This window comes from Moheibacter sediminis, assembly GCF_900176425.1.
In the GTDB taxonomy this organism is placed as follows: domain Bacteria; phylum Bacteroidota; class Bacteroidia; order Flavobacteriales; family Weeksellaceae; genus Moheibacter; species Moheibacter sediminis.
This window is the reverse complement of record NZ_FWXS01000001.1, coordinates 115,343-173,013: the sequence shown is the minus strand read 5'-3', so window position 1 is coordinate 173,013 and position 57,671 is coordinate 115,343. Positions and strand designations below refer to the sequence as shown.

The 57,671-nt window shown below is 36.0% G+C and carries 44 protein-coding genes, 1 tRNA gene and 1 riboswitch (2 of these 46 running past the window's edge); of the genes, 25 read left to right on the top strand and 20 right to left on the bottom strand.

The annotated features are described in order from the left end of the window. A protein-coding gene (locus B8977_RS00700; protein WP_245828374.1) for an endonuclease/exonuclease/phosphatase family protein crosses the window boundary here: on the top strand, window positions 1-496 show its 3' end. Its footprint begins 713 nt before the window's first position; only the last 496 of its 1,209 coding nucleotides appear in the window; its start codon lies beyond the left edge, outside the window; it ends in the stop codon at window positions 494-496. Between the two features lie 73 nt (window positions 497-569). Here the strand turns inward: B8977_RS00700 and B8977_RS00695 are convergent, their stop codons facing one another. Beyond that, complete coding sequence (locus B8977_RS00695; RefSeq protein WP_185116591.1) at window positions 570-1,073, bottom strand: DUF2480 family protein; 504 nt, start codon at window positions 1,071-1,073, stop codon at window positions 570-572. Window positions 1,074-1,300: 227 nt separating this feature from the next. On the opposite strand from B8977_RS00695, the gene B8977_RS00690 reads away from it, so the two are divergent. The 5 genes from B8977_RS00690 (at window position 1,301) to B8977_RS00670 (ending at window position 8,752) form a co-directional block, all read left to right on the top strand. Continuing rightward, complete coding sequence (locus tag B8977_RS00690; protein ID WP_159447432.1) at window positions 1,301-2,815, top strand: tetratricopeptide repeat protein; 1,515 nt, start codon at window positions 1,301-1,303, stop codon at window positions 2,813-2,815. Between the two features lie 109 nt (window positions 2,816-2,924). Next, complete coding sequence (locus B8977_RS00685) at window positions 2,925-5,237, top strand: T9SS type A sorting domain-containing protein (RefSeq protein ID WP_084015355.1); 2,313 nt, start codon at window positions 2,925-2,927, stop codon at window positions 5,235-5,237. A 108-nt stretch (window positions 5,238-5,345) separates the two neighbouring features. Continuing rightward, window positions 5,346-6,461, top strand: coding sequence for a lipid-A-disaccharide synthase (gene lpxB, locus B8977_RS00680; RefSeq protein ID WP_084015354.1), 1,116 nt, complete (start codon window positions 5,346-5,348; stop codon window positions 6,459-6,461). A gap of 90 nt (window positions 6,462-6,551) precedes the next feature. After that, a complete protein-coding gene (locus tag B8977_RS00675) occupies window positions 6,552-6,920 on the top strand; it encodes a BlaI/MecI/CopY family transcriptional regulator (protein ID WP_084015353.1) in 369 nt (122 codons plus the stop codon). After that, complete coding sequence (locus tag B8977_RS00670) at window positions 6,917-8,752, top strand: M56 family metallopeptidase (protein WP_084015352.1); 1,836 nt, start codon at window positions 6,917-6,919, stop codon at window positions 8,750-8,752. Before B8977_RS00675 ends, B8977_RS00670 begins: the two co-directional genes overlap by 4 nt. A gap of 165 nt (window positions 8,753-8,917) precedes the next feature. On the opposite strand, the gene B8977_RS00665 is transcribed toward B8977_RS00670, so the two are convergent. The 6 genes from B8977_RS00665 to B8977_RS00640 form a co-directional block, all read right to left on the bottom strand. Next, the gene (locus B8977_RS00665) at window positions 8,918-9,709 is read right to left on the bottom strand and encodes a DUF6263 family protein (protein ID WP_084015351.1); all 792 of its coding nucleotides are present in this window, start codon (window positions 9,707-9,709) and stop codon (window positions 8,918-8,920) included. A 126-nt stretch (window positions 9,710-9,835) separates the two neighbouring features. After that, window positions 9,836-11,413 carry a T9SS type A sorting domain-containing protein gene (locus tag B8977_RS00660; protein WP_159447431.1) on the bottom strand — a complete coding sequence of 526 codons (1,578 nt, stop codon included), beginning with the start codon at window positions 11,411-11,413 and terminating at the stop codon, window positions 9,836-9,838. A 127-nt stretch (window positions 11,414-11,540) separates the two neighbouring features. Further along, window positions 11,541-12,518 carry a T9SS type A sorting domain-containing protein gene (locus tag B8977_RS00655; RefSeq protein WP_084015349.1) on the bottom strand — a complete coding sequence of 326 codons (978 nt, stop codon included), beginning with the start codon at window positions 12,516-12,518 and terminating at the stop codon, window positions 11,541-11,543. Continuing rightward, window positions 12,518-13,801 (bottom strand): T9SS type A sorting domain-containing protein, encoded by a 1,284-nt coding sequence (locus tag B8977_RS00650; RefSeq protein ID WP_084015348.1) that lies wholly within the window; start codon window positions 13,799-13,801, stop codon window positions 12,518-12,520. Before B8977_RS00650 ends, B8977_RS00655 begins: the two co-directional genes overlap by 1 nt. A 26-nt stretch (window positions 13,802-13,827) precedes the next feature. Then, window positions 13,828-14,895 carry a YncE family protein gene (locus B8977_RS00645; protein WP_084015347.1) on the bottom strand — a complete coding sequence of 356 codons (1,068 nt, stop codon included), beginning with the start codon at window positions 14,893-14,895 and terminating at the stop codon, window positions 13,828-13,830. Window positions 14,896-14,900: 5 nt separating this feature from the next. Further along, window positions 14,901-16,754, bottom strand: coding sequence for a TonB-dependent receptor plug domain-containing protein (locus B8977_RS00640; RefSeq protein WP_084015346.1), 1,854 nt, complete (start codon window positions 16,752-16,754; stop codon window positions 14,901-14,903). A gap of 40 nt (window positions 16,755-16,794) precedes the next feature. After that, a riboswitch (cobalamin riboswitch) is annotated at window positions 16,795-16,980 on the bottom strand. Window positions 16,981-17,074: 94 nt separating this feature from the next. Here B8977_RS00640 and B8977_RS00635 point away from each other — a divergent pair. Together B8977_RS00635 and B8977_RS00630 are read left to right on the top strand one after the other, a co-directional pair. Then, window positions 17,075-17,383, top strand: coding sequence for a DUF4870 domain-containing protein (locus B8977_RS00635; RefSeq protein ID WP_084015345.1), 309 nt, complete (start codon window positions 17,075-17,077; stop codon window positions 17,381-17,383). Between the two features lie 16 nt (window positions 17,384-17,399). Beyond that, on the top strand, window positions 17,400-17,651 hold the full coding sequence (locus tag B8977_RS00630) for a TM2 domain-containing protein (protein ID WP_084015344.1): 252 nt from the start codon (window positions 17,400-17,402) through the stop codon (window positions 17,649-17,651). 67 nt (window positions 17,652-17,718) lie between these two features. On the opposite strand, the gene B8977_RS00625 is transcribed toward B8977_RS00630, so the two are convergent. Together B8977_RS00625 and trmB are read right to left on the bottom strand one after the other, a co-directional pair. Continuing rightward, window positions 17,719-19,176: a M20/M25/M40 family metallo-hydrolase gene (locus B8977_RS00625; protein WP_084015343.1), complete on the bottom strand. Its 1,458-nt coding sequence runs from the start codon at window positions 19,174-19,176 to the stop codon at window positions 17,719-17,721. Between the two features lie 7 nt (window positions 19,177-19,183). Then, the gene (trmB, locus tag B8977_RS00620; RefSeq protein WP_084015342.1) at window positions 19,184-19,861 is read right to left on the bottom strand and encodes a tRNA (guanosine(46)-N7)-methyltransferase TrmB; all 678 of its coding nucleotides are present in this window, start codon (window positions 19,859-19,861) and stop codon (window positions 19,184-19,186) included. Window positions 19,862-19,971: 110 nt separating this feature from the next. On the opposite strand from trmB, the gene B8977_RS00615 reads away from it, so the two are divergent. The 5 genes from B8977_RS00615 (at window position 19,972) to B8977_RS00595 (ending at window position 26,894) form a co-directional block, all read left to right on the top strand. Continuing rightward, window positions 19,972-20,046, top strand: a tRNA-Val gene (locus B8977_RS00615). Between the two features lie 94 nt (window positions 20,047-20,140). Beyond that, entirely contained in the window at window positions 20,141-21,496 is a 1,356-nt protein-coding gene (locus B8977_RS00610; RefSeq protein ID WP_084015341.1) for a hypothetical protein, read from the top strand. Then, the gene (locus B8977_RS00605) at window positions 21,483-22,520 is read left to right on the top strand and encodes a pyruvate dehydrogenase complex E1 component subunit beta (protein WP_262494068.1); all 1,038 of its coding nucleotides are present in this window, start codon (window positions 21,483-21,485) and stop codon (window positions 22,518-22,520) included. Before B8977_RS00610 ends, B8977_RS00605 begins: the two co-directional genes overlap by 14 nt. A gap of 75 nt (window positions 22,521-22,595) precedes the next feature. Continuing rightward, window positions 22,596-25,139, top strand: a complete 2,544-nt coding sequence (locus tag B8977_RS00600) for a DUF5686 family protein (protein ID WP_185116590.1) — start codon at window positions 22,596-22,598, stop codon at window positions 25,137-25,139. Between the two features lie 96 nt (window positions 25,140-25,235). Then, entirely contained in the window at window positions 25,236-26,894 is a 1,659-nt protein-coding gene (locus B8977_RS00595) for an Ig-like domain-containing domain (RefSeq protein WP_084015340.1), read from the top strand. Window positions 26,895-26,913: 19 nt separating this feature from the next. On the opposite strand, the gene glmS is transcribed toward B8977_RS00595, so the two are convergent. Genes glmS through B8977_RS00580 form a run of 3 tightly spaced genes read right to left on the bottom strand, consistent with a single transcriptional unit; the run spans window position 26,914 to window position 31,238 of the window. Further along, window positions 26,914-28,761, bottom strand: a complete 1,848-nt coding sequence (gene glmS / locus B8977_RS00590; protein ID WP_084015339.1) for a glutamine--fructose-6-phosphate transaminase (isomerizing) — start codon at window positions 28,759-28,761, stop codon at window positions 26,914-26,916. Between the two features lie 6 nt (window positions 28,762-28,767). After that, complete coding sequence (locus B8977_RS00585; RefSeq protein ID WP_084015338.1) at window positions 28,768-30,411, bottom strand: DUF4270 domain-containing protein; 1,644 nt, start codon at window positions 30,409-30,411, stop codon at window positions 28,768-28,770. 11 nt (window positions 30,412-30,422) lie between these two features. Beyond that, the gene (locus B8977_RS00580) at window positions 30,423-31,238 is read right to left on the bottom strand and encodes a glycogen/starch synthase (protein WP_084015337.1); all 816 of its coding nucleotides are present in this window, start codon (window positions 31,236-31,238) and stop codon (window positions 30,423-30,425) included. A 105-nt stretch (window positions 31,239-31,343) separates the two neighbouring features. Here B8977_RS00580 and panC point away from each other — a divergent pair, with 105 nt between their 5' ends. The 7 genes from panC to B8977_RS00545 all read left to right on the top strand — a co-directional run bounded on the left by panC (window position 31,344) and on the right by B8977_RS00545 (window position 38,383). Continuing rightward, window positions 31,344-32,186, top strand: a complete 843-nt coding sequence (gene panC, locus B8977_RS00575; protein WP_084015336.1) for a pantoate--beta-alanine ligase — start codon at window positions 31,344-31,346, stop codon at window positions 32,184-32,186. Between the two features lie 37 nt (window positions 32,187-32,223). Next, window positions 32,224-32,574, top strand: a complete 351-nt coding sequence (panD, locus tag B8977_RS00570) for an aspartate 1-decarboxylase (protein ID WP_084015335.1) — start codon at window positions 32,224-32,226, stop codon at window positions 32,572-32,574. Next, the gene (locus B8977_RS00565) at window positions 32,574-33,563 is read left to right on the top strand and encodes a lysylphosphatidylglycerol synthase transmembrane domain-containing protein (protein WP_084015334.1); all 990 of its coding nucleotides are present in this window, start codon (window positions 32,574-32,576) and stop codon (window positions 33,561-33,563) included. Before panD ends, B8977_RS00565 begins: the two co-directional genes overlap by 1 nt. A 25-nt stretch (window positions 33,564-33,588) precedes the next feature. Further along, window positions 33,589-34,218 (top strand): hypothetical protein, encoded by a 630-nt coding sequence (locus tag B8977_RS00560; RefSeq protein ID WP_084015333.1) that lies wholly within the window; start codon window positions 33,589-33,591, stop codon window positions 34,216-34,218. A gap of 8 nt (window positions 34,219-34,226) precedes the next feature. Further along, window positions 34,227-35,582 (top strand): DNA repair protein RadA, encoded by a 1,356-nt coding sequence (radA, locus tag B8977_RS00555; RefSeq protein WP_084015332.1) that lies wholly within the window; start codon window positions 34,227-34,229, stop codon window positions 35,580-35,582. A gap of 294 nt (window positions 35,583-35,876) precedes the next feature. After that, on the top strand, window positions 35,877-36,968 hold the full coding sequence (ychF, locus tag B8977_RS00550) for a redox-regulated ATPase YchF (RefSeq protein ID WP_084015331.1): 1,092 nt from the start codon (window positions 35,877-35,879) through the stop codon (window positions 36,966-36,968). A 2-nt stretch (window positions 36,969-36,970) separates the two neighbouring features. Continuing rightward, on the top strand, window positions 36,971-38,383 hold the full coding sequence (locus tag B8977_RS00545; RefSeq protein WP_084015330.1) for a phospholipid carrier-dependent glycosyltransferase: 1,413 nt from the start codon (window positions 36,971-36,973) through the stop codon (window positions 38,381-38,383). 97 nt (window positions 38,384-38,480) lie between these two features. Here the strand turns inward: B8977_RS00545 and groL are convergent, their stop codons facing one another. Together groL and B8977_RS00535 are read right to left on the bottom strand one after the other, a co-directional pair. Next, complete coding sequence (gene groL, locus B8977_RS00540; RefSeq protein ID WP_084015329.1) at window positions 38,481-40,109, bottom strand: chaperonin GroEL; 1,629 nt, start codon at window positions 40,107-40,109, stop codon at window positions 38,481-38,483. Between the two features lie 95 nt (window positions 40,110-40,204). Next, window positions 40,205-40,483, bottom strand: coding sequence for a co-chaperone GroES (locus B8977_RS00535; RefSeq protein WP_084015328.1), 279 nt, complete (start codon window positions 40,481-40,483; stop codon window positions 40,205-40,207). A gap of 576 nt (window positions 40,484-41,059) precedes the next feature. On the opposite strand from B8977_RS00535, the gene B8977_RS00530 reads away from it, so the two are divergent. After that, entirely contained in the window at window positions 41,060-43,231 is a 2,172-nt protein-coding gene (locus tag B8977_RS00530; RefSeq protein WP_084015327.1) for a T9SS type A sorting domain-containing protein, read from the top strand. A gap of 58 nt (window positions 43,232-43,289) precedes the next feature. Here the strand turns inward: B8977_RS00530 and ruvB are convergent, their stop codons facing one another. Beyond that, complete coding sequence (gene ruvB / locus B8977_RS00525; protein WP_084015326.1) at window positions 43,290-44,315, bottom strand: Holliday junction branch migration DNA helicase RuvB; 1,026 nt, start codon at window positions 44,313-44,315, stop codon at window positions 43,290-43,292. A gap of 236 nt (window positions 44,316-44,551) precedes the next feature. On the opposite strand from ruvB, the gene hemH reads away from it, so the two are divergent. Together hemH and B8977_RS00515 are read left to right on the top strand one after the other, a co-directional pair. Beyond that, the gene (hemH, locus tag B8977_RS00520; RefSeq protein ID WP_084015325.1) at window positions 44,552-45,544 is read left to right on the top strand and encodes a ferrochelatase; all 993 of its coding nucleotides are present in this window, start codon (window positions 44,552-44,554) and stop codon (window positions 45,542-45,544) included. 2 nt (window positions 45,545-45,546) lie between these two features. Continuing rightward, window positions 45,547-46,563, top strand: coding sequence for a glutaminyl-peptide cyclotransferase (locus tag B8977_RS00515; protein ID WP_159447430.1), 1,017 nt, complete (start codon window positions 45,547-45,549; stop codon window positions 46,561-46,563). A 198-nt stretch (window positions 46,564-46,761) separates the two neighbouring features. Here B8977_RS00515 and B8977_RS00510 read toward each other — a convergent pair whose 3' ends face one another. From B8977_RS00510 to B8977_RS00490, 5 genes are all read right to left on the bottom strand, one after another. Beyond that, window positions 46,762-47,532 carry a hypothetical protein gene (locus B8977_RS00510; protein ID WP_084015323.1) on the bottom strand — a complete coding sequence of 257 codons (771 nt, stop codon included), beginning with the start codon at window positions 47,530-47,532 and terminating at the stop codon, window positions 46,762-46,764. 125 nt (window positions 47,533-47,657) lie between these two features. After that, the gene (locus B8977_RS00505) at window positions 47,658-48,614 is read right to left on the bottom strand and encodes a hypothetical protein (protein ID WP_084015322.1); all 957 of its coding nucleotides are present in this window, start codon (window positions 48,612-48,614) and stop codon (window positions 47,658-47,660) included. Window positions 48,615-48,624: 10 nt separating this feature from the next. Then, a complete protein-coding gene (locus B8977_RS00500; protein ID WP_084015321.1) occupies window positions 48,625-49,533 on the bottom strand; it encodes a hypothetical protein in 909 nt (302 codons plus the stop codon). Next, the gene (gene pgi / locus B8977_RS00495; protein ID WP_084015320.1) at window positions 49,533-51,185 is read right to left on the bottom strand and encodes a glucose-6-phosphate isomerase; all 1,653 of its coding nucleotides are present in this window, start codon (window positions 51,183-51,185) and stop codon (window positions 49,533-49,535) included. The genes B8977_RS00500 and pgi overlap by 1 nt, the downstream gene beginning before the upstream one ends. 81 nt (window positions 51,186-51,266) lie before the next feature. After that, complete coding sequence (locus B8977_RS00490; protein WP_084015319.1) at window positions 51,267-53,465, bottom strand: bifunctional alpha,alpha-trehalose-phosphate synthase (UDP-forming)/trehalose-phosphatase; 2,199 nt, start codon at window positions 53,463-53,465, stop codon at window positions 51,267-51,269. Window positions 53,466-53,543: 78 nt separating this feature from the next. Between B8977_RS00490 and B8977_RS00485 the strand changes: the two genes are divergently transcribed. Both B8977_RS00485 and clpB read left to right on the top strand, forming a co-directional pair. Continuing rightward, window positions 53,544-55,340, top strand: a complete 1,797-nt coding sequence (locus B8977_RS00485; protein ID WP_084015318.1) for a glycoside hydrolase family 15 protein — start codon at window positions 53,544-53,546, stop codon at window positions 55,338-55,340. 77 nt (window positions 55,341-55,417) lie between these two features. Then, on the top strand, window positions 55,418-57,671 hold the 5' portion of the coding sequence (clpB, locus tag B8977_RS00480) for an ATP-dependent chaperone ClpB (RefSeq protein ID WP_084015317.1). 356 nt of this gene lie beyond the right edge of the window; only the first 2,254 of its 2,610 coding nucleotides appear in the window; its start codon is at window positions 55,418-55,420; its stop codon lies beyond the right edge, outside the window.

Sequence of the window (57,671 nt, the reverse complement as noted above, 5' to 3'; positions counted from 1 at the left end):
AAGAAGCGGTGGAGAAAAGGCAAGTATGCCTAAACGTGCAAAAGCTGCTGAAGTAATGAAAGGAATCTTTGATGACATCAGAGCAAAAAATCCCAATGCGAAAATCATGGCAATGGGAGATTTCAATGACGATCCGGTAAGTCCAAGCATCAAAAAAATTATGGGCGCAAAAGGTGACAAAGACAAAGTCAAAGACAGCGACATTTATAACATTATGGAACCGATGTATAAAAAAGGAATGGGAACTTTGGCGTACAGAGATTCTTGGAATTTATTTGACCAAATCCTTACAACCGGAAACATGGTTGAAACCAAAAAAGAATATAAATCCTACAAAATTTATAAATCCGATATATTCTCTCCCGCTTATACGGTAACTCCGGAAGGTCAGTACAAAGGATACCCTTTCAGAATGTACGGTGGAGATACCTACTACGCAAACGGTTACAGTGACCACTTTGCAGTTTACACTGTTTTGCTAAGAGAGGCTAAATAATAATTTAGATAATGAAACAAAAAAACGCTCAGATTATAATATCTGGGCGTTTTTTTATTGTATTTAATTTCAATTATTTCTTCTTCAAAAGCGGAACTGTGCTGCAAGCTTCCCCAAACATCAAAGTCTGAATGTGTGGTTGGATTTTTTCTATTAACTGAATGTAAGCCGCATCTGGAACGGGTTTTTTGCTACAACCTTTTACGATTATTTTTTTGTTTTCGTAAGGGGTTAAATCCAGATTGGAAATGATATCCTGATAAAGCGAAGTTTCCAAATCGACCAGATTTCCTTTTACAATTTTCTTCGCAACCGGCTGTAAATATGTCGCCACCAGCAAAAATGCCCAGGAAGGAATTATCGCATCCGTCGAGCAATCCATCGCCACATAAGCATCTTTATATTGTTCCCAATCGTGGTGTTTTAATTGTTCACGGAAATCTTTTTCTCGCAAAATTAATTCTTCATATAAAAAATCCTTCAGGTCAAACACCATTCGTTTCCCTTCCGGATAAAAATCTTCTAGATCAATCGTTACCAAAGGACTCTTGGCAACCTTATTTATAATTTCTTCCATCACAAATCTCTATCTTTGTTTTCTTTTGTAAAATTACAAAATTAAACCTGAATAAATTTCACTCAAAATTCAAGACCGTTTTAAATTTAATGAACCAAAACCCTACATATCATTTCAAATTCACTAAAAAGATTTGCTTCCTTATTATCTTATTGTTAATTCCATTTTTCGGATTAACACAAACACAACAGGAATGTGAAAAAATTATTCAAAATGGAATTGAAAAAATGTTCAACAAAGAACATGCACAATCTTTGGAACTTTTGGTTAAAGCCAAAACAATGGCTGAAGCCAATGGCTGGAACAAAGAATCTTTCCGTGCAACTAACAATATCGGCGCCAATTATTACCTCATGCTCGATTACGGTGAAGCACTGAAATACTACCTCGAAGCTTACGAAATCGCAACCGAAATGTCCGATAACAGTCAGGTAATGACGGTTTTAAACAACATCGCGATTCTCTATTTTCAAGAAGGAAATAACCAAAAAGCATATGATTATTTCCTCAAAGCCTACAACATCGCCAAAGAAAATAAATTGGAGGAAAAGAAAGGTTTGTATGCTACTAATTTAGGTTTGGTATTGAATAAATTGAAGAAAACGGATGAAGCTTCGGTTTATATAAATGAAGCAATTTCTTTGGTGAAAAATGATTCCAATAATTCATTAATGGTTAAAATGGCATTGGCAGAAAACCGTATGCTCAAAGGTTTCAATGATGAAGCAGAGAAAACTGCACTTTCCATCTTACCTGAATTAAAAGGAGAAGAACAAATTGAAAATAAAATTTTCACGCTTTTGGTCTTGGCACAAATTCATGAAAAGAAAAATGATTATCCCAAAGCAGAAAATTATGCATTTCAGGCAAGAAATCTGGCGCATACTTTTCAGGATAAGGTAGATACGTATGAATATTTGTCACAAATTTTGGCAAAATCGCAGAAGTATGAACCTTCCCTTTTGTACAAAGATTCAGTCATCATGATGAAAGATTCTTTGAATTCAGCAAAAAACACAAAACTTTTTGAAAATGGTAAAATTAAATTCGAAATTCAGAATTACCAATATGAATTAGAACAAACACAACGCAGACTGGAATACGAGCGGAAATTCTTCTACACGATTATCGCTGCAGGTTTGCTGGTTATGATTTTGGTAATTTGGATTTTTAGAAACAATGCTGTTAAACATAAACAACAGGAAAAAATTGCTGAACTTGAATTAAATAAAGAAAGAACTGACAATTTAATCCGGGAAAAACAATTGCGTGAAAAAGAAGCTTTGGCATTGTTGGAACAGGAAAGATTGAGAAATGAACTGGAATTAAAAAACCGGAAACTAACAGCCAAAGAAGTGCATCAATCAAGCAGAAATGAATTGATTGAAGACGTAATCAAATTACTTTCGCAGCAACCGGAAGTTTCACGCAACGAAAATTTATCCAAATACACCCGTGAACTCAAAAATCATTTGAAACAAGATACACAATGGGAAAGTTTTTTCAAACATTTTGAGGAAAGTAACCAAGGTTACATCGACCGATTGAAAACCAAACATCCGGATTTGATTGCATCGGAAGTTCGATTCATTATTTATGTTTACATGAATTTGAGTAACAAGGAAATTTCTTCATTGCTCAATATCACACCGCAATCTTGCCGCAAAAGAAAAGAACGCATCTCCAAAAAACTACAGATTCAGGAAGGAATGACTTTATATTCTTATCTGTCAACAATTTAAGTTAATTCGTCACTTCTTGTCTTTTGTGTATGTCACAAAATGTCGCATGTATTTTAAAGGTTGAAACAGATAGAATCACCAATTTTACTTCACATTTAAATTTTCACACATGAGAAATAGTTTTATTATTTGGACGATTGTTTTGGCAATGTTTTCTGCCACACTTTCAAATGCACAGATGCAGTTTGAAGCATCGGAAGAATACGGTCAGGTCTTTGACGTGACCTTTGACCCGAACCACCAGAATGTTATTTATGCAAGAACGGTTACGAATCATATTGTAAAATCAACAAACAAAGGCGCAGACTGGGAAGTGATTTATTCGCATCCTCAGGACAATATGTATGTCACCATCAAAGATATGCGCCTTCTCAACGACGGCACAGCTTTGTCATTTATCTGTACGGCTCAAGGAACAGAATTGAACAAGATTGTTATTTTGGATATAGAAACGGAATCGGTAAGTAAAGAATTTTCTTCACCAATAGGAAATCAACCAGATAACCTGATTCAGTCATACAGTATTTTCAAAAACAATGATGATACGGTTTTGATGCATACAACCAAGATATTTGATTTTGGGTTGCAAACAGAAGTTTATTATACAACTGATGGAGGTAATAATTGGGATTTGGTATATAAAAGCTTGGACAATGGAAATATCCATGTAAATAATGTTGCAATTTCTCCTTCTGACGCTGATAAATTATTCATCATGCGTGGAGGTTCACCGGATGTTATGGAAGGAGGTTTATTAATTTCGAACGATGCGGGACAGACCTGGACAGAAAAAATTGCCGGAACGGTTTATTCAGCGATTACATTTAATCCGGCAAATGTGGACGATATATTTTTAGGAACCTTTTATTTGGGAGAAGGTCAGGAGCAAAATCTTTATCGTTCTCAAGATGGTGGTGAAACCTGGAATGTAGTTGATATCGACTGGTCTTCTATGTCAACCAACAGCATTCATTCCATAACTTACAATCCTTTGGATTTAAATCAAATCTTGATTTTGGAAGAAAATGAAATCGTGATTTCTTATGACAGAGGAAATACCTGGACGAATTATGTTTATCCGCTTAATCCTGAAGATTATTATTATGGTTTGACGGCTTCCTTTAATCCATTTGTAAATAATGAAGTGATTATCTGTGCGAATTATTATCCGTTCATTTCACAAGATGGCGGAGAAAATTTATCCAGATTAAATTCCCCTTTTGTAAATCCAACTGGACGATTGGCGGTTTTTGGAAAAGAGGAACAACACGTTTATTATGGTTTGAGAAATGGTTTGATGCACCAGAATTTACAGGAGGGAACTGAGGAAGGATTTAATTTATTGCCAATTGATTTTACTCCAAATGTATCAAACAGCGGTACTCATGCAGACAGAAATGTGGCTGGAAGAGTTTATTTTTCTGTGATGAGTGGAATGATGGGAAATGCTGCCCTTTCTATGAGCAGCGACCACGGCGAAACATCTTCCATAATTTTAGGCGGAAGCTACATCATGTTGATTGCAGTTGACAGCTTTGAACCAAACCCAAATAAAATTGTGGTTTCAATGGGAGAAATCATTTATAAATCAGATATCACAGATTTAGAAAATATAATTACACAGGAAATCATGCCGCCATCTTTTGGGACGGTCACAAGTGTAATGTTTGATGCTGCAGATGACAATATTTTTTATGTGGCTCAAGGAAATAAAATTTACAAAACACAAGATAATGGTCAAACCTGGACAGAACTTTATGCAGTTGAAGAAGGTCATCTTGTGTATGATTTGAAAAAAAATCCGTTAAACTCGCAGGAATTAGCTGCTGCAACTTCAGTTGGTATTTTCATTTCAAATGATTCAGGACAAACCTGGACACAGGTTTACGATGAATCGCCGATGAACAAAGTTGAATTTTCTTCTTTCACCGAAGGAAAGATCGTTGCTTCTTCTCATTTCGAAGATGGCGGTCTTTTTGGCTACCCTGCTTCTGATGCAAAAACGATTTATACCAAAAATAATGGCGAAACTTGGGAGGAAATCGGAACAGACGAATTAGGTTTCATGCGTGCAACTTCAACGGATATTATGTTTACGGGAGAAAATTCTGCAGATGTATATTTCTTGGTTCAGGATTTGGGATTGGTGAAATATACTTTGGATTTAACAACGCTGGGAAATGAAGAAATCAATTCTAATATTTCTGACGTGACCATTTATCCAAACCCTACAACGGGAATATTAAATTTCCAATCCAAATCTGAAGTCCAAAATGTAAATTTATTTGATTTGTCAGGAAGAAAAATTTCTGAATTTAATTCCAATCAAATCAACATTTCATCTTTGCCAAAAGGAATTTATCTTGTAAAAATTTCAACCAAAGATGGGAAAACAACAACGAAAAAAGTGGTTAAAAAGTAACATAAAGTGTTAATTTGTTTAATGTGAAAATCAGGTGGCTTGAAAAGGCTGCCTGATTTTATTTTTATACAAATCTCATTACCTTTGTTTCAATCTTTTTGAGAACGAATGAAGTACTATATCATAGCAGGCGAGGCGTCGGGAGATTTGCACGGTTCCAATTTAATGAAAGAATTAAAAATCAAAGACCCGAATGCAGAATTCCGTCTCTGGGGCGGAGATCTTATGCAGCAACAAGGCGGAACGCTTGTAAAACACTATAAAGACTTGGCTTTCATGGGCTTTTCGGAAGTGATTATGAACCTGCGTACTATTCTCAACAACATTAAAATTTGCAAAAAAGACATTCAGGAATACAAACCCGATGCCGTAATTTTAGTTGATTATCCGGGATTTAATTTGCGCATTGCGGAATTTGTAAAGAATTTGGGAATCAAAGTTTATTATTACATTTCTCCGCAAATCTGGGCTTGGAAAACCGGTCGCGTTCACAAAATCAAAAAGTTCGTGGACAGGATGTTTGTGATTCTTCCTTTTGAAAAAGAATTTTATGCGAAATATGATTATGAAGTAGATTTTGTCGGTCATCCGCTTTTGGATGCGATGAAAGATTTACCTGAAATTAATCTACAGAAATTCAAGTCTGAACATGGATTAGACGAACGAAAAGTAATCGCACTTTTGCCCGGCAGCCGCAAACAGGAAATCAAAAAGAAATTGCCAATAATGCTTTCGGTTGAAAAAGATTTTCCCGAATATCAATTTGTAGTTGCGGGTGCACCTTCACTGGATTTGGAATTTTACAAAGAAATCGGCGGCAGCCAAATCAGAATCGTTTCTAACAAAACTTATGATTTACTCCGAATTTCAGAAGCGGCTTTAGTTACTTCCGGAACGGCGACTTTGGAAACGGCCTTGCTCAACATTCCTGAAGTGGTTTGCTATAAAGGAAGCCGAATCTCCTACGAAATCGGAAAACGCGTCGTGAAATATATCAAATTCATTTCTTTGGTAAATTTAATTATGGACAAAGAAGTTGTCAAAGAATTGATACAACAAGAATTAAACACCAAAAATTTAAAATCCGAACTAACCAAAATCCTGACCGAACCCAAACGTTCTCAGGTTATAAATGACTACAAAGAATTGCGCCAAAAACTGGGCGGACAAGGCGCGTCCGAAAGGACTGCGGAGTTGATTGTGGAGGATTTACAAGAATCATAGATATTATTTTTCAGCACTTTACTCAATATAACTAAACATTTAGTTGTAAAACTAAAAAAATAGTTTATCTTTGTTTTAAAGCTGAAAGAAATGACCAAATTGACGAACAGAGAAGAAGAAATTTTACAAATACTTTGGGATTTGAACGAAGCATTTGTGAAAGACATCATCGAGCATTTGCCTGACGACCCGAAACCGCATTACAACACCATTTCTACGATGGTTCGTTTGATGGCTGAAAAAGGCTGGATAGGACACAAAGCCTATGGCGGTTCGCACAAGTATTTTCCGATTTTACAGAAAGAGGAATATCGTAAAACCATGGTTCCAAAAGTGATTCAGGATTATTTCGATAACTCCTACAAAAACATGGTTTCATTTTTTGCGAAGCAGGACAATCTTTCTGCAGATGATTTACGTGAAATTTTGGAAATGATCGAAAAAGGAGAAAAAAAATGATGACACATTTGATTCAATCTACTTTGATTCTGACGTTGTTTTATGCAGCGTATAGAATTATTTTCGAAAGGTTTACGTTTTTTCAGCACAACCGTATTTTTCTTTTGAGCGGTTTGGGATTATCGTTGGCTTTGCCATTTCTGCCTTTGAATTTTTCCAAGGAAAGAATGGAATATATCTATCTGCCCAAAAGTTATTTTGAAAACATGCCGGCAGAAGTTTCAATTGAAACAAATTCCGCATTTTTCTGGAAGGAATGGACATTTAGCGAATGGATGCTTTCAGTTTATTTATTCGGAGTTGTTTTATTTACTTTTATAATGCTTTTGCAAATTTTTCAGGTTTCATTGCTCATCAATAAAGGAAATTTAATCCGAAAAGATGGCATGAAACTCGTTCTGACAGAGAAAACAACTTCGCCTTTCAGTTTTTTCAATACAATTGTAATGAACCCGAAAATGCTTTCGGAAGAACAATTAGGTCATATCCTTACGCACGAAAATATCCACATCAGCCAATGGCATCAGTTCGATGTTGTGATGGCTGAAATGCTGAAAATCGTGCTTTGGTTTTTCCCGGTCAGCTGGTGGTACGGGAAGTCGATCCGTACAAATTTAGAATTTATTGCAGACACAAATTCACTCGAAAACGGATTAGACAAAAAAGCTTACCAGCTCAATTTGGTTTCTATCAGTCAACAACCTTCCGGTTCTGTTTTGGTCAATAATTTCAGCAAAAAACTTATCAAACACAGAATTAAAATGTTGAACAAAATGAAAACAAAAAAACAAATATTATCGTTTTATGCCGTGTTGATTCCGGCATTGGTGCTGGTTTCCATCGGGATTTCAGTTCAGGCGCAATCTCAAAATGAGAAAGTAAAACAGGTCATCGTTTTATCGGACGAAAAAATCGAACCTGAAAATGTAAGAGTTCAAATCAAGAATGAAAACGGTGAATTTCAGGATTTGGATTCGGTTAATTTAAAACTGATTGAAACAACAAAATTTCCGGATGGTTCGGCGGTTGTAATGAATTTTGACGGAACTATTTCCGAGTTTGAAAATCAAGATATCGCGTTTGGGAGAGCAGCAACTTGGGAAGACCTGAAAGAAATCACTCCAAGTGAAATTTCTACTGTTGATATCATGAAAGATGGTAAAGTTGACAAAATAATCATCACCTACAAAGATGTTAGAAAATCAGATACTATTGTCCGTCCTTCAGTTGGCGTTCAGGGTTATGCGTATTCGTTTAAAGATTCTGATAAGATTCTTTCCCCGAAGGAATTAAAATTAAAAATCCAAAAAGGAGAAATCGATTTGGATAACCCGAAGAATGAATGGCTGAAAGTTTGGAAAGAAAAAGGTTTTAACGAGCCGATTGAGTATTCCCACTATTACAAGACTCCTGAGAATATAATTTTTAAGAAAAACAATCCGATCAATTACAAAATTTTCAAAACAGAAGATTTACAAAAAATACCGGAAGGAATGACTTTTGAAATAGATTCACTTTTAGGTCCTGAACAAAAAATGTTTTTCAAGAATAGAAAAGTCACAAAGACAGGGGACAATACTTTTTCTTCAGATGGAATTAAGATTATTAATTTCAATACAAAAGGATCTAAACTTGTGGCAAATTATATTGGAAATGCTCCTTCAGGATATTATATTGATGGTAAAAAAGTATCAAAAAAGCAATTTGAGAAAACCACTAAGAACAAAAATTATAGAATTTCACACATAATCTCTGACGATCCTAAAATGATAAAAAAGTACGGAAAAGGAATTTCTAAAGATGGAGTCGCATTGGCTACTAAAATCAATTGATTAATCAGTTTCCGTTAATTTATTTTTTCAATTTAAGTAACATTATCCTCATAAAATTTGATATAATTAATTGAATTAAATCTATTTTATATCTTTTAAAAAAAGTCGGAAGAATTATTTTTTCCGACTTTTTTTAAAATTCAATATCCTTCTGAATTTATATATTTAACTCAATGGTTTCACATTTATTTTAATTTTCATAGGCATTCCTTCAGCAGTGATATTCATATTAATGGTTCCGTCTTTAGTAAAACCATTGCTGCGAGCAAGTTTGTAGTTTCCTGTAAAATCTCCTGCAGCTTCACCAACATTTCCTTCAATGGTACCTTTGACACCAATAATGATATCATCAACAGTTATCTTTTCAACAGTCATAGTCATTTTCATGTTACCGGAACCTTGAATGGAACGTTCGTCTGACCAGGAATCTCCCACTCCAACTGGTTCTTCAGGCATTGGAAGAGATATAGAGCCCATATCCATCTGTTGATTGTTGCCCATTCCAGGCATATTAAATTCTGTAATTTTTCCGCGCTCGTTCATTTTCATACTCAAAGTTTTGTCGAGCAAAACCTTCATTTGTTCGTGCATCATTTGCCCCATTCCGGTTTGTTCTTTTGCACTCGAATCATAATTCATCTGCATCCCACCAGCATCCATATCCATTTTTATTTTGTCATACTTAACTTCATAAGTATAAACGGCTGCGGTAAGATCTGTTACTTTCAAATCCATTGCCATGCTCATGTTCATAGAAATTTTTTGCTCACCGTCAGCAGACATATCCATTGTCATCAAGGTTTTTTGCGTATCACCTACTTTGGGTTTTAGTCTGATGAGGACTTTGTCACCTTCGGCACTTTCTATTGATTGCTCGCCAACGGAGCCTTCAGGAGTTTTACTACAGCTGGCAAAAATAAGCGCACAAGCAGAGAAGATTAAAAGAGATTTTTTCATTTTTTTCAAGTTTAAATTATTGTGATAATTATTTTGATTTAATTAAAGCCAAGATACAATAAATTAATTGACAAAGACCATCGGGAAGATGGTCTTTGCACTTATATAACTGATATGGTTTAAAGTTTATTTTACAATAATTTTTTTTACTTGTGTTTCTTTTTCATTTTTAAAATGAAGGAAATATGTTCCGGGAGAAAGTGTTTTGTTGATATGTGTAGTTCCTGAAATCATTTTTGAATCGATTAACCTTCCTGAAGCATCATAAATCTGAAGTTTATGACTACCAGAGGTTTCGATGGTAAAATTTCCTTTAGAGGGATTTGGAAAAACGGCAATGGCTGAAGAGAAAAATTCATTTGTGCCCATATTTACGTTTTCGCCCATTTCGTAAAAAACTTCTCTTTCGTCAAATCCTTGCCCGTCGTCAAAACGGTAATCTGTCCAGACAACATGCAGGTTTCCATTAGGGTCAAATCTTGCAGAAGGCGCATCAAATCCCGGATTTTCCTCATTGATAACGAAAGGCGTTCCAAATCCGCCAGCAGTTGAATATTCCAGAAATGAATTGGTTTGTGCTAGGAAATCATTAAAAATAACAGCGCAATCACTTCCAGAATTACAATCCATATCGATTCGTTTCAGCAATCCTCCAGCATTTGCCACCACTTCGAAAGTATTATCGGAAAGCGTAAATGCATCACCGGCAATGTCATAATCGTAAATGTTCAAAACATCACGATCCGGTCCGGTTTTTTTATTAATCGTCAAAATCATGACTTCACCGGTTCCTGTAGTTGCCAGTACATAGTTATTGTAAAATATATTTTCTGTGGTTATGGTTTTGGATGGGCTGAGTTGGTGCGTTACCTCATCATAAATTTTGTATCTGAGTTCCATTGCACCGCTTCCGGTATTTTCAGAATATAAAATCAGAGCCTTATTGCTGCCAATACTTTTAATATTCGGAAAACCTGCATCGAATCCGTCTGTGACATCAGAAACCGCAATGTCGGCTGACCAATCATTTCCATCAAAATATTTCATATATATTTCTTCATTGACTTGATTTTCTCTGAAATCAAACCCCCAAATCACGACGGGAAGATTATCTGCAGTGCTGTAAATATCATGACGGCTGTTGAAATGGTTTACGGTTCCACCTAAATCAGAAATTTTGAGTCCATCACTCCATATATCATTTGCTGCATCGTAATGAGAATATCCAATATAATTGCGAACATTTTCCATCGCCCATACATTATAAATAACATGAAGGTCACCATTAGGAGAAGCAGCAATCGCAGGGAAATGATTATTTCTTCCTCCAATTTCGCCTCCTTTATCGACGAAAATCGCATCAGTCCATTCTTGCCCAACCACTTTTTTACGGAACATAATTTTCTGAAGACCATTGGAATGGTTGTCATTGTACACTACATAAGCATTTCCTGTATTGCCAACAGCCAAGCGCACATCCCAGGAATCTTCTGTTGGGTTATTAGAAATGTTAAAATCAGGATTGCTCCAATCGAGCGATAAATCCATGGGTCCTAAAGGATTACCAGATTGATGAGGCGGAGCTTCATTAAAGCTTTGAAAGAAAAGTTTACCGTTAGTGTCAGTTTCGTAGGTTCCGGTGGTTTGGGAGAAACTTAGACTGCCAGAAATAAGTGCAGTCAAAAGAAGTAATTCTTTTTTCATAACCTTTATTTTTAAATTAATTATCATAAAGATAACTGATTTAAAATGAATCAGGTAAGCAGGCTCAAACAATTAACAATAAAAAAGTCCCGAATTAACTTCGGGACTTCCTGTTGTTGTGCATGAATTATTGCTTGAGTAACCTGTGCAGGGTTGATTTCCCTTTACAGTTTATTTTTATGAAATAAATTCCTTTTTGTAATCCTGAAACATTGATTTTATCATTGTTCTGGGATTGGGTTTGCAAAACGATTTGTCCGGCTGCATTGAAAATTTCTATCTGAACTTTTTCATTTGTGCTAATATAAAAGAAATTATCTGCCGGATTTGGATATATTTTCAAATTCTGCACAAATAAATCTTCCGTATTCATGGATGCCTCATTGATAACACCTACCGCATCCAAATCAAATCCACTTGACCAAAACGGCGTTGGAAAAGGATCATTGATTGCATTTCCAAATGAATCATAACTTGCGAATTCAGGGTCTATGCTTCCCACAACGTCAATTAGTTTCACATGTGTGATGCTGTTTTTATCGAGCAAAGGATTATCCTCTACTTCTTGCAAATCGAAAGGCGTTCCGAAAGATGCACGGTATTTCCCGGCTAAATTATTGATATACGTCGGGTCAACAGAACCAAATCCACCCACTTGAGTTTCTGTTTGGGTTTCGCTGTGTGCAGGAAATCGGAAAAAATTAATACCATCTGAACTTACTTCTACAAAAGCCAATTCCAAAAAAGTATCGCTGAAACTATTTTCAAAAACTGCAAAGTCAAATCCGGGACCGTTAGTAATTGGTTTGGTAAAATTGAGGATGGCTGTACCGCGGTCTCCTAAACTTACAACAGTTCCATCTGCAATTCCTAAAGCATCATTTTCCGTTCCAAATGAGGCATAATTACTTCCCTGGTCTTGCGCTTCCGGATCAGAAATGTTGATGTAACCTCGGCTGATGGCAACACCCGCTGCCCAGGCAACGAAAAGTTCGCTGTCCTGGGAAATCGCTGTGGAACCTTCCTGTCCGGCAGCCGGCGGATAAGACTGCGCCAGCGTGCTTGCAGAAATTAATCCAATTAATATGAATTGAAATGGTTTCATTATTTGATGATTAATTTTTTGGAAGTTGATTTTTTTCCAGATTGAATTTTCACGATGTAAACACCTTTGTTCAATTCATTTACAGAAACTCCATTTGAAATGTTTGAAGTTGATTTTACAATTCTTCCGGCCAAATCATAAATTTCAACTTTAGAAATATTTTTTCCATCTACAAAGAAAACGCCAGAAGCCGGATTTGGATAAATTTTCACTTCAGCCAAAGTTTGGTCGATGACATTCATTCCTCCTTCTTCATTTTTGTAGAATCCGTTTGGAAGCAATCCCACTGTATATGAAGCTAATGCTAAACCATCTAACGAATAAATTATGACTTCGCCCGGACTTACATAATCAATTGCATCAGCGATATAAATTTTATCATCAATGATATTAAAACCATAAGTTACAGCAACATCCGTTTGAACTAATAAATCGTGTTCAGGAGTTTCTTCTGTCAAATTGATTGTATAAATTCCTCCATCCAAAACGAAATACAATTGATCTTCAAATGATCCTAAATAATTTGGATGATCACCTGATTCAAAGTCATATTGTTTGGTAACTGTATTTGTATTTAAATCAATCTGAAATAAACCACCATCGGTTTCATCTTGTGTCCAAGCTTGTTTTCCACCGCAGATTACATAAAGAAATCCGTCTTTTTCCAACATAGCCAAAGGAACGTCAGCAACCGTAATTTCGGTAACAACATTCGTAGCGACGTCAATTACAGAAACTGTATTTCCGTATCCATAACCACCCTGCTGTGTCACATACAATTTTCCTTCAACTTCGATGATTCTTTCAGGTCCTTCCGAAACGGGAATTGTATTTTCTACTGAATTGGTTTCCAAATTAATTACCGCAACGTAATCATCTTCGGCATCTCCCGCATCTCCCCAGTTCGTCACATATCCTTTTCCGTTGCTGAATGCAATATGGCGCGGATTTTCCAATCCTTCATCAATTGTTGTAATTAATTCAAAAGAATGTCGGTTAACCACTCTTATTGTTTGTGAACCATTTAAAACGATGTAAGCATTTTCACCATTGAAACCCATTCCCTGAGCGGTATTTCCTAATTCTGTACCCTCATTTGCTGCGCCAAAAATATCATTGGTCAGAGCTCCTTCATCCGACAGGAATGAAAGTGAAGCTGTGTTGGTTCCAAACAGTCCTTCGTTGGCAATGATAATTCCTGAAGAATAATCCTGAGCAAATGTAATAGCTGAGAATAAAACGCCAAGAATCAGAAAATTGAATTTTTTGTAAAGGTTTTTCATTATATAAATTTTATTTGTTTTACTAATTAATCATTGAAATAAACACCGTTCGGAATGATACCGCTGATGGGATATTTGCTTTCTAAATTTCCGTTTAAAGCATACACGAAAAGCTCGCCGTTACTTTGGTAATCTTTTGCATCGCAGGCATAAATCCATCCATTGTCCACATTAAATCCATACAAAATTTCCATACCGTTTCCGGAAGTAGAAATGAACGGCGAAGCCGAAGGTTCAATGTTGGAAGTTTCTGTTCTGAAAATGTCTTTTCCGATGGTGTAATAAACTTTTCCGGCTTCAATCTGAAGGAAATTCGGATGAATACCGTTTTCAAAAGTAAACTGGTCAACTATCTCGTTGTTTTGCAAATTGATTTTGTACATTGCTGCCGTGGTTTCGCTTCCTGTCCATGCTGCTTTTCCTGAACATAAAACAAATAAAAATCCGTTGTCAGCAACCATTCCATTCGGCACGTCGGAAAGAGTAATGCTTCCGGTAATGCTTCCTGAATTCAAATCCAAAATACTGATGGAATTTCCATAACCATGTCCGCCTTTGTGTTCGATAAATAATTTTCCGTTTTCTTCTACAAGTCTTTCAGGACCTTCGATTACAGGGATTTTAGCTGTGATCGAATTGGAATTCAAATCCACCACTGAAATGAAATCATCCGTCGTGCTGCTGCCATTTCCCCAATTGGAAATGTATCCTTTTCCGTTGTGAAATTCGATATAGCGCGGATTTTGTAATTCGCCTGCGATGGTTCCTACACTTTTAAAAGTGTACCGATTGACAACTTCCACCGTATTGGAATTATTTACCACGATGTAAGCCAAATCTTCATGGAAACTGATACTTTGCGCAACATCCCCCAGCTTTCTGCTGTTGACCGCTTCGAAAATATTATTTTGAATTTGTCCTGTGCTTGAAATGAAAGTTATCGAAGCATTTGCATACGTAAATCCGCCTTCGTTCAGGACAAAAACACCATTTGCAAAATCCCCTTCTATCGTCTGAGTACCATTGTCGTCACTGTTACAGGAGAAAATAAAAATTGAAATGGCAAAAATTAAATACAGATTAAATTTGTTCATTTTGTTTAAATTTTAATGTTGATGAAAAAATGGAAATTCCTTCCCGGCATCGGGCGCGATTTCACGGCTTCAAATTCATAATCCATCAGGTTCAGGATTTCAAATCCTACTTTATATGTTTTTGATTTTCCGAAATCGTAGTCCAAACCTAAATTGCATACAAAATAATGGTCTAGCTGATGTTCAGCCTCATTTCGGGTTGTATGGTAAATTTTTCCGTTGAAAAGAAACTGGTAATAAAGCGAAAATCCATTCCAGCCATAACCCAAAGAAGCAGTGGCTTTGTGGAATGGAACATAAATCAATTGTTTGTCGAGGTTTTGGTCATTTGAAATCGTGTAACCATAAGTCCCGTTTAAGGTAAAATGGTGTTTTCCAAATGATTTCCGAGCCGAAAGCACGCTTTCGATTCCGTACATATTCACATCCTCCACATTTTCAGGTTTCCAGAAAAGACCGGTTAAACCGTTTGAATTAGGAACCCAGCGAATAAGATTTTCAATCCAGTTGTAATAAGCCGTGACTGAAAATGTAAAATTTTTATTGTGAAATTCATTTGTGATTTCTGCCTGATAAGAAGATTCCGGTAATAAATCCGGGTTTCCAACGACAGGCGTGTACAAATCGTTATAAGTCGGAATTCTGAAGTTTTTGGACGCATTAAATTTAATTCTGTAAAAATCTGCCGCATCAAATTTTCCGCCCAATGAATACAAAAACGGATTTCCGTAAGCTTCTGTCAATTCCTGACGAATGCTCAATTCATAATAAAATTTAGGATGAATTTTATGCTTCGCCGACAAACTCAAAGAACCCAAATACCTTTGCTGCATACCCATTTCTTCGCCACTGAAACCTTCATTTCTGATGTAATCGAGAATTGCATTGAATTGAATTTTGTTGGATACGTTATAATTGAGGTTATATTTCGCATTGATGGTATTTACTTCTCCCAAATCAAAATTTTCGTTTGCTATATCTTCAAAAAACCGATATCTCTCTGTGAGATAAGCCAATTTCAAATCAGAATCAAATTTACCAAAATGGCTTTCCCAATTAACCAAACTTCTTGTGTTGTAATCTTCGTAACGTGTTTTGGTAGCGTAAGGTGTTACAACAGCAAGATTTCGTTTTGCCTGGAAAATGTTTCCGAAAAATTTCAATGTATTTTTGGGATTGATTTTATAACCCAAAGCCAAACTTGCATTGTTGTTGTAAAATTGTCCGTTGACGTTTTTATCTATTCCATATTTTTGATCAGGAAAATCAAAATCATTGTCGGACGAATACCTCGCCAATCCTACATTGAAACTGAAATCATCTGTGGAAAATTTACTGTCGAAATTGGCTCCAAAAGTGTTGAAACTTCCGTATTTGGCAAATAATTCATTGGTGAAATTATTTTTAAAATTAATTTCATTGACCAATTCAATACTTCCGCCCACAGAATTATTTAAGTCCGCGACATTTCCGCCGCCGCCTTTTACATTGATTTTGTCAAATCCACGGATGTTTACTGTGTTGAAATCCGTTTGCCCGGTGGTTTGAGAATTGATATTGATTCCGTTCCATAAAACGACAGTTTGTGAAGCCGTTGTTCCTCTGAATGAAGGCGAAGCAACCATTCCGGCGCCATTTTCTTTGAAATAAATTGGGGTGTTGAAATTGAGCAAATTGGTCAAAGAAGGCTGACTTCTTTTCAAAACGGAATCAGAAAGTGCGATGACATTTTGGGTTTGAGAATTGCGAATGAGTTTTCTTTCCGAAAGATTTGATTCTTCCAGCTGAATGGTATCATTTTGTGCAGAAACCAGTTGAAATCCCAACAGGAAACACAGTGAAACAAAAATGTTTTTCATAACATAATCTGCCTTTCCACCGAAAGCAAAAATTGTTTTTTATTTAATTATGGAACTGGCAGGTCTCCTGGCTTGTTCTGCTTTTTTCCTTCCCATACGCCGCAACGCACAGTGGATTGTAGAAAGCAACTAAATGAACTTACAGTTGCGGGGACAGCTCCGGATTTTGACCGGATTCCCTTTTAACCCCGATTTTAATCGGGACACCAATTCGGGGCAAATGTAAGGAATAAAAATCGTTGTCAATAACTTAACTTTTCTAAAAGTTGTATATAAATTAAAAAAATCTAAATTTGTTATAAACCAAAAGTATTTAAACAATGGATGAAAAAACTAAAGGAATCGTGAGTTACCTTACATGGATAGGGCTCATAATTGTGATTTTAACTGATAAACCGCGTTCGGAGTATGTTAGTTTCCACATTCGACAGTCTCTTGGTCTTATGTTGTTATGGTCATTTGGAGGTATTTTTTATTACCTTCCAGGAATTGGAAAATTTATTGTGGGTTTATTGTACTTAGTTCTATTTGTATTTTGGATAATAGCATTGATGGGGGCGTTGAACCATGAAAGAAAAATAATACCTGTTTTGGGAGAAAAGTTCCAAGAGTGGTTCAAATCAATTTAAAAATATCAAATTATATATGGAAACAAACTCACCTTACAAATCAGAAAAAAAACTAGTTGCAGGTATTTTAGGTATCTTGTTGGGAGGTTTTGGTATTCATAAATTTTATTTAGGATACACAAAAGCCGGAATCATACAAATCATCGTAACGTTGGTTACTTGTGGTGTAGGTTCAATTTTAGGATTAATAGAAGGGATTATCTATTTAACAAAAACAGATGAGGAATTCGATCAAACCTATGTACACAACCAGAAAGAATGGTTTTAATCTGAGATTTTGATTGAAAAGTAAAATCCCGCCTTTTAGCGGGATTTTTTATAGGACTTGATTTAGATTATTTAACCAAAAACTTCTTTGTAAAAGTCTTTCCGTTTATATCTTTGAAAACCGCGATGTAAAATCCTTTTGGTAATTGCTGAAGTGAAACTGTACCGGAAGCGTCAAGATTGGTTTTGCTAACCACTTTTCTTGCACCCACATCTAAAATATTTAAGGATTGAATTTTAGAATTCAAGTTTTTGATGTTATAAATTAAATTTTTGTCTTTTACCACAATGCTCAAATTAGCATTTGAAAATTCCTGAGTAGCCATCGTTCCGGATTTTGCTATCTCAATCACGAATTCTAATGCAAGCTTTACAAATTTTACAGAGTGCGTAGCATTGCTGCCCATATTAGCAAAAGTATCTTGAGTAGTATGAATAAATGGATTTATATCATCAAAATCTGCTTCAAAAGGAAATGAAGCGAGGTAACCTTGCTCAGACCAGCTTGCATGATCCGAACAACCATAACCACACTCAGAACTACCATATGTGATAACATGATTTCCAGTTGCATTATAGTGTTCCATCAATTCAATTAAATATAAATTCAAATCGTCAGAAGTGTAACCTAAATTACTATCATCAATTAGAGCTATGTCAAAGCTTGACCCGTTGTAATTGGTCATGTCGAATTGGGCGACCGCCAAGACATTTTTATTAGCTGTTTTATATGTATCAGCAATATCGGCAGATCCATACAAGCCGATTTCTTCTGCTGCATATCCCATAATTTGTACTGTTTTTGAAGGGCGGAAATTATTAGCTAACAGAATACGAAGAGTTTCCGTTAAAACTGCAATTCCTGATGCGTTGTCGTCTGCTCCTGGAGCAACAATAATCAATGATTGATCTCCGCTGTCTAAATGACCTCCAATAATTACGATATCTTCAGGGTTTTCTGTGCCGGGTATGGTCAGAATTACAGATTTTTGGTTTGTGAAATCATGGTTGAACAATTCTACGGTGATGTCACTTCTTTCAGCTTGCGTTACGAGATTTTGCCACATTTCCTTGATGTCAATTGAGGCTTGAACACCTGTGGAGGTAGTGTGAAAGCGGGTGCCATATTCTTCTAACTGCATAATTGTATTAGCAATATTTTGCTCGTTTACTTCACCAATGCATTGGGTCACAAATTCATCCTCGGTAATTGTGAAATCAAGGACATTAAGATTGATCTTTGGTAAACTGTTTATCGAAGATATAGCAGACGCTCTATCTTTTTTAAATATATAGCCGGAACCGTGACGATTTCCACAGTTATGCAGATGACTTGCAACTTCTTTATTTACATAAACAGCTGCCAGATCTCTGGATTCAGAAATCACTTCGATCATTTCCGGATGTTCCGATTTTAAGTTCTGCGCAATATGCGCTTCCATCGTAGCATAAAACCAATCATTGTCCTGTGCGAAGACTACACCTGACAATAAAAGGAATAATAATAAATGTTTTAATTTTTTCATGTGCTAGTTAATACTTTAAAGTAAAGCGAATGTACGTAATATTTTTACGCTCATCTAAGAATTTTTGTTCGTAATAAGTTTGTGTAGAAACAACTTCCGTAGGAATTTCATGATTATCCGGATGGTAGATGTTGTGATTGGAAAACAATACTTTGTGTCCTTCTGACTGAATGATTCCATGCGTATATCCATGCAAAAATTCACTGTCTGTTTTGAGATGTACTATTCCATTTTCATTCAGAATTTTATGGTATCTCCTTAGGAAATCAGGATGTGTCAAACGGTGTTTAGTTCTCTTTAATTTAATTTGCGGATCGGGAAAAGTAATCCAGATTTCGCTTACTTCATTTTCTGCAAATGCATGGTCAACCAGTTCAATTTGAGTACGTAAAAATCCGGCATTGGTTTTTTCATTTTCCAAAGCAGTTTTTGCACCACGCCAGAAACGCGCACCTTTTATATCGATTCCGATAAAATTTTTCTCAGGGAATTTTTCAGCCAAAGCAATTGTATATTCACCTTTTCCACATCCTAATTCCAAAACAATGGGATTGTCATTTTTAAAAAATTCCTTGTTCCATTTGCCTTTTAGCGGGAAATTATTGATCATTTCCTCACGGGTCGGCTGCACTACATTTTCAAACGTCTTATTTTCAGAAAATCTTTTTAATTTATTTTTTGCCATAACTTATTTTGAATCAGGACGCGAAAGTACGGGATTAAAAAATTTCCTCAAAATAGATAAAAAATTATTTGGTGAAATAAAAAATGCTCTTATCTTTGCAATCCGATTTGGGGCTCTTAGCTCAGCTGGTTCAGAGCACCTGCCTTACAAGCAGGGGGTCACTGGTTCGAACCCAGTAGGGCCCACATCATTTAAAAAGACTTTCAGGAAACTGAGAGTCTTTTTTGTTCCCTGGCAAAATTCAATTTATTTTAGCTAAAATAATTGAACCCTTTTCTAATGAAAATTTATTCACTTTCCATTATACTATTTTCTGTCGCATCATTTTTTCATCTCAATGCACAGATAGCCGATCCTGTTGTTGATTCCGCTTATGTTGATGCGAATGATCTAATCGAAGCAGCCGAAGCGGTGGCAGTTGATGCTGCCGATTATACAATCGACGGTTCATATGGAATGCCCCAGGATGAACTTGAAAAATTTAATTTCAAAAAAGGAGAGCCCGTTTTTGTAATTGTAAATGTGCAACACAGCATACCCAACGACAGCTTGCTAGCAGTAAGAGAGCTCCATGAATTGAAGAAAAATTTTGCGCATCTGAAAGCCAATTTTTTCATTGTTCATAAAAACGCCGTTCTTGATTTTCAAAATGATTCGCAGCAAGAATACAGACTGGATGACTACAATACACAATACCAATCAGTCATTTTCTGGGATGGAAAAGCAAATTCAGATGTTTATCAGTTTGAGTCAATCATCCAATCTTCTGAAGCCTATTCGCCGCAATTAGGCATCGACAAAACGTCTTCTTATGTTGCTGAATTTAATCAAAAAAAGAAAGAGTTATCCAAATATAAAAACGAAACCGTCAACCAAAATTCTGCAGCAACTTCCAAGAAGTATATTTCCAATCTGTTTTTGGCTGAGGTTTACTATTTAAAAAATGAAGAACATTTCTTTACGGCAGATTTCAAAGGTGTGAAAAAATTAACTGTCAAATCCAATTATAAAAAATTTAAAAATCCAGTCAACGAAGCAGAATTTGACCTAAATGGAAATCCTACAAAATTAATTTTACAATCCGACGATATAGATGGGAAAAAGATTCATCTGGAATTTTCTTACCTCAGCGGTGCTTTGAAAAAGTTAGTTTCTACTTATGCAGGCGAAGACGGAAAGAGCCGAAATCAAGGAGAATTTTATTATCAGGATGGAAATATGTATGATGTGCACAGTGAAGAATCGTTAACAAAATATCATTTAAACGAAAACGGATTTCTGCTCAATCATGGTTATTACTTTGATGAATCTCGATATTTTATTCTGGAAGACCATTTGACTTTCAAAGGAAAAATCCTTTCGTATAGAGATTATGGGAATTTGAACAATAGAGATTACACAATCAATAGTTTACAAAATTTCTTTCCGGTGAAAATTGCTGTTAGAAATGAACATTTTTATGAAATTCAAAAAAAATCAGCAAACGAATTCTTAATTAACAGTGACGAATCGACCACAAAAGTTTTATTAAACGAAAAAGGACTGATTTCCAAAGTCATCATGGAAAACCTAGAAATGGACAGAGAATCTAAGCCAATGGATTTGATTTTTGAGTATTTTTATGAATATTATTAAATCAAAACTCCTTACTTTTGCTATCCTTACAGATTCATCAAAAATGGCAATAAAAACTTTTAGAGAAGTCATTGCAGAAGCAATGAGCGAAGAAATGAGAAGAGATTCATCCGTTTATTTAATGGGTGAAGAAGTAGCTGAATACAATGGTGCGTACAAAGCATCGAAAGGTATGTTGGACGAATTTGGTCCTGAGCGTGTAATCGATACACCCATCGCAGAAGGCGGTTTTTCAGGGATTGCAGTAGGTTCAGCGATGACGGGATGTCGTCCGATTGTAGAGTATATGACCTTCAATTTCTCTTTGGTTGCCATCGACCAAATCATCAATAACGCAGCAAAAATGTACCAAATGTCAGGCGGACAGTGGAATGTTCCGATTGTTTTCCGTGGACCAACTGGTTCTGCAGGGCAATTGGGAGCAACTCACTCGCAGTCATTTGACAACTGGTATGCAAACTGTCCGGGATTGAAAGTGATTGTTCCTTCAAATCCTTATGATGCAAAAGGTCTTTTGAAATCAGCGATTCGTGACAACGATCCTGTGATTTTCATGGAATCTGAGCAGATGTACGGTGACAAAATGGAAATGCCGGATGATGAATATTTAATCCCAATCGGTGTTGCAGACATCAAAAAAGACGGAACGGATTTGACAATCGTTTCTTATGGTAAATTGATGAAAAATGCTTTGGCGGCTGCAGAACAATTAGAAAAAGAAGGAATCAGCGCAGAAGTGATTGACTTGAGAACAATCCGTCCATTGGACTACGATACGATTTTGAATTCTGTAAAGAAAACAAACCGTTTGGTTGTTTTGGAAGAATCTTGGCCTTACGGTTCTATCGGAACTGAAATCGCTTACATGGTTCAGCAAAAAGCATTTGACTATTTGGATGCGCCGGTAAAAAGAGTAACGGCTCCGGATATTTCCGCTCCTTATTCGCCGGATTTGTTCAAAGAATGGTTCCCAAGCATAGAAGACGTAGTAGAAGCAGGAAAATCTGTTGCCTACAAAAAATAAATTGATAAAAAATACGTTAAACAATATGAGCCTTCCGTCTTTGGAAGGTTTTTTTGTGGATATTTGCATCAATATATGTTGAAATTTAACTTCCTAATCACACTGATTTCATTGTTGATACTGTCATCAGCATCAGCTCAAATCAAAGTTTCCGGTAAAGTCATCGATGGTAAAACCAAACGTCCCGTTGCTTATGCAGACGTTACTTTGCCCAATGCCGGCACATTTACTACAACCAATACAGACGGAAGTTTTTACCTCGAATCCGTAGAAAATGATTCCATCATTGAAGTTTCTTTGGATGGATATGAATTTTTTGAACAAGAATTAACTTCCAAAGTCAACTATAATTTTACGATAACTTTGATACCTGACGGATCCGTTCGGGAAAACTCTACCGTTGAATTAGATGAAGCAACGGTTACAAACCGTAAGAAAAAATACAAAAACAAAAAGGAAAATCCTGCTTATGCCATTTTGAATGAATTGTGGAAACGCAAACGCAGGAATGGTCTGCGCATCGTTCCGCAATATGAATATGAAGAATATGAAAAACTTCAATTCGATTTAAATAATGTTGATAGTGCACTGACCAAAAGCAAATTATTCAAAGACATGGAATTCATTTTTGAAAGAATTGACACTTCCGAAATCACCGGAAAGGCTTATTTACCTGCTTTCTTAAACGAATCCGTTTACAAAGTCTACGGAAAAAATGAACCTTCCAGAAGAGAAAGAAAAGATTTATTGGCCAACAAAAGTTCCGGATTTGACGACAACGAAATCGTTACCCAGACGTTAAAAAATTTATACAAAGAATTTGACATCTACGAAAACAGATTAAATTTCTTCAATAAAAATTTCGTCAGTCCCGTTGCCAGAGATGGATTTTCAGTATATGAATATGAATTGACTGACACTATTAATCTTGATGGGATTGATTGTTACCGAATTAAATATTACCCTAAACGCGACGGTGAACTCACTTTCGTCGGTGACGTTTACATCAGCATGAATACTTATGCCGTGAAAGAAGTTTCGATGCAAAGTACACGGAACATTGATGTAAATTTCGTCAGAGATATTTTTGTGAATTTACAATATGAAGTAAAAAACGATTCCATTTTTTATCCGAAACGTGATTACATTTTACTCGACATGGCTTTGATGAATAAAAAAGCAAAAGCCAAAGGTCTTTTCGCACACAGAACCGTTTCTTACAAAAATTTTGATTTTGAAACCCCGCATCCTGATGATTTTTACAATGAAAGAAATTATGATCCATATACATCCGGCGCATTTGAAAAAGATGATTTGTATTGGGCAGGGGCGCGCCATGAAAAATTGTCTAAAAATGAAGATGGAATTTATGAAACGCTCGATAGTTTACAGCAAGTTCCAAGATTTAAACGCATCGTAAAATCGGTTGAAATTCTGGGTTCCGGTTATTGGAACGTTTGGAAAGCGATTGATATTGGGAATTTGTATTCATCAGTCGGATATAACGAAATTGAAGGATTCAGACTTCGAGCGGGAGCGAGAACCTATTTCACACAAAATGATATGTGGCGCATCGCAGGCTATCTGGCGTATGGATTTGGCGACAAACAATTCAAATACGGCGCAGAAGCGCGTTTCATGTTCAACAAATTCAACCGTTTCCAAATCGGTGGTGGAACGAAACGCGACATCGAACAATTGGGCGTTCAGCTTACAACTTCCGATGGAATTATGACGCGAAGTTTTGCTTCTTCTTCTATTTTCAACCAAGGAGCAAATGACAAATTGAGCCACATTAACAAGACTAATATTTACACTTCCATCGATCCTTTGAAGAATTTTACCATTCGTTTCGATGGGAATTACCAAACCACCCGCGCAGCAGATCCAAATTTGTTCAACATTGGGTACAATCAGCATGGATGGGATGAAAATCATTTGATTGACACCAATGTGAGTTTGTCTTTGATTGCACGTCCCGGAGCTAAATTCTCAAGATACGGCATCGACCGTTATGAACATACAACACTTGCGCCGACAATCATGTTGCGCTACACCAAAGGATTCAGCGGATTGTTCAACAGTGAATTCAATTATGATAAAATTCAATTCCTCTTTACAAAACCGTTTCTTGTGGGTTCATTTGGCAGAAGCAATGTCGTTTTTGAAGCTGGAAAAACTTTTCAGGGATTGCCACTTTCTTTGTTAAGCGTAATTCCGGGAAATGAAAGCTACGGTCAGGTTCCGGGAACTTTTACGCAGTTAGATTATTATGAATTTGTGACTGATACTTACACTACATTTACATTAGACCACCATTTTAATGGTTGGATTCTCAATAAAATTCCACTCATAAAAAAACTGAAAGTAAGAGAAGTAGGATTTATACGTGCCGCTTGGGGCGATATTTCTGCTGAAAGTTTAAATATGAACCGTTCTGACATTCCTTATCTCGCTCCGCATGATAAAATTTATTTCGAATATGGATTTGGAATCGAAAACATCGGTTGGGGGAATTTCCGACCATTGAGAGTCGATTTTAACTGGCGCGGAAATTACCTCGAAATTCCCGATGCGCGCAAATTTGGAGTAACTGTCGGTATGGATATGTCGTTTTAAATGATAATTAATTCAATTCTAAAATCCTTTAAAATCAGCCTAATTACAATGGCGTTTGCGGTTTGATTTTTGATTAACTTGCAGCAGTTTTTAGTTATGCGGTTTTTAGTATTCATTTTTATTTCAATTCTGGTTTTATCATGTGCACGTCAGGGTAGCCCCACAGGCGGCCCAAAAGATGAAACGCCTCCAAAATTTATAGGAAGTTCGCCCGATACTCTGTCGTTGAATGTTCCTACAAATCTGAAAGAAATTCGAATTAATTTTGATGAATACATTGTGCTGAAAGACCATACACAGCAAATCGTTGTTTCACCACCATTGGAAAGCGGAGCGGTTTACATGCCGGTCGGTACCGCCAGAAAATACGTAAGCATCAAATTAGAAAAACCTTTAGAGGAAAACACTACATATAATATCAACTTCGGAACTTCCATTCAGGACAATAATGAAGGCAATAAACTTCCTTATTTTCAGTATGTTTTTTCAACCGGAGATTATGTGGATTCGCTGGAATTAACCGGAAAAGCAAGTGTGCTTTCTGAGAAAAAATTATCTGACAAATTGCTTGTAGCTTTGTTCAAAGTCGATTCGACTTACAATGACAGCGCCATTCTGAAACAAAAACCGTTTTATGTATCAAGATTGGATGCAGAAGGAAATTTCAAATTGAATTACTTACGTCCGGGAAAATACCAAATGGTTGCTTTTGATGATGTTGTCCAGAATATGCAATTTGACATCGGAGAGGAAAAATTTGGGTTCATGGATGAATTAATTGATTTAAATGAAAACCAGACTGCTGAAATTCAATTGTTTGATCAAATTCCACCGTACAAAGCCGGCAAAGCTGAACAAAGAGGTTATGGGCACATGGTTTTCAAATTTGCCGGACAGCCTGAAAATATAGAAATTACTCCTGTTGATTTTGATTTCACCACTTCAAAAATTTCTTACAAACCCAAAAGTGATTCTTTGAATTTCTGGTTTAAACCTTCGGTTGATTCTATTTATGAAAAATCAAAAAGATTGAAATTTCTTGTAAAACATAAAGATAAATCGGATACAATTTCTGCAGTTTACAGTAATTCACAAAAGCATTCTTTATCCATAAAAGAATTAAATAAAGGGAATTATACTCCTTCAAAAAAGGTAAAAATTACAGTAAATTACCCAATTACAAAATTGGATTCAAGTTACATTTCGGTAAGGAAAGACACAGTTGATTTGCCGTTTAAAATCATTCCTGATACGAAAAATGAAAATGCTTTTATGCTTGATTTCAAGATAGAGTTAGCATCGGCTTATGAAGTGAATCTTTTGCCCAATGCGATTACGGATTTCTTTGAGGAGACGAATGATTCTATCAAAATTTCATTCAAAACTAAAACAAGGAATGATTTTGGAAATTTGAGATTGAGTCTTCAGAACAAACCTGACAAACCTTTTTGGATTCAGCTTTTGAACAATAAGGATGAGGTTTTGGAAGAGATTTATACCACCAAAGATGTATTTGATTTTAATCATTTGAATCCGGGCGAATATTATTTCAAAATCCTGATTGATGAAAATGAAAATGAACATTGGGATACAGGTGATTTTTTCGCAAAAAAACAACCTGAAAAAGCAATGATTTATCCAGCCGTTTTAAATGTAAGAGCAATGTGGGATCTGGATGAAGTCTGGGTTTTACCGGAACCGAATTCTCTTATAAAAGAAGAATCCTCAACTGAAGTCAGCGAGGATTCTAAATAATTATTTATCTGAAAATATTTTATTCTACTGTTACAGATTTTGCTAAGTTACGTGGCTGGTCAACATTTTTACCTAATTTAACCGCGATGTAATAAGACAATAACTGCAATGGAATCGCTGCCAAAATTGGAGAGAATTCCTCTGAACTGTTTGGAATTTCAATTACATAATCTGCAATTTTACGAACTTCCTGATCACCTTGATTTACAATTGCAATGATCTGCCCGCTTCTAGCTTTGATTTCCTGTGCATTGCTTACAACTTTTTCGTAATGTCCAGTTTTCGTAGCGATGATTACAACCGGCATGTTTTCGTCAATCAATGCAATCGGTCCGTGTTTCATTTCTGCTGCAGGATAGCCTTCTGCGTGGATATAAGAAATTTCTTTCAGTTTCAAAGCACCTTCCAAAGCCGATGGATAGTTGTAACCTCTACCCAAATACAAAGCGTTTGGAGAATCCTTATATCTTTCTGCAATTTCAATTACTTTTTCTGCAGTTGTTTCCAACGTATGCTGTACCAATTCAGGAATTGCATCTAATTCTCTGGTCAAAGCATTGAATTTTTCTGCACTCAGGTTTCCGTTGTGTTTTCCTAATTTGATAGCCATCAAAGATAGAATCGTCAACTGAGCTGTAAAAGCTTTCGTCGAAGCAACTCCAATTTCAGGACCGGCGTGTGTATAAGCACCTGCATCGGTAATACGAGCGATGGAAGAACCCACTACATTATTTACTCCAAAAATAAAAGCTCCTTTTTCTTTTGCCAATTTCAATGCAGCCAAAGTATCGGCAGTTTCACCTGATTGCGAAATTGCAATTACGATATCTCTTTTTCCAATGATTGGGTTTCTGTAACGGAATTCAGAAGCATATTCTACTTCTACCGGAATTCTTGCCAAATCTTCAATTAAATATTCAGCAACCAATCCTGCATGGTAAGAAGTTCCACAGGCAACAATGATGATTCGTTTTGCTTTCAGGAATTTTTCCTGATGATCCCATACACCCGCCATGCGGATGACACCTTCATCTACCAACAATCTTCCTCTCATCGTGTCACGAATTGATTTGGGCTGTTCGTAAATTTCTTTTAACATGAAATGTTCGAATCCTCCTTTTTCAATTTCTTCTAAATTGAATTGAAGTTCCTGAATAGCAGGTATTACCTGTAAATTATCTTGAATCTTTCTGATGTCAACGTCTTTTCCTAATGTAATCGTTGCCATTTCACCATCATCCAAATAAACTGCGTCTTTTGTAAACTGTAAAAATGGAGAAGCGTCAGATGCGATAAAGAATTCATTTTCGCCAATTCCGATTGCAAGAGGGCTTCCCAATCTTCCTACAACGATTTCATTTGCATTTGATTTGTCCAAAACGGCAATTGCATACGCACCGTGAACTTCATTCAAAGCATAACGAACTGCATCTGTCAATGACAAAGCATCTTTGTCTTTGAAGTATTGAATTAAATTGATCAAAACTTCGGTATCTGTATCACTATGGAAAACAAATCCTTTCTGACCCAATTCGGTTTTGATGGCTTCGTAGTTTTCGATAATTCCGTTGTGCACAATTACCAGCTGTTCGTTGTTGGATAAATGTGGATGTGAATTTACATCATTCGGCACGCCATGTGTTGCCCAACGTGTGTGACCAACACCTATACTGGCTGCGTTATTGATTGACTCAGATTTTTCTTCCAAATCAGAAACTTTTCCTTTGGTTTTTACCAAGCCAAATTCGTTGTTTTCGATGATTACTACTCCCGCACTGTCATAGCCACGGTATTCTAATCTTCTCAACCCATTGATAATGATGGGATAAGCGGCTCTATGCCCAAGGTATCCTACAATTCCACACATGGTATTTTATTTTTTAGTATAGTAAATTTTAAGTTGTAATTTTTTATCTTGTTGTTCGGTTGCATTTCCATGCAATACAATTCTATGTGGATTAAATGCTCTGTTATTGGCAAAAGGATCACTTCCACTTATAATAGACGTATAGCTGTTTGTTGGATTTAACAAAAAGTTACCCATGCTTAGAATCATACTTCCTTCTTCGTATATTGTATCTTTTTCTACAATGCTTTTTATGTAATCTGTAATCCTAATGATGTAAGTTTTAGGATTGTCCTTGTAATTGTACATCGGATTAAATTGTACTGAAAGCGGATAGCTGTTATAGAATTCCGTAAGGTCTGTGAAATTTAGATTTTTCACTTTATCTTCTTCCTTATATTGATTCCATGAGAATAGATAAGGCGGTTTTTTAAGGTTATAGCTATCATCTACATGCAGAATCAGTTCTGCTCCTACTACTGCCCAATCGTTTTCAAGTACATTTTGACGAATCTGATTTAATTGATCTTGATTAAATTTGATAACTGATTTCGTTCCGTCTAAACCATTCAGATACAATCGGCTATCGCCTGAAACTGTATTGGGGTTTGTATAAGAATTTACAAACTGGTTGCTTCTATTGGTATGTTCAAATTGGCTGAGTTGTACATTAAATCCAGGTGTCGATGCCCATAAGCTTGTGAATGAGAGTCCTAAAGTTTTCTGCAGTCTTGCCTCATAGTTTTCATTGCCTGTATCATCAGTCGGATTGTCATATGTATAATACATTGTCAAAGACATTGCGTTAGGATTAAAATTAAATAAAAAACCTTGTTCTTCTGCAACACTTAATTCAATCCCTCTGAAAAGATTTCTGATGAATGATGCCTGATCATTTAGATTGGAACCTCCATTATCGATGAATTTTTGTTTGAAATAATTTTTATCTAATTTAACTGATATAGCAACTGTAGGCGCCTGTATAGTTGTTTCATTTTTCTTTTTGACCTGATAAGTTCTAACCTGATTGGTAACAATTGCAGGCTCAGGATTAATTACATAGGGAATTACTTCTATGTCATTAATGTTTCCCCAGCAGTTATTACAACCGGGTTTTGTTTTATTGGAATAATAAACTGAATCTTGAGAATACAAATATTCCCCCACTTCTCTTACTTGTAAAGTCATTGGCAAATCTGTGCGACCGTAAATAGAATCTAATTTATACGTTCTTTTTACTCGCATAGTTGCTGTATCAGTAGGGACCTCACCTTCTGCCAAATATAAATATGTAGTATCTATCGAAATATCAGCTTCAGCAGTTTTGTAATAAACGGGAATGCTCAATATAACAGAATCCATTTCAGGATTTCCCCCAAAATCAGGATTAACAGTCCCTAAACGTGCTTGAGAAATAAATCTGGCTTTTGTTCTTCCAAAAACTGGTTCTTCATAAACACCTAAGATGGCATTTTGCAAAACCTTTTCATCAGATCTGATGGAATCTGAATTTGTATTATACGCAACTAAATCTACATACATCACATTGGCAGTAGAACCACTGTCAAGCAATCCGCTTCCTACATTGGAAATATCATCTTCACAGGAAACTATCGAAAGTGTAAATAAAACTACAATCGCTCCTGCAACTACGTTAAAAAATCTCTTCATTGATTGTATTATTAATTTTGATTCATTAATTCCTCCGCATAGAAAAGCTCGTATGCTTCGCTCATACCTTCTGCCGGACAGTATTCCATTAAAGGAATATTTTCAGTTTGGATATAGCTGGTAATCGCTTCCGGAATGATTTCTTCTCCTTTCACAGCGGCATCAGCATATTTCAAGGCAGATTTGGTAACCGCTTCGAAATCCGGCTTGGAGAGCAATTCAGAAACTTCTCCATTGATTCCATCAAAAGCCAACTTTTCCGCGATTTTAGAATTTAGTTCTCCTTCGAAAGAATTATCAAACAAAGAAACCACAACTTTTGCTTCATTAAAGAATGAATCATCTGCATAATATTCCTTTATGTAAGCAGGCACCATGCTGGTCATCCAACCCATCACATGCACCACATCCGGCTTCCAGTTCAGTTTTTTAACTGTTTCCAAAACACCTTTTGCAAAGAAAATTGCTCGCTCATCATTATCCTCCAGAAGCGCACCTTCCTTGTCAAAGTAAACGTTTTTACTTTTGAAATATTCTTCGTTGTCTATAAAATAAACTTGAAGTTTTTCGCCAGGAACAGAAGCTACTTTTATAATCAAAGGCTGATCCATATCGTTGATGATTAGGTTCATCCCAGACAGTCTTATAACTTCATGTAGTTGGTGTCTTCTTTCGTTAATTATCCCAAATCTCGGCATAAAAATTCTTACATCTGCTCCCCTATCACTCATAGCTTTAGGGATTTTTAATGATTGAATCGACATCGGATTTTCGGAAAAGTATGGAATCATTTCAGTAGTTACATACAGTATTCGCTTTCCATCCATAGATATAATTAATTGCTTGAAATAGTGCACAAAGATACAAAATTTCTCCGTAATTTGTCGGAGGTGTGTTATTTTTGCCTTCTTTTATATTTATATTAACAATAAATGATTCTTATAAAAAGCCTTGGCGAACTTCAATCTTTGATTCAAAACCAAAAGAATCTGCACAACAAAATTGGATTTGTGCCGACCATGGGCGCGCTTCACGACGGTCATATTTCTTTGGTTAAAGATTCTGTAGAACAAAATGATTTTACAATCGTATCCATATTTGTAAATCCAACTCAATTCAATAATAAAGAAGATTTAAAAAAATATCCGCGAACTGAAGAAGCCGACATCGAAATTCTAAAAAATTCAGGTTGTGATGCAATTTTTTTTCCGAAAGTCGAAGATATTTATCCCGAAGGTGAAAAATCTGAAATTTTTTCCTTTGATGGAATTGAACACCAAATGGAAGGCAAATTTCGTCCGGGTCATTTTGACGGTGTAGCCACAGTTGTCAATCGTTTTTTTGAAATCATTGAACCAGACAAAGCTTATTTTGGAGAAAAGGATTTTCAGCAGTTGAGGATCATTCAGGAATTGGTTAAAAAATTAAATTTAAACGTTCAAATCGTTCCTGTTTCGATTATGAGAGAAAATGACGGATTGGCAATGAGTTCCCGAAATATGCGTCTTACAAAGGAAATGCGCAAGGAATCTCCAAAAATTTATCAGATTTTATCCGAGGCTAAAGAATTTCTGAAATTAAATTCGATTGCAGAAACGAAAAATTTCGTCCAAGAAAAATTTAACCAAACAAAATTGGAATTGGAATATTTCGAAATTGCAGAGGAAAAAACACTTGCTCCTGCTTCAGAAAAGGAAAATCATAAAAATCTACGTGGTTTCATCGCTGTTTTTGCCGGAGAAATCCGCTTAATCGACAATATATCATTAAATTAATTCCATTTCCCTAAATCTGCTTAACTTTGCAGCCGTTATGATGATAGAAATTGTCCGTTCCAAATTGCACCGTATCAAGGTTACAGGTGCTGAGCTGAATTACATCGGGAGCATTACCATTGATGAAGATTTGATCGATGCCGCAAAAATGATTGTGGGCGAAAAAGTACAGATTGTAAATATCCAAAACGGAGAACGTTTTGAAACATATATCATAGAAGGGAAAAGAGGTTCAGGCGAAATCACACTCAACGGCCCTGCTGCTAGAAGAGTTCAGGTCGGAGACCAAATTATCGTCATTGCGTACGGATTGGTTAATATAGAACAAGCTAAAAATTACCCGCCGACGATTGTGTTTCCAAATGAAGAGACCAATCTTCTGAACTGATGAAAGTTCAAACCGGTCAGCTCATTTTTACAATTATAGCCATCGCGCTTGCCGGATTATTCATAGGACTTACCATAAAAGCAACCGATTTTGGCGTGCTCAAAGAAGCTGCCAAAGAAGCCAGTTATTTTTGGATAATTGCTTCTATGATTTTGAGTATCGTTTCGTATTGGCTCAGAGCCGCAAGATGGAAATTGCTTTTGGAACCCATTGGTCATCCCATCAAAACACAAAGCGGATTTTGGGCAATTTCATTTGCCTATTTTATGAATTTAACGATTCCGCGAAGCGGAGAAATTGCACGCGCCACTTCCCTTTACAAAATGGAAAAAGTTCCTGCAGATAAATCACTCGGAACAATTGTTTTGGAAAGAGTCATTGACCTTTTGTTTTTAGGATTGTTTTCTCTTTTGACATTCATTTTTAATTCAAAAACACTATTTTCTTTCTTTTCGATGGGAGAAAAATTTCCTGTTGGAAGACTTTTGATTTTGATTGGAATTTTTGTTTTAGCTGGCTTCATTTTTTTTCTCATTCGTAACAGAATCAGGAATTTAAAAATTTATCAAAGGGGAATTGAATTTTTAAAAGGAATCTGGATCGGATTCAAATCCATCCTTCAATTAAAGCAAAGAACATTATTTGTCGCTTATTCCGTTGGAATTTGGATTTGTTATTTTCTGATGACTTATTTGGTTTTATTTGCATTTCCGGCGACCGAACATTTTGGTTTGGGAGAAGGATTTTTTCTAATCGTTTCCGGTGCATTGGGCATGATTTTGCCTGCTGTCGGCGGGCTGGGTTATCCGTACGTAATGAGTATGGCTTTTGCCGCGATTTATTTGTCGCACGGACAAACCGCAGAAGAAGGAAAAGCGGTCGGAAATTACTTCGGACTCATTCTTTATTTCGCTCAAATCATTTCAATTTTGATTTTTGGGTTGATTTCAATTTTATACATCTCTAAAACTTCCCCAAAAAAGGCTTAATTTTGGATTGAACTTAATTCAAAAAATGACATTCCCCAAAGAATTCAAGGAAGCAATCAGTGAACTTCCATCGATAGAAAAAGACCGGTTGATATTACGCTTACTCAAAAAAGACATACCATTGGCAAACCGTCTCTTATTCGAATTGGTGAGTGATTCTACTGTGGAAGAAGAGAGAGAAAAAACCAAAGAAAGATTGAGTAAATTAATCGAACGAGTTTCCAAAAATTTTTATACGCCAGATTATTTGAATGTTGAAATCCGTTCTATGAGCGGTGAAATCAATGAACATGTTTTTACAACAAAGGATAAATTAGGCGAAATTTCACTCAATCTTTATATCATCAAAGAAATTTTGGAAAGAAACAAACAAAAGCTCAGCTCATTCAATTATCAAAAATCCCGAAAATTCTATATAGGAATAATGGCGAGAATGTTTAAAATTTTAATTTTAATTAAAAAACTTCACGAAGATTATTTTCTTGAATTCAAAGATGATCTGGAAGAAATTGGAAATTTAATATTAGAAAATTCAAACCTTCAAAAAACAGCCATCGATAACGGATTTAATATTCACTGGTTGATTGACGGAACCATTCCGGATGAAATCGAAAAAATAGTTAAACAAATTAGAGCCAACGGTTTGCTAAAATAATAATCAAAATGTCCAAAACAAAAACCTCTTTTTTCTGTCAAAACTGCGGCACCCAAACCAGCCAATGGATGGGTCAATGCAAAGCCTGTGGCGAATGGAACACCATTGTGGAAGAAGTAATCGACAAAGCAGAAGAAAAAAAACCGTGGAAAACTGACAAAGAAAAAACCATCACCATTCAAAACATAAAAGACGTTTCGGAAATCGGTGAAACGAGAATTAATGCTTTGAATGATGAACTCAACCGCGTCTTAGGCGGTGGAATTGTAAACGGTTCGGTCGTTTTGGTCGGTGGAGAACCTGGGGTTGGAAAATCTACTTTGATGCTACAAGTGGCTTTGCATTTGACGCAGACCAAAGTTTTATATGTTTCGGGCGAAGAAAGCGCTTCGCAAATCAAATTGCGTGCTGAGAGAATCGGAATTCAATCCGATCAATGTTTCATTTTGACCGAAACCAATACCCAGAAAATATTTAAACATGCACAGGAAATCGAACCTCAACTCATTATCGTCGATTCTGTTCAAACCTTGCACACAAAATATGTGGAAGCCTCGCCTGGAAGCATTTCACAGATTCGCGAATGTACTTCTGAACTAATTCGTTATGCCAAAGAAACGAATGTTCCTGTGGTTTTGATCGGACATATTACCAAAGAAGGAGTCATCGCCGGACCTAAAATTTTGGAACACATGGTCGATGTGGTTTTACAATTTGAAGGCGATAGAAATCACATTTACAGAATTTTACGTGCGAATAAAAACCGATTCGGATCTACTGCAGAAATCGGAATTTATGAAATGCAGGGAAGCGGATTGCGGGAAGTGAAAAATCCATCGGAAATTTTGATTTCGAAAAAGGATGAATCGCTTAGTGGAAATGCAATTGCTGCGACTTTGGAAGGAATTCGTCCGATGCTGATTGAAATTCAGGCTTTGGTAAGTTCGGCAGTATATGGGACACCTCAACGCTCTGCGACGGGTTTTGATGCCAAAAGACTCAATATGCTTTTGGCGGTTTTGGAAAAACGTGCCGGATTTCAATTGGGTTCCAAAGATGTTTTTTTAAATATAACTGGCGGAATTCGAGTTGATGATCCGGCAATTGATTTAGCTGTGATTTGTGCAATTCTTTCCTCAAATATGGATGTTTCATTGCCTGATAATTGTTGTTTTGCAGGTGAAGTTGGTTTGAGCGGTGAAATCCGTGCGGTCAACCGTGTGGAGCAAAGAATTTTAGAAGCAGAGAAATTGGGATATGACGTGATTTTTGTTTCGAAATACAATAAAATTAAAACTTCTGATTATCAAATCCGAGTGGAAACCGTCGCGAAAGTCGGTGATTTGATTAAGATTTTGTTTTAATTTTTCGTAATGTTTAATTTAAACCCCTAATTAAAAAAACGAATCCCGAGTGAAGGATAGAGGCTTTTATTTGAACTTTTTCCGTTAAAACGGAAATGTGAGTGCCGATAACCTGTTGCCGTTGCACGGAATGCTAAATTTATAATTTAATTGGAGTCGCAACGTTACGCGCCCATCTTCTACAAATTCAGATTGACAATAAATTAATTTTCAAATCTTTTCGCTTTGACTAACTTTAAAAACTTTGCGAACTAAACCTTATCTTTGCACGAAATTTTTTAGAATCACAGAATTATGAAATGTGGAATTGTCGGGTTGCCGAATGTTGGGAAATCAACGCTTTTTAACTGTTTGTCTAATGCTAAGGCTCAATCGGCTAATTATCCGTTTTGTACCATCGAACCAAATGTGGGAACGGTTTCTGTTCCTGATCCTCGTTTGTACAAATTGGAGGAACTGGTGAATCCGGAACGTGTGGTGCCTGCGGTTGTAGAAATTGTGGACATTGCGGGGCTGGTAAAAGGTGCAAGCAAGGGTGAAGGTCTGGGAAATCAGTTTCTTGGGAACATCCGTGAGTGTAATGCCATCATCCACGTTTTGCGTTGTTTCGAAAATGAAAACATCACACACGTTGATGGTTCTATCAACCCAATCCGTGACAAGGAAACGATTGATATCGAATTGCAATTGAAAGATTTGGAAACGGTTGAAAAACGCATGGAAAAATCTAAGAAAGCAGCGAGAGTTGGTGATAAAAAAGAAATCGAAATTCTTGATATTTTGACTCAAATCCAAAAACATTTGGAGCAAGGAAAAAATGTGCGTGAAATGGATTTTTCTGATGATGAAAAAGAGATAGTTTCTGATTTACAATTAATCACTTTCAAGCCTGTTTTATACTTGTGTAATGTAGATGAAAGTTCTGTGAAGAATGGAAATGCGCATGTGGACGCAGTGAAGGAAGCGGTAAAAAATGAGGATGCTGAGGTTTTGGTTTTGGCAGCGCAAATTGAAGCTGACATCACGGAACTGGAAACGTTCGAAGAGCGTCAATTGTTTTTGGAAGAAATGGGATTGGATGAACCGGGCGTGAACCGATTGATCCGCTCTGCTTATAATTTGCTGAACCTTCAGACTTATTTCACGGCAGGTGTGAAAGAAGTTCGTGCGTGGACTATCAAGCAAGGATTTACAGGTCCTCAGGCTGCAGGGGTAATTCATACTGATTTTGAGAAAGGATTCATCCGTGCGGAGGTAATTAAATTTGATGATTTCGTGACCTATGGTTCGGAATCGAAATGCCGCGAAGCAGGGAAATTGGGCGTTGAAGGAAAAAGCTACATCGTACAAGATGGTGATGTGATGCATTTCTTATTTAACGTTTAATTATGGAAAGACAGCATAAGTTACTCTTAATCGGTTCTACCGTTTTTTTAATTGTACTTTATCTTGTCACAATGAAAGTTCCTTTTTTTTGGGATGCTGTTTCAAAATCTGTAAGGGCAACATGGTTGTATAATAATAATTTTTCTCAATTTGTAGTCCCTACGGAATTTAATTCCGGACATCCGCCTTTATGGGAATCTCTTCTTGCGTTGAGTTGGAAAATAGGGGGACGAACCATAGCAATCAGCCGGTTTTTATTATTGGTTTTTAATATCGCTGCATTTTGGCAGCTGATTCGTTTTATTGTATCTAATAAGAATGAAAGCGTTCCTTATTGGGCGTTAATTCTGGTTTTGATCGAACCTGCCTTACTTACTCAAACCACAATTATAAACAATGATATTATGTTACTGTTTTTTACATTGTTGGGATTGAATTCAATTTATAAGAACCAAAGAATAATTTATACAATTGCATTAACAGGAGTATTGTTTTCCAATCTTAGAGGAAGCAGCATTTTTGTTTCATTGTTGCTCATCGATTTTTTGTATTATTACTTTAAATTAAAAGAAGATAGGCAGAAATTTTTATGGACTTCTTACCTTCCGCCTTTGATTATATTTACATTATTCCTCACCTATCAGCAATCTGTCCTAGGATGGTTTTTAAAAGCACCGGGACATCAACACAGACAAATATCCGGTATTTTTCAAATGGTCAAAAATACTGCTGCAATCGGAAAAGGATTTCTGGAAACGGGTCGCATCTTTTTATTTTTACCCTTGGGGTTTTTAATTTTAAAACTATTCAAAAGCGAAAAATGGGTTAGAATTTCAAATGAAAATAAAAGACTAATAATCACTTTTTCTGTATTTTTTTGTGTTTTCAGCGGACTGTTTATAGTTATGACAAATCCTGTGGGACCTCGTTATTATATGATTTGCTTTTTGATAGCTACTTTGTTTTTTTTGAATTTGGTATTTGGTTTTGTCAAAAAGCATTTATGGAAAAAAGCATTGTTGACCATTGCAGCAATCGGATTTCTTACAGGTCATTTGTGGATCTGGCCTGCGACAATTTCACAAGCTTGGGATACAACCTTTGCCTACCTCCATTATTTTCCATTGAAAAACAAGATGCAGGACTATGTTTTGGAAAGAGAATTGGACAAAACTGAGGTGGGTACTAATTTAAATCTTAACGAGCCTCAATATATCGATTTAAAAACTGCTCCTTTAACTAAATATTCTAAATTGGATCTTTCTAAAAATAAATATGTGATCCTTTCCAACATAGAGAATGAAACGTCTGATGAAGACATCAATACCTTGAGAAATACATGGAAACTCGAAAAGTCTTTTTCACAACTAGGTGTTTTTGTCAATTTGTATTCTCGTCCAGACGGTTTAGAGTAAGCATTAACATTCTACTTCTGAACCAATTTCCTGAAATAAGAAAGCGGACATTTCTGCCCGCTTCTAAATTTGTATAGATCTAATTCTAATTAAAGAATTACATCATTCCCGGCATTCCGCCTCCCATTGGTGGCATCGCTGGTTCATCTTTTTTGATTTCTGTGATAACTGCTTCAGTCGTGATTAACATACCTGAAACTGAAGCCGCGTTTTCCAAAGCTACACGCGCAACTTTAGTCGGATCAATGATTCCTGCTTCCAACATGTTTTCGTAGGTGTCATTTTTCGCATTGTATCCGAAATCTCCTGTACCTTCTTTCACTTTCGCAACCACTACAGAACCTTCTCCACCTGCATTGATGACAATTTGACGAAGTGGCTCTTCAATCGCACGACGTACGATACTGATACCTGTATTCTCATCCGCATTGTCTCCTTTCAAGTTTTCCAAAGATGACAAAGCTCTTACATAAGCAACTCCACCACCTGGGATAATTCCTTCTTCTACAGCCGCTCTTGTCGCGTGCAATGCATCATCAATACGGTCTTTTTTCTCTTTCATTTCTACTTCAGAAGCTGCTCCTACATACAATACCGCAACACCTCCGGCCAATTTAGCCAAACGCTCCTGCAATTTTTCTTTATCGTAATCGGATGTTGAAGATTCAACCTGAGCTTTGATTTCGTTTACACGTGCTTTGATTTGACCTTCATCACCTGCTCCATTGACAATCGTTGTATTATCTTTGTCTATCTGAACTTTTTCAGCTGTTCCCAACATATCCAAAGTTGCATTTTCCAAAGAATATCCTCTTTCTTCAGAAATAACTGTACCGCCTGTCAAAATTGCAATGTCTTCCAACATTGCTTTTCTTCTATCTCCGAACCCCGGTGCTTTTACTGCAGCGATTTTCAAAGAACCTCTCAATCGGTTTACTACCAAAGTTGCCAAAGCTTGTCCCTCTACTTCTTCAGAAATAATTAATAACGGACGACCTGATTGTGCAACCGGCTCCAATACTGGAAGGATGTCTTGTAAGTTTGAGATTTTTTTGTCAAATAATAAGATGTATGGATTGTCTAATTCAGCAACCATTTTGTCAGGATTCGTCACGAAATAAGGGGACTGGTATCCTCTGTCGAACTGCATTCCTTCAACCACATCTACTGTAGTATCGGTTCCTTTTGCTTCTTCAACGGTGATTACTCCTTCTTTACCTACTTTCGCAAAAGCTTCAGCAATCAATGAACCGATTGTATCGTCATTGTTCGCAGAAATAGAAGCTACTTGTTTGATTTTATCTGAGCTGTCACCAACTTCCTGAGACTGAGATTTTAAATTCTCAACTACAGCGATTACAGCTTTATCGATTCCGCGTTTCAAATCCATTGGATTTGCACCTGCTGCTACGTTTTTCAATCCTTCACGAACGATTGCCTGCGCTAAAACGGTTGCAGTTGTCGTTCCGTCACCCGCTACATCATTGGTTTTAGAAGCGACTTCTTTTACCATTTGCGCACCTAAGTTCTCGATTGGGTCTGCCAATTCGATTTCTTTTGCTACAGAAACTCCATCTTTGGTCACATGTGGTGCACCAAATGATTTTTCCAAAACTACGTTTCTACCTTTTGGTCCTAATGTAACTTTAACTGCATTTGCCAATGCATCGACACCTCTTTTCAAAGCGTCTCTTGATTCTACATCAAATTTGATATCTTTTGCCATTTTTTATGAATGTTTATTATTTGAAGCTCAAAGTTTAACGTTAAATCAGGGCAGGAAACTTTGAACATGAAACCTGGAACCTGAAACGAAATATTTTAAACTATTGCAAGGATGTCAGATTCTCTCATGATAAGATAATCTTTTCCTTCCCATTTCAATTCAGTTCCTGAGTATTTACCATAAAGAACTTTATCTCCTACTTTTACAGTCATAGGCTCATCCGGTTTACCGGCACCTGCAGCGACAACAACTCCTTGCTGTGGTTTTTCTTTTGCAGTATCCGGAATGATAATTCCTGATGCAGTTTGTGTTTCAGCCGGTGAAGGCGCAACCACTACTCTGTCTGCCAATGGTTTAATTGTAATTTCTGACATATTCGCTTGTTTTATATTTAACTAATTAATTTTAATTCGACTTCTCATATTTGACAAAAAACCTGCCAATGCCATATTCATGACATTTTGGAATTATTAAATTATAACAAATGACAAGTTGGCAGAAATTTATATTTAATCAAAATTTTTAACGCAACCCTTTATCAATTTTTCATCTAATAATTAATCTAAAACTGTTTGTTATGAAATATTGTATTTTGTTCAACTACTCACTTTTTATTTTTTTAAGTGTCAATTAATTATAGAAAAACAATACAAGATTAAATTTGATAGTCGGGATTCGAATTAAAGGCAATTATTATAATGTCAGTTCCAATGAAAACATATTATGCTTTCCATTGAAAGTGACAGAAAAATATTCGTTCAAGAAAACGAAGTAAACTTTTTGATTTTATAGAATTATTTTGGGATTATTTGATTATCTATTTTTTTCTATTTGCTTTATTTACATTATATTAGGAATTTTAAACTCAAATTAATAAAACTCTTTATGGAAATTTAACTTGTTTATTTTATGCTTATTAAATTTTAATCTTTTATCTAAATCTCTTCATTATGAAAAACTTTTATTCTAAACTAATTGCGGTAATTGTTCTAATTTTAACATCAAGCGTTTACGCGCAACATGTCTTTTTTGAGAACCGCTACGGAACTTCATCAGAAAATGTTCAGGCAAAGTTAGAGTTTGACAAACAAAATTATGATGTCTTTTTTGATTCACCTGACGAAAAAATTTATGTATCTAAGACAAATGAATCAACCCAAAGAAATGATTTAAATGTAAATTTTACAGTCAATTTAGTATCTGGAGGTCATACAGGTGTCAACGTTCTGATTTATAATGAAACAGGATTGTGGTCCAGACACGTCTATAATGGACAAAATTCAGCAGATTTTAATTTGGAACCTGGTGTTTATGATATTTTTACAACTTTTAATTACTATGCTACGACTCGAAGGTATGTAATAAAAGAACAAGTAAATATTAGCGAAAATTCTTCAATAACTATAAACAAGGCTGATGCTACGAATAAGATTGTAAATGAAATTTATAATGAATACGGAGAAGTTTTATCTCCTGCAACAAATGCTGATTATGCAATGGCAAATAATGAAATCTTAATTAACAACTACCCAAACATTCTCATTTCTCAGAGCTCTCTTTGGTTTTCGGGAACATCTGAAGATCCTGTTTGGGCTTATTATATATCAGATGTGAGTGACCGCTATACCATGAACTTCAATTTGTTTTCACAGGCGTCTACAGGGATTCATTATTTCCCTAAATATAAATTACTAAATGGAATTTCGGAATCCATGACAACTCCTAATCAAATTGATAATATGGTTTATCATGAAGAAAAACCCTTTCAATCAAGCATAATTGCCGAAGAATCTCAAGAAGAGATTACTTCAGGTTTTACAGTTATAAATACTTTTCAAAACTTTGGAACTTTTATAGCTTTTACTATAATTGGGAATGAGTATGAACCGGGATCTCGTTTTAAGTCAATGATCAATCCCGATTTAAATGGAGAGATAACTAAAACCTTAATTGCTCCTGGTATCATTGAAAAATCCTATGGTAGTATACAGTTCTTCAATAAAGGAACTGCATTTACACTGGACTCTCAAAACAATATCATTTATGGAGACCAGTCAATTGGCTTAAATGATTATTTGCTAAATAATTATTTGAATAGGACTGACGAAGGAACCAAATACATACCTTTTCATCCTAAATTTTCATTTACCAAACACGAGTCACAAGGAATGGTATATGGTAATAATATACCAATCATAAACACTGCATTTTTTTCCAATATTTTTATTGCAGGAGCGATAGGTAGATATGGTGAATTTAGAGAAAGTGATTTTATTTCCGCTGAGATTGAAGTCTATCGTGACAACGTTTCAATATTCGCAGGCGATTATATAACCTTGACTCTTGATCCGATGTTCAATACTCCAAATCAATTTGAAATTAAAATCATCAATCCCAATACAATGGTCGATGGAGTTCAAGGAAAAAATATTACCCAAGTTTTTTTTGATAATAACAATGAAGATTCTTTTCCACCAAGTCTTCAAATGCTGCAATTCCGAAATTCGGATAATATGATAACCCACAATTTTATGTCAGGACAAGAAGGGTTTGTCAGGCTTGCTGCAAGTGATTTCAATTTCAGTGGATTTCTTGTTTATAATTATAACGAAGGGAATTCTGTTCAACTATTTTACAGTCTATACAACCAAGAGGAATGGAGTCAGCTTACTTTGACCAATTACCCTGAACATTTTTTTGTACCTAAATTTGGAGATTATTATGAGGCTTCACTTGCCGAAATCCCTCAACCGCAAGGAAATGACGTTTGGTATGATGTAAAAGTAATCTGCACAGATGCCGCAGGAAATAAACAAACACAAACAATCTCACCTGCATTTAAACTAAACAGCACTTTGCAAGCAGAGGAAATTCATGAAAATAATGATTTCATAGTTTATCCAAATCCTTTTAATGACAATTTAAACATTCAATTACCAAAAAATATAAAGGGTGATTATATTGTTAAATTAACCGATCTGACAGGAAGAATCATAAGTGCACAAAATAAAAAATCAACTGATTCTAAATCTTTATTTTATTCTTTTTTACCAAAAGGAACCTATGTACTTTCAATTGAAAGTAATGGAAAAACATTGGCCAAAAAAGTAATTAAGAAATAGATTTCTGATTACATAAATTTCTCAAATCCCGTTTCATAAGCGGGATTTTTCATTTAAATTAACCAAACAATCCTCCTTGCGGATTCGCTTTGATTTTCCCTAAATGTTTGTACGCTTTTTCAGTGGCTTCACGTCCTCTAGGCGTACGCATCAGATAACCTTCCTGAATCAAATAAGGTTCATAAACCTCTTCCAAAGTCCCTATGTTTTCTGCAACTGCAGTGGCAATTGTAGAAATTCCAACCGGACCGCCTTTGAATTTATCGATGATGGTGGAAAGGATTTTATTGTCCATTTCATCCAGTCCGTTTTGATCGACCTTCAAAGCCGACAAACTAAATTCTGCTATTTTATGGTCAATTTTCCCAGAACCCTTGATTTGTGCAAAATCTCTCGTTCGACGCAGCAAAGCATTCGCTATCCTCGGTGTTCCACGGCTTCTTCCTGCGATTTCAATGGCGGCATCTTCCTCAATTTGAGTTCCCAAAATGCGTGAGCTTCGCTGGATAATTGTACTTAACAATTCCTGATGGTAATATTCAAATCTGAAATTAATTCCAAATCTCGCACGAAGCGGAGCCGTCAATAAACCGGAACGAGTTGTTGCGCCAATCAGCGTAAATGGATTCAAACCAATCTGAACGGAACGCGCATTGGGTCCGGATTCAATCATGATGTCAATTTTATAATCTTCCATGGCAGAATACAAGTATTCCTCAATCACGGGCGACATTCGGTGAATTTCATCGATGAACAAAACATCATTTTCTTCCAAATTCGTAAGCAATCCTGCTAAATCTCCGGGTTTGTCCAAAACGGGTCCTGAAGTGATTTTAATTCCTACGCCTAATTCATTGGCAATGATATTTGCCAAAGTCGTTTTTCCCAATCCAGGAGGACCATGCAAAAGAACATGATCCAATGCTTCACCACGCAATTTGGCTGCTTTGACAAAAATTTCGAGATTATCGAGTATGTGCATTTGCCCCGTAAAGTCATTGAAACTCTGCGGACGAAATTGTTCTTCGATTCTTAATTCTTCTTCCGAAAAATTGTCTTTTTCAGGATTGAGTAGGTCTGACATTTCATAATTTATTACCAAACAGAAATCATCTCGATTTTTAGAGATTTATCCCTTATTTTTACAGCAAATTACGTAATTTATTTCTGAATGGATTCTAAAAGATTTCATTTTGATTTAATAAAATAAAATCCTCAGATGAAATCGAAATGTTTAAAATAATCCTAGAGACAAAACATAATTATTATTTTAAGCATTGCAGATTCCATGTGACCATTAAAAAACAATAAAATAGACACATGAAAAAAGGAGTATTGTTAATCAATTTGGGTTCCCCCGATTCTACCGACGTCAAAGATGTAAAAAAATACCTGCGCGAATTCCTCATGGATCCGCTGGTAATTGATTCGCCATATCTCATTCGGAAATTGGTGGTAGAGCTGGCGATACTTCCGACGCGACCTGCGGCATCAGCGGAGGCTTACAAAAAAATCTGGTGGGAAGAAGGTTCGCCTTTGATCACTTTGTCGAAACGTGTTCAGAAAAAAATTGCTGCAAAGTCAGAATTACCGATTGCTTTGGGGATGCGTTACCAAAATCCTTCCATCCAAAGTGCGATGCAGGAATTGCATGACAAAGGCGTTCGCGAAGTTTTGGTGATTCCATTGTACCCGCAATATACAATGAGTTCTACGGAAACAGTAGTATTGAAAACGAATGAACTCCAGAAAAAATTCTTCAAAGACATGAATTTGACTTTCCTGAATTCATTTTACAACCGTCCCGATTACATCAAAGTTTTGGCGGACAGAATCAAAGAACAACTGCCGGAACATTATGATAAATTGTTGTTTTCATTTCACGGAATTCCGGAAAGACATGACAACAAAGCCATTGCAAAAGGCAAGAAATATCCTGATTTGAACATCAAAACTTACCGTGACCAATGTTATGAAACCACTGAATTGGTTCGTCAGGAATTGGGATTGCCGGAGGATAAAATCTTTGTTTCTTTTCAGTCAAGACTAGGGAAGGATCCTTGGATAAAGCCTTATACCGATTTTATTTTGAGAGACTTTCCTGCTGAAGGCGTGAAAAATCTTGCGATTGTAGCGCCTGCATTTGTGTCGGATTGTTTGGAAACTTTGGAAGAGATCGCAATGGGCGGTATGGAAATTTTTGAGGAAAACGGAGGTGAACATTACACGTATCTAGCATGCTTAAATGATACCGGTCCGTGGATTGATGTTTTGTTGAAATGGATAAATGGTTGGAAATCTTCAAAATCTTAATAATGAAATTACTTAAAATTATTATTGTTTTAATTGGGTTAATCACAATCATTTCGTGTAAAAATGAACCTAAAAGCCTTTCTGATTTTAAATCTAATTTTTACGAAATCCAACACAACGGACTTCGTTTGGGCGACAGTTTGAATGTTTATTTTTTTGAAAATGAAGATTTGGTAAAATCGGTTGAAATTATTTGGAACGGCAAACTTTTGAAAAATCATACAATTATGGATTCTACGAATACTTCTTTGGGAATCAATAATTTAAAGATTAAAGTTAATCTTGAAAATAATTCTATTTCAGGCGAAACAAACGTTCCGATTTTAAATTCATTCAAAGAAACATTGGTAGAATTTGAAGTGGTGAAAGAATATCCGCATCCTCAGGAACTTTTCACGCAAGGATTTTTCTTTCATAACAACAAGATTTTCGAAAGTGCAGGGCAATATAAAAAATCTAAATTGGTTACATATAATTTAGGTTCAACGAATTATTTACAAGAGAAAAAACTTGATGATCGTTCTTTTGCAGAAGGCGCCGCTTTGCTCAATGGCAAAATTTACCAATTGACTTACCGTGAACGTGATATTTTTGTTTACGATGAAAAGACATTTGAACTGATTGAAACTTTGAAATTGCCCTCTATTTTAAAAGAAGTCTGGGGAATCACAACCAACGGTAAAGAATTGATTGTCGCCGATGGAACACAGAATATTTATTTCTTTGATGAAAAATTTAACCTGCAAAGAAAAATTCAAATTGCAGGTTATGCTTCAATTTATAACCAATTGAATGAAATGGAATTCATCCAAAATAAAATTTATGCCAATGTTTGGCAGACAAATTACGTACTGATAATCAATCCTGTATCCGGAGCAGTTGAGCAATATTACGATCTTGCTTCACTTTCACAAACCAAAGGCTCAGATGATGTACTTAACGGGATTGCTGCTTACGGAAACAACATTTTGGTAACCGGAAAAAATTGGAATAAGATTTACGAATTGTCTGTTAAATAGAGTTTAATCGCTGCGATTATTTTTGTCCTTTTTCTTGGCGGCTTTATCAGCTTTCTTTTCTTTTTGAGACTTTGCGGGAGCTGTTTTGTCCGACTTCTTTTTACCTTCTTTTTCTCTTGACATTTTTATGATTTTGCTAAAGGTAATTGATAATTAATGTTTTAACTCCATCATTCATCACAAATGAAAGCCAAAATTTTACATATCCTCACGGATTTTCTCTTCTCCTTCAATCCATTTATCAAGCATAACGCGCTCAGATGGAGATGGATGTACTCCTCCGGCAAGGATTTCCATGATGGTGTCAAATAGATTATCTTTCGCTTCAAATTCTTTTTGAAATTGTTTCAAATATTTCAAAAATGCAGCTTCATAATCTTTTTCTTCTTTTAAGCTTGAACCTTCTGGTGTCGTTTCAGATATAATATGTGAAATTTTATCCAATTCTTGTGGCGAATACCTGACCATGAACTGAAGGATTAGCTTAACCGCTTTCGCATTTCGCTCGATTTCGGGTTCTGTATCTGATTCAAATATTTCAAACTCATTTCCCCATTTCTCTTTTTTATCTGCCGGAAGCGCCTTCGCTCCTGTATTTTCAAATTTTTGAGCAGATACTTTTAATGATTTAAGTCTTTCTTCGAATTCTTGCCAAAGAATTTTAAAGGGAAAATCACTGTTTTGTTCTGACTTTTCCTTGGCAACCTCCAAATATTGGTTCAAATGATTGGAATGAACCCGTACTTCGTTGAGTGAATCATTCCATTCATTCTGAAAATCTTTATTTCCTTCTGTTTCTAAAATCACAATTCCGTTTTCGTAAGTTTTAATCAACTTTTGAGTGGAATCATGTACTTTGGTTTTGAAAGATTCCAATCCTGTACCAAAATCTTTTATGGACATAAGTGTTCTTAACTGCGGATTGTAAACCGACGTCGTGATATTGTAAGTGTTTTCATTTGTGCTCATAATTCATGAATTTAAGATTCAATTGTAAATTTTAATACTTGTTAAAATTTATATACAAAAAATAATGCCAGAGTGTTAATTTTTACAAAATAACAACACTGGCATTTCTCTTGACTCACGCTAAATTATCTCAAATCCAATGACTTCTGTCCGATTTTAAATCCGTTTTGGTACAAATCGATTTTGTAAGTTCCTTTTGGGAATTCAAAATCTTCCCAGTCAAACGAAATATTTTGATTAGAACCTTTTGTATAATTAAATTTAACTTTGTCAGAATAAGACACTTGACCCAGCGACCAAGTATCTAAAATACCTGGCGACGCATCTGAGAATTTACCTAAAGTTCCATCAGGTTTATAAATCGCAATGAAAATCTCTTTTACACCCGTTTCTGCATAAGTATTAGGATCTAAATCAAAACTTACACGAAGCTTATCGATGCGTTTTGCTTTATCAGTTTCAACTTCTTTCCCACTCTTTTTCACCTGTAAACCAGTTAGTTTATAATTAGAAATAGAGAATGTGCTACGAACATTGGCTTCCGTTTCCTGTGCTTTTTCTTTTTCGGAATTTAATTCTTCTGAAATCGTATTTTTCTCATCGTTTAGCGTCGTATTTGCAACCGTAAGCGAATCATTTTGTTGTTTAAGCACAATGATTTCCTGTTTAAATCTTCCAATATCTGCATTTAAAGCCGCAATCATTCGTCTCGCTTGTTTGAGGTCAGATTGGGTAACATCGTTTTTGTTGAGTATGTTTTGAATTTCTCTTTGTTTGTCAAAAATTTCCGCGTCTCTTTTAGACAAAAGCGAATCACGTACATCAATTCCTTCTTTTGTTTTTTCAAATTCACCGGTAAGCGAATCCAATTCTTTCTGAAGCAAAATCTTTGCATTTTCTTCGTCTTTCAAATCAATTGCAAACAAGCGCGTATTTTCTTCTGTTTTCTGGCTTTGAAAAATATTGTAACCCACACTTCCCAAAAGCAAAACGCTCAAAATACCGATGATTACATATTCTTTAGTTTTCTTAGGTGGGGTTGTATGGTTGGTTAGATTTGTATTGGATGATTCTAATTCCATAAATTTTTATTTAATAATAATTAATTGTCCTGATGATTTTGAACTTCGGCATTTCGTCCTCTAAAATTACACAATTTATCCAATTGTTTTGAGCGTCAAATTCATATTCAAATTTATATTTTGATAACAAATTTTTGCGGTAATTCATTTTTTCAATTAAAACCGGAAGTTGGCTCGAATCAAATGTTTCTCTCAATTGAATTTCTTCTTTTTTATTTTTAACCACACGTTCTTTCAACACATGCCTATCATAATTAAACGTTTCAATCGTCTTTTCATTGCCTGCTTCGGTCGTTTTATGCGTCAGATTTTGGTTTTCATCGTATTCAAAGTTAATGGTTTGACCCTTCTTTCCATTGTTGTGAATCGTTGTTTCAGAAATAATTTTTTGCAACCGGTATTCAAATTCTGAAGTAGAAAAAATTTCATCATCCATCCAAAATTCTTTCTTTTTCAGCCTGCTGCCATTGTAAATATGGTTAATCACCCAAAATTGATTTGTAGTCCTTCCTGAATTGAATTCATCTCTGCGAATCAGTTGATTGGTCAAATAATAAAATTTAATTCTTTGCGAAATTTTCTTAGGTTCTTCACCATTTTGAATGAGCGTAGTTTCCTGTTTTTCAATTTGATTGGAAAAATTAAACTGATAAATCGTTTTGTCAAACAAACCCAATTTCCCTTGGTAATCCAAATAATTTTCACACAAAATCAGATTTCCTTTTTGGTCAAAACTTAATTTAATTGCATCAAAATTTTCACTGTCCAAAAAACCGGAAGGATTTGTTTTTGATTTGTCTGAAAATAAATAAGTTGTACTTTCCAAATTCCTGACCTTCCCTTTTAAATTAAAATCATTCAAATGACTTTGAGCCGATAAAAAAGTGTATAAAAAAATGAACAGAAACGTTAACCTCATTATTTTCTCATTTGTTTGTAAGCGTTGATCAAACCATTTGTAGATGAATCATGCGAAGTAATTTCTGCATCGGAATTCAATTCCGGAAGGATTTTATTTGCCAATTGTTTCCCTAATTCCACGCCCCATTGGTCAAAACTGAAAATATTCCAAATCACACCCTGAACGAAGATTTTCTGCTCATACATCGCAATCAAACTTCCCAGAGTTTTTGGACTTAGTTCATTATACAAAAAAGAATTGGTCGGTTTATTTCCTTCAAAAACTTTATATGGTTTCAAAAATTCAATTTCAGGAGTCGATTTTCCTTGGCTTTTCAATTCAGAAATTACCTCTTCTTCCGTTTTTCCAAAAGCCAAAGCTTCTGTTTGCGCAAAGAAATTTGACATCAATTTAGCATGATGATCGCCAATCGGGTTCAATGAATTTGCCGCAGCCATAAAATCACAAGGAATCAATTTCGTTCCTTGGTGAATCAATTGATAGAAAGCATGTTGCCCGTTTGTTCCGGGTTCACCCCAAATAATCGCACCGGTTTGATAGTCAACAGATTTTCCGTTACGGTCAATGTATTTTCCATTGCTTTCCATATCACCTTGCTGAAAATAAGCCGCAAATCTTGATAAATATTGTTCGTAAGGCAAAATCGCAACGCTCTCAGCATTGAAAAAGTTATTATACCAAATGCCTAAAAGTGCTAAAATTACCGGAATATTTTCATTGAAATCTTCATTTCTGAAATGGTTGTCCATTGCAAATGCGCCTTCCAATAATTCCACAAAATTTTCAAATCCAACTCCCAAGCAAATGCTCAATCCGATTGCGCTCCAAAGTGAATATCGTCCTCCAACCCAATCCCAAAATTGGAACATATTGGCTGAATCAATTCCGAATTTTTCAACTTCTGTTTTATTGGTAGAAAGCGCCACAAAATGTTTGGCAACATCATTTTCATTTGCTTCAGAATTCAAAAACCAATCTCTTGCAGTCAACGCATTGGTCATAGTTTCCTGTGTAGTAAAGGTTTTAGAAGCTATGATGAAAAGTGTGGTTTCAGGATTTAATTCTTTCAAAGTCTCTGCAATGTGTGTTCCATCCACATTCGACACAAAGTGGAGGCTAAGCCTTGTTTTGTATTTTTTTAATGCTTCTATAACCATTACAGGTCCCAAATCTGAACCGCCGATTCCGATGTTGACGATATCTGTAATTTCTTTTCCTGAAAATCCTTTCCATTCGCCTGAAATGACTTTGTCCGAAAAAGATTTCATCTGTTCCAAAACGACATTTACTTCAGTCATCACATCTTTTCCATCTACATAAACCGGACGGTTGTCGCGGTTTCTCAGTGCTGTATGCAAAACTGCGCGGCCTTCGGTTTCATTGATTATCCCGCCTGAAAATTGTTTTTCAATTGCGTCTTTCAGCTCACATTCATTGGCCAATTCCACCAATAAATTTATGGTTTCAGAATCGATCCTGTTCTTAGAATAATCAAATAAAAATTCTTGAAATTTCAGGTGAAAATTATCGAAACGGTTTTTGTCATTTTGGAATAAATCTCTCAATTTTTGATTTTTAATTTCTTCAAAATGAGAATTTAGTTTTTTCCAGGCAGCCGTTTCGGTAGGATTTATTTTGTGTAAAGACATGTTCTTTCTAAGATTAATTAACAAAAATAATGCATTTAAGCTTTTGCGAATCCTTACAGATGTGAAATATTACTTAAATTTCTAAAGAATAAATTTTCTCAATAAATCTTTTACTTTTTCCTGATTTTCGATGTAATATTTGGCTGCAGTTTCTTCGGTTCCGACTTTTACCGTAATGGCGCTTTCGGGCAGTTCACGGAAAATATATTCATCCGTCCAGTCATCTCCCATCCCAAAAATGAAATCGTAAGGTTTGCTAAGAAAGCTGTTTGCTGCGCTGCCTTTATTTACAATTGCATTTTTAACTTCCAAAACTTTGTTTCCAGGCATCACGCCGATATTGCTATTTGCCAACAGCCCGGTCAAAACATTATTGAGCTCATTTGCTCTTTTTTCACTCAGTCCCGGTGCGACTTTTCTGTAATGCCAGACAAGTGAAAATTCTTTTTCTTCCAGAAATGAACCAGGCGTTCTGTCCACAAAATTTTCAATGATGGGACGGATGGATTCCATCCAATGTGTATCCAGATTTTGGCTCATTCTCCATTCCGGATTTTTTCTTCGGATCCAAACACCATGTTCCGCCACCAAATCGACCGGAAGATGTCCAAATTGTTCTTCCAAAAAAAATCTTCCACGCCCGCTTATGATGACAACTTTCACATTTTTTTGAATCAATTCATTTAAAATATGATAAATTCCCTCGTCTGGCAATGCTTTTTCGGGATTTGCATGAAAACCTGTGAGCGTTCCGTCATAATCGAGAAAAAATATTTTGGTTTCAGATTGATTGAATTTTTCAATGATTTTTTCAAGGTTATTTGCACCTAAAAATCGGGTTAAATTTTCTTCTTTCAACTGACTCGCCGCATCCAATGCTTCCATAAAATCTTCCGCCCATTTGTCCACATTGTACCTTTTGATTCTTTTTTGGATGATTTTATTTCGGGAGATTTGTTCTTCCAAAGGCATTTCCAAAGCTTGCTTCAGTGCTTCTGACATTTGTTTGTCGTCATTTGGATTAATGAGCAAGGCATCGTTCATCTCATGTGCAACGCCCGCCATTTCACTTAAAATCAAAACTCCGGTTTGGTCAGTCCGGGAAGCGATGTATTCTTTCGCCACTAAATTCATTCCGTCACGAATGGGCGTTAAAAAAGCAACGTCAGAAGAAGTATATAATTCAATCAATTCTTCAAATGGAAGCGAGCGGTAAAAGTACCAAACGGGTGTCCAGGTGGGCGTAGAAAATTTACCATTAATTCTTCCGACCAATTCATCTATTTCTTTTTTTAAATGTTGATATTGAGGCACTTCTTCACGAGAAGGAACCGCCAGCATAATGAGCCTTACTTTTTCTGTGAACTGAGGATATTTGTCTAAAAAATATTCAAGCGCTTTTAGTCTTTGGGCAATTCCTTTTGTGTAATCCAAACGGTCAATTGAAAGAATTAATTTCGAATCCGGAACCAGTTCTTTGTATTGGTCTATTCTAATTTGAAGCGAAGTTTTTTCATTTTTCAATTGATGTTCAATCGCCGCATTATGGAATTTTTCATAATCGATGCTCATTGGAAACGAATCTACTTTTACGGTGCGGCTTCCCACGTGGATGGAATTAATATTGGTTTCGTATCTCAAAATCCGGCTAACCGAACTGATGAAATGACGCTCGTAATCATACGTATGAAATCCAAGTAAATCTGCTCCCAGCATTCCTTTCAAGATTTCTTCGCGCCATGGAACCGTTCGGAAAATTTCATATGAAGGAAAAGGAATATGCTGAAAAAATCCGACTGAAATGTCCGGTCTTTTGTCTTTAATCATTTGTGGAAGCAAAAGCAATTGGTAATCGTGAACCCAGATTTTATCACCTTCGTTTAAATTTTCAAGAATAATTTCCGCAAATTTTTCATTTACTTTTTTGTAGGCTTCCCAATGGGTTTCGTCATAATCCGCATATTCCATAAAATAATGAAAAAGCGGCCACAAAACACGGTTGCTGAATCCGAAGTAATATTCCTCCAATTCCTGGTGCGTCAACGGAACGGGAACGCACTTTTCTTTGATGGATAATTTTTTAATTTTTTCAGCGGTGATTTCATCGATTTCATCCGAAGCGACACCTGCCCATCCAATCCACAAACTTTCCGAGTTTTGGTGAATTGACTTCATTCCCGTCGCAAGCCCGCCTACACTTGGAAAAACTTTAACATCTCCCTGTTCCACTGATACATTCAAAGGTAGCCGGTTAGAGACGATAATGGTTTTGTTTTTCATTGTTTAAATCTTTTACGCAGTGAATTAAATTTTTTAAATTACGGTTCAATAATTGGTTAAAAGCTTTAAAAAATTAAAATGGATAATTTGAATTATGGTATCATCGGTAATTGTTTAACTGCTGCTTTAATCTCCAAAAATGGTTCCATAGATTGGTGCTGTTTGCCTAAGTTTGATTCTCCTTCGATTTTTGCAAAATTGCTTGATGAAGAAAAAGGCGGAAGTTTCGGTTTTGAAGTTGATGATTCTTATAAAATTTCGCAGAAATATTTACCCAAAACAAATATCCTTGTCACGCATTTTGAAAGTTTCGATGCGGCTTTTGAAGTGCGTGATTTTATGCCTCGATATTATGATGATAATGGAAAATTGAATACGCCGCTGGTTATCATACGTTATTTAGTCCCGTTGAAAGGAATTCCGAAATTCAAAGTTAAATACAATCCTAAAATTGGTTATGCGAAGGAAGAAACCATCAGCCGAATCAAAGATGGTTATATAAAAAGCCACACTTTGGAAGGAATGTACGACTCGGTTTATATGTATTCCAATTTTGATTATGATTCGATTTTAAATGAGGAAGAAATTACACTTACGGAAGATTCATATTTATTGATGAGTTATTATGAAAAAATCCTTGACCAAAGCATAGAAAGGGCATTTCTGCAATACCAAAGAACTTATGCTTATTGGCTCAACTGGTCAGAAAAAACAACCAATTATAAACTTTATAACAAAGAAATCCGCAGAAGTGCATTGGTTTTAAAATTGCTCACTTATGAAAAATCGGGAGCGGTTCTGGCTGCAGCAACAACTTCACTTCCGGAAACAATCGGCGAAGTAAGAAATTGGGATTACCGGTTCTGTTGGATTCGTGATGCTTCAATGGCATTGAAGGTTTTGTTTGAATTGGGACACGTCGATTCGGCGCAGAGATTTATGAATTTCATAACAAGCACAGTTGCCAACAAAGGCGATAAAATGCAAATTATGTACGGAATCAACAGCGAAACCATTTTGACTGAAAATACACTGGAACATCTTTCAGGTTATGAAAATTCAACACCTGTACGAGTTGGAAATGCGGCTTACATTCAAAAACAGAATGACATTTTCGGAATTTTAATAGAAATCATTTACAAACAATTTCTTTATTTTAAAAATTCACTGGAACACAGCGAAGAACTTTGGATGATTGTAAGTCAGAGCGTACATGTGGTCGAAGAAAACTGGATGAAACCCGACAAAGGAATCTGGGAGCACCGTGCGGAAGACAGACACTTTACGTTTTCGAAATTGCTTTGCTGGGTTGCGGTTGACCGCGCCATCAAAATTGCGGAGCTCATTCATAAAACTTCAATGATGGAACAATGGACTGAATTGCGCGATAATATTTACAATGATATTTATGAAAATGCCTGGAATCCGGATGTGGAAGCCTATACACAATCTTACGGCTCACCTGATTTGGATGCTTCTATTTTATTGATGGAAGAATATGATTTCATCAAAGCCAGTGACCCGAGATATATTTCCACGGTACAGGCAATAGAAAAAGAGCTTTTGCGAGATGGTTTGATGTATAGGTACAAGAACCGCGATGATTTCGGATTGCCGAGCTCGTCTTTTACCATTTGCAGTTTTTGGTTCATCAATAGCTTGTACAAAATCGGAGAAAAGAAAAAAGCGATTCAGTATTTCGACCAAATCCTATCTTACAGCAATCATTTAGGACTTTTTAGTGAAGATATTGACTTTGAAACGAAGCGTTTGCTGGGAAATTTCCCACAAGCATATTCACATTTAGCACTAATTCAGACAGCGATCAATATTTCTGGTGGAATCAGTGAACAGGAGGAGTTGAAGAATTTGTAAAGTCAAATTTCTGTCAAAATGGCATAAATTCTGATTGGTTTTAATTTTGATATTGAATAAGAAATTAAACTTAAAAAATGGATTTTAATCAATATACTATCAAATCAAGAGATGCCATTCAAAAAGCACAGCAAATTGCTTTGGGCAACGGAAATCAGGCCATCGAACCTGCACATATTTTGAAAGGAATGATGGAAACCGAACAAGACGTTTTGGACTTTATCATTGAGAAGCAAAGTGGAAATGTAGAGCATATTAAAAATGAATTAACTGACATAATTTCACGTTTTCCAAGAGTTCAGGGCGGATCCGGAAATCATCTTTCCAACGATGCCAACAAAATTCTCATTTCCGCTATGGAGGAAGCGAAAAAGATGAAAGACGAATACATCAGTCTGGAACATTTGCTTTTAGGAATTTTGAAAAATAATTCCAATGTTGCTCAATTATTAAAAGACCAAGGAACAACTTACGATGGAAGTTTTCAAGCAATAAATGAATTGAGAAAAGGACAAAAAGTAACTTCCGAAAATGCGGAAGAAACATATAATTCATTAAATAAATACGCCAAAAACCTAACCGAACTGGCCCGCGAAGGAAAACTTGATCCAGTGATTGGACGTGATGAAGAAATCCGCCGTGTTTTGCAAATTCTTTCAAGAAGAACCAAGAACAATCCAATATTGATTGGTGAACCAGGCGTGGGTAAAACTGCGATTGCTGAAGGAATTGCACATAGAATTATCAGCGGAGATATTCCTGAAAATCTGGCTAACAAATATGTTTTTTCGCTCGATATGGGCGCATTGATTGCCGGTGCAAAATACAAAGGTGAATTTGAAGAACGTCTGAAAGCCGTTGTCAAAGAGGTAACTTCCTCTGACGGAAACATCATTTTATTCATCGATGAAATTCACACATTGGTCGGAGCTGGCGGCGGCGGCGAAGGCGCCATGGATGCTGCAAATATCCTGAAACCTGCATTGGCAAGGGGGGAATTGCGGGCAATCGGTGCCACAACTTTGAACGAATACCAGAAATATTTCGAAAAAGACAAAGCTTTGGAACGTCGTTTCCAACAGGTTTTGGTGGAGGAACCGGATGAAGAATCTGCGATTTCTATCTTGCGTGGAATCAAAGAAAAATATGAAGTTCACCACAAAATCAGAATAAAAGACGAAGCAATTATTGCTGCCGTTCAGCTTTCAACACGTTATATTTCAGATCGATTTTTACCGGACAAAGCGATTGATTTGATGGACGAAGCTGCGTCAAAATTGCGAATGGAAATGAATTCCAAACCGGAAGAAATTGACAATTTAGACCGTAAAATCATTCAATTGGAAATTGAAATTCAGGCGATAAAGAGGGAGAATGACGAAAAGAAATTAAATCTTTTAAAAGAAGAATTAGCCAATTTACAAGAACAACGTACTGAGCTAAATGCCAAATGGTTAGAAGAAAAATCAAAAGCAGATGACGTTCAGGAAATCAAGAAATTAATTGATGATTTGAAAATTCAGGCGGAACAAGCCGAAAGAAGCGGCGATTATGAAACCGTAGCGCGCATCCGTTATGAATCTTTGAAAAATGAAGAAGAAAAATTGCACCAATTAGAAGAAAGGTTGGCGGACAATCAAACCAATAAAATGGTAAAAGAAGCGGTTGATTCTGAAGATATTGCGGAAGTTGTTTCTAAATGGACGGGAATTCCGGTCAATAAAATGATGCAAACCGAACGCGAAAAATTGCTTCATTTAGAAGATGAACTGCATAAAAGAGTCATCGGACAAAATGAACCGATTCAGGCAGTTGCAGATGCGATCCGCAGAAGCCGTGCCGGATTGAGCGATGAAGGAAAACCGATTGGATCATTTATGTTCCTCGGTCCGACGGGAGTTGGAAAAACAGAATTGGCGAAAGCTTTGGCGGAATTTCTTTTTGACGATGAAAATGCGATGACCCGGATCGACATGAGCGAGTACCAAGAACGTCATTCGGTAAGCCGTTTGGTTGGTGCACCTCCGGGATACGTGGGTTATGATGAAGGCGGGCAATTGACGGAAGCCGTGCGCAGAAGACCTTATTCGGTCGTGCTTTTGGACGAAGTAGAGAAGGCGCATCCGGATGTTTTCAATATTTTGCTGCAGGTTTTGGATGACGGAAGATTGACCGATAACAAAGGGCGCGTCGTGAATTTCAAAAATACCATCATCATCATGACTTCGAATTTTGGTTCACATATCATTTTGGAAAATTTTGAAAATGTGGATTCTGAAAATGTTTGGAACGTTTATGACAAAACGAAATCTGAAGTTTTTGAAGAATTGA

Excerpts from the sequence above, each read along its gene's own strand:
- B8977_RS00490 (WP_084015319.1), bottom strand. The coding sequence starts at position 53,465 with ATGAAAAACAAAACCATTATCGTCTCTAACCGGCTACCTTTGAATGTA.
- B8977_RS00545 (WP_084015330.1), top strand. The coding sequence starts at position 36,971 with ATGGAAAGACAGCATAAGTTACTCTTAATCGGTTCTACCGTTTTTTTA.
- B8977_RS00580 (WP_084015337.1), bottom strand. The coding sequence starts at position 31,238 with ATGGATGGAAAGCGAATACTGTATGTAACTACTGAAATGATTCCATAC.
- B8977_RS00530 (WP_084015327.1), top strand. The coding sequence starts at position 41,060 with ATGAAAAACTTTTATTCTAAACTAATTGCGGTAATTGTTCTAATTTTA.
- B8977_RS00610 (WP_084015341.1), top strand. The coding sequence starts at position 20,141 with ATGAAAATTTATTCACTTTCCATTATACTATTTTCTGTCGCATCATTT.
- B8977_RS00690 (WP_159447432.1), top strand. The coding sequence starts at position 1,301 with ATGTTCAACAAAGAACATGCACAATCTTTGGAACTTTTGGTTAAAGCC.
- B8977_RS00595 (WP_084015340.1), top strand. The coding sequence starts at position 25,236 with ATGCGGTTTTTAGTATTCATTTTTATTTCAATTCTGGTTTTATCATGT.
- B8977_RS00650 (WP_084015348.1), bottom strand. The coding sequence starts at position 13,801 with ATGAAAAACCTTTACAAAAAATTCAATTTTCTGATTCTTGGCGTTTTA.
- B8977_RS00655 (WP_084015349.1), bottom strand. The coding sequence starts at position 12,518 with ATGAAACCATTTCAATTCATATTAATTGGATTAATTTCTGCAAGCACG.
- B8977_RS00605 (WP_262494068.1), top strand. The coding sequence starts at position 21,483 with ATGAATATTATTAAATCAAAACTCCTTACTTTTGCTATCCTTACAGAT.
- B8977_RS00640 (WP_084015346.1), bottom strand. The coding sequence starts at position 16,754 with ATGAAAAACATTTTTGTTTCACTGTGTTTCCTGTTGGGATTTCAACTG.
- lpxB (WP_084015354.1), top strand. The coding sequence starts at position 5,346 with ATGAAGTACTATATCATAGCAGGCGAGGCGTCGGGAGATTTGCACGGT.
- panD (WP_084015335.1), top strand. The coding sequence starts at position 32,224 with ATGATGATAGAAATTGTCCGTTCCAAATTGCACCGTATCAAGGTTACA.
- B8977_RS00625 (WP_084015343.1), bottom strand. The coding sequence starts at position 19,176 with ATGAAAAAATTAAAACATTTATTATTATTCCTTTTATTGTCAGGTGTA.
- B8977_RS00675 (WP_084015353.1), top strand. The coding sequence starts at position 6,552 with ATGACCAAATTGACGAACAGAGAAGAAGAAATTTTACAAATACTTTGG.
- radA (WP_084015332.1), top strand. The coding sequence starts at position 34,227 with ATGTCCAAAACAAAAACCTCTTTTTTCTGTCAAAACTGCGGCACCCAA.
- B8977_RS00515 (WP_159447430.1), top strand. The coding sequence starts at position 45,547 with ATGAAATTACTTAAAATTATTATTGTTTTAATTGGGTTAATCACAATC.
- B8977_RS00630 (WP_084015344.1), top strand. The coding sequence starts at position 17,400 with ATGGAAACAAACTCACCTTACAAATCAGAAAAAAAACTAGTTGCAGGT.
- B8977_RS00645 (WP_084015347.1), bottom strand. The coding sequence starts at position 14,895 with ATGAACAAATTTAATCTGTATTTAATTTTTGCCATTTCAATTTTTATT.
- B8977_RS00560 (WP_084015333.1), top strand. The coding sequence starts at position 33,589 with ATGACATTCCCCAAAGAATTCAAGGAAGCAATCAGTGAACTTCCATCG.
- B8977_RS00600 (WP_185116590.1), top strand. The coding sequence starts at position 22,596 with ATGTTGAAATTTAACTTCCTAATCACACTGATTTCATTGTTGATACTG.
- B8977_RS00660 (WP_159447431.1), bottom strand. The coding sequence starts at position 11,413 with ATGAAAAAAGAATTACTTCTTTTGACTGCACTTATTTCTGGCAGTCTA.
- groL (WP_084015329.1), bottom strand. The coding sequence starts at position 40,109 with ATGGCAAAAGATATCAAATTTGATGTAGAATCAAGAGACGCTTTGAAA.
- B8977_RS00670 (WP_084015352.1), top strand. The coding sequence starts at position 6,917 with ATGATGACACATTTGATTCAATCTACTTTGATTCTGACGTTGTTTTAT.
- B8977_RS00665 (WP_084015351.1), bottom strand. The coding sequence starts at position 9,709 with ATGAAAAAATCTCTTTTAATCTTCTCTGCTTGTGCGCTTATTTTTGCC.
- B8977_RS00535 (WP_084015328.1), bottom strand. The coding sequence starts at position 40,483 with ATGTCAGAAATTACAATTAAACCATTGGCAGACAGAGTAGTGGTTGCG.
- ychF (WP_084015331.1), top strand. The coding sequence starts at position 35,877 with ATGAAATGTGGAATTGTCGGGTTGCCGAATGTTGGGAAATCAACGCTT.
- hemH (WP_084015325.1), top strand. The coding sequence starts at position 44,552 with ATGAAAAAAGGAGTATTGTTAATCAATTTGGGTTCCCCCGATTCTACC.
- ruvB (WP_084015326.1), bottom strand. The coding sequence starts at position 44,315 with ATGTCAGACCTACTCAATCCTGAAAAAGACAATTTTTCGGAAGAAGAA.
- B8977_RS00505 (WP_084015322.1), bottom strand. The coding sequence starts at position 48,614 with ATGGAATTAGAATCATCCAATACAAATCTAACCAACCATACAACCCCA.
- trmB (WP_084015342.1), bottom strand. The coding sequence starts at position 19,861 with ATGGCAAAAAATAAATTAAAAAGATTTTCTGAAAATAAGACGTTTGAA.
- pgi (WP_084015320.1), bottom strand. The coding sequence starts at position 51,185 with ATGTCTTTACACAAAATAAATCCTACCGAAACGGCTGCCTGGAAAAAA.
- B8977_RS00585 (WP_084015338.1), bottom strand. The coding sequence starts at position 30,411 with ATGAAGAGATTTTTTAACGTAGTTGCAGGAGCGATTGTAGTTTTATTT.
- B8977_RS00565 (WP_084015334.1), top strand. The coding sequence starts at position 32,574 with ATGAAAGTTCAAACCGGTCAGCTCATTTTTACAATTATAGCCATCGCG.
- glmS (WP_084015339.1), bottom strand. The coding sequence starts at position 28,761 with ATGTGTGGAATTGTAGGATACCTTGGGCATAGAGCCGCTTATCCCATC.
- B8977_RS00695 (WP_185116591.1), bottom strand. The coding sequence starts at position 1,073 with ATGGAAGAAATTATAAATAAGGTTGCCAAGAGTCCTTTGGTAACGATT.
- B8977_RS00510 (WP_084015323.1), bottom strand. The coding sequence starts at position 47,532 with ATGAGCACAAATGAAAACACTTACAATATCACGACGTCGGTTTACAAT.
- B8977_RS00500 (WP_084015321.1), bottom strand. The coding sequence starts at position 49,533 with ATGAGGTTAACGTTTCTGTTCATTTTTTTATACACTTTTTTATCGGCT.
- B8977_RS00485 (WP_084015318.1), top strand. The coding sequence starts at position 53,544 with ATGGATAATTTGAATTATGGTATCATCGGTAATTGTTTAACTGCTGCT.
- B8977_RS00635 (WP_084015345.1), top strand. The coding sequence starts at position 17,075 with ATGGATGAAAAAACTAAAGGAATCGTGAGTTACCTTACATGGATAGGG.
- B8977_RS00685 (WP_084015355.1), top strand. The coding sequence starts at position 2,925 with ATGAGAAATAGTTTTATTATTTGGACGATTGTTTTGGCAATGTTTTCT.
- panC (WP_084015336.1), top strand. The coding sequence starts at position 31,344 with ATGATTCTTATAAAAAGCCTTGGCGAACTTCAATCTTTGATTCAAAAC.